General features: G+C 65.7%; 52 protein-coding genes and 2 pseudogenes (2 of these 54 running past the window's edge). 35 read left to right on the plus strand and 19 right to left on the minus strand.

The window, feature by feature from the left end; all coding sequences use genetic code 11:
* The 3 genes in view from dapB to ABW18_RS00880 are tightly spaced (at most 6 nt apart) and all read left to right on the plus strand, a layout consistent with a single transcriptional unit that may run on beyond the window.
* Positions 1-735 carry the 3' portion of a 4-hydroxy-tetrahydrodipicolinate reductase gene (gene dapB, locus ABW18_RS00870; protein WP_049697137.1) on the plus strand. It extends 18 nt beyond the left edge of the window, so only the last 735 of its 753 coding nucleotides appear in the window; its start codon lies off the left edge, out of view; it ends in the stop codon at positions 733-735.
* A 6-nt stretch (positions 736-741) separates the two neighbouring features.
* Positions 742-1,257, plus strand: coding sequence for a hypothetical protein (locus tag ABW18_RS00875; protein WP_049697138.1), 516 nt, complete (start codon positions 742-744; stop codon positions 1,255-1,257).
* Positions 1,254-1,706: a flavodoxin family protein gene (locus ABW18_RS00880; RefSeq protein ID WP_049697139.1), complete on the plus strand. Its 453-nt coding sequence runs from the start codon at positions 1,254-1,256 to the stop codon at positions 1,704-1,706. The genes ABW18_RS00875 and ABW18_RS00880 overlap by 4 nt, the downstream gene beginning before the upstream one ends.
* On the opposite strand, the gene ABW18_RS00885 is transcribed toward ABW18_RS00880, so the two are convergent.
* Positions 1,696-2,529 carry a hypothetical protein gene (locus ABW18_RS00885; protein WP_049697140.1) on the minus strand — a complete coding sequence of 278 codons (834 nt, stop codon included), beginning with the start codon at positions 2,527-2,529 and terminating at the stop codon, positions 1,696-1,698. The two genes, ABW18_RS00880 and ABW18_RS00885, sit on opposite strands and share 11 nt — an antisense overlap.
* Positions 2,530-2,690: 161 nt before the next feature.
* Here ABW18_RS00885 and ABW18_RS00890 point away from each other — a divergent pair, with 161 nt between their 5' ends.
* Positions 2,691-4,307 carry a hypothetical protein gene (locus ABW18_RS00890; protein ID WP_235434254.1) on the plus strand — a complete coding sequence of 539 codons (1,617 nt, stop codon included), beginning with the start codon at positions 2,691-2,693 and terminating at the stop codon, positions 4,305-4,307.
* A 29-nt stretch (positions 4,308-4,336) separates the two neighbouring features.
* On the opposite strand, the gene ABW18_RS00895 is transcribed toward ABW18_RS00890, so the two are convergent.
* Positions 4,337-4,546: a hypothetical protein gene (locus tag ABW18_RS00895; RefSeq protein WP_053117313.1), complete on the minus strand. Its 210-nt coding sequence runs from the start codon at positions 4,544-4,546 to the stop codon at positions 4,337-4,339.
* Positions 4,547-4,631: 85 nt separating this feature from the next.
* Positions 4,632-5,453 (minus strand): hypothetical protein, encoded by an 822-nt coding sequence (locus ABW18_RS00900; RefSeq protein ID WP_049697141.1) that lies wholly within the window; start codon positions 5,451-5,453, stop codon positions 4,632-4,634.
* A gap of 209 nt (positions 5,454-5,662) precedes the next feature.
* Here ABW18_RS00900 and ABW18_RS00905 point away from each other — a divergent pair.
* Positions 5,663-5,830: pseudogene (locus ABW18_RS00905) on the plus strand (flavodoxin family protein); the annotation flags it as partial.
* Positions 5,831-6,060: 230 nt separating this feature from the next.
* Complete coding sequence (locus tag ABW18_RS00910; protein WP_049697473.1) at positions 6,061-6,738, plus strand: GAP family protein; 678 nt, start codon at positions 6,061-6,063, stop codon at positions 6,736-6,738.
* A 6-nt stretch (positions 6,739-6,744) separates the two neighbouring features.
* Here ABW18_RS00910 and ABW18_RS00915 read toward each other — a convergent pair whose 3' ends face one another.
* Positions 6,745-7,116 (minus strand): HNH endonuclease, encoded by a 372-nt coding sequence (locus ABW18_RS00915; protein ID WP_049697142.1) that lies wholly within the window; start codon positions 7,114-7,116, stop codon positions 6,745-6,747.
* 105 nt (positions 7,117-7,221) lie between these two features.
* On the opposite strand from ABW18_RS00915, the gene ABW18_RS00920 reads away from it, so the two are divergent.
* The 5 genes from ABW18_RS00920 to ABW18_RS00940 all read left to right on the plus strand — a co-directional run bounded on the left by ABW18_RS00920 (position 7,222) and on the right by ABW18_RS00940 (position 12,569).
* On the plus strand, positions 7,222-8,055 hold the full coding sequence (locus ABW18_RS00920) for a thymidylate synthase (protein ID WP_049697143.1): 834 nt from the start codon (positions 7,222-7,224) through the stop codon (positions 8,053-8,055).
* A gap of 228 nt (positions 8,056-8,283) precedes the next feature.
* Positions 8,284-9,945, plus strand: coding sequence for a PE-PPE domain-containing protein (locus ABW18_RS00925; RefSeq protein WP_049697144.1), 1,662 nt, complete (start codon positions 8,284-8,286; stop codon positions 9,943-9,945).
* 9 nt (positions 9,946-9,954) lie between these two features.
* Positions 9,955-10,479: a dihydrofolate reductase gene (locus tag ABW18_RS00930; RefSeq protein WP_049697145.1), complete on the plus strand. Its 525-nt coding sequence runs from the start codon at positions 9,955-9,957 to the stop codon at positions 10,477-10,479.
* Between the two features lie 11 nt (positions 10,480-10,490).
* On the plus strand, positions 10,491-11,735 hold the full coding sequence (locus tag ABW18_RS00935; protein ID WP_049697146.1) for a winged helix-turn-helix domain-containing protein: 1,245 nt from the start codon (positions 10,491-10,493) through the stop codon (positions 11,733-11,735).
* A 69-nt stretch (positions 11,736-11,804) separates the two neighbouring features.
* Entirely contained in the window at positions 11,805-12,569 is a 765-nt protein-coding gene (locus ABW18_RS00940) for an HAD-IIB family hydrolase (protein WP_049697147.1), read from the plus strand.
* 15 nt (positions 12,570-12,584) lie between these two features.
* Here ABW18_RS00940 and ABW18_RS00945 read toward each other — a convergent pair whose 3' ends face one another.
* Positions 12,585-13,994 carry an amidase gene (locus tag ABW18_RS00945; protein WP_049697474.1) on the minus strand — a complete coding sequence of 470 codons (1,410 nt, stop codon included), beginning with the start codon at positions 13,992-13,994 and terminating at the stop codon, positions 12,585-12,587.
* Positions 13,995-14,141: 147 nt separating this feature from the next.
* On the opposite strand from ABW18_RS00945, the gene thyX reads away from it, so the two are divergent.
* The 7 genes from thyX to ABW18_RS00980 all read left to right on the plus strand — a co-directional run bounded on the left by thyX (position 14,142) and on the right by ABW18_RS00980 (position 24,033).
* The gene (thyX, locus tag ABW18_RS00950) at positions 14,142-14,894 is read left to right on the plus strand and encodes an FAD-dependent thymidylate synthase (protein ID WP_049697148.1); all 753 of its coding nucleotides are present in this window, start codon (positions 14,142-14,144) and stop codon (positions 14,892-14,894) included.
* Between the two features lie 113 nt (positions 14,895-15,007).
* A complete protein-coding gene (dapA, locus tag ABW18_RS00955) occupies positions 15,008-15,913 on the plus strand; it encodes a 4-hydroxy-tetrahydrodipicolinate synthase (protein ID WP_049697149.1) in 906 nt (301 codons plus the stop codon).
* Entirely contained in the window at positions 15,913-17,934 is a 2,022-nt protein-coding gene (locus ABW18_RS00960; RefSeq protein WP_049697150.1) for a ribonuclease J, read from the plus strand. Before dapA ends, ABW18_RS00960 begins: the two co-directional genes overlap by 1 nt.
* A gap of 136 nt (positions 17,935-18,070) precedes the next feature.
* Positions 18,071-18,916 (plus strand): tyrosine-protein phosphatase, encoded by an 846-nt coding sequence (locus ABW18_RS00965; RefSeq protein WP_152929972.1) that lies wholly within the window; start codon positions 18,071-18,073, stop codon positions 18,914-18,916.
* 34 nt (positions 18,917-18,950) lie between these two features.
* Positions 18,951-19,583, plus strand: a complete 633-nt coding sequence (locus ABW18_RS00970) for a TIGR03085 family metal-binding protein (protein ID WP_049697152.1) — start codon at positions 18,951-18,953, stop codon at positions 19,581-19,583.
* Between the two features lie 172 nt (positions 19,584-19,755).
* Positions 19,756-22,755, plus strand: a complete 3,000-nt coding sequence (locus tag ABW18_RS00975; RefSeq protein ID WP_235434255.1) for an FtsK/SpoIIIE family DNA translocase — start codon at positions 19,756-19,758, stop codon at positions 22,753-22,755.
* Positions 22,756-23,022: 267 nt separating this feature from the next.
* Positions 23,023-24,033: a TerC family protein gene (locus tag ABW18_RS00980; RefSeq protein WP_049697154.1), complete on the plus strand. Its 1,011-nt coding sequence runs from the start codon at positions 23,023-23,025 to the stop codon at positions 24,031-24,033.
* A 35-nt stretch (positions 24,034-24,068) separates the two neighbouring features.
* Here the strand turns inward: ABW18_RS00980 and ABW18_RS00985 are convergent, their stop codons facing one another.
* Entirely contained in the window at positions 24,069-24,353 is a 285-nt protein-coding gene (locus tag ABW18_RS00985; protein ID WP_049697155.1) for a YciI family protein, read from the minus strand.
* A 69-nt stretch (positions 24,354-24,422) separates the two neighbouring features.
* On the minus strand, positions 24,423-24,965 hold the full coding sequence (locus ABW18_RS00990) for an amino-acid N-acetyltransferase (RefSeq protein WP_049697156.1): 543 nt from the start codon (positions 24,963-24,965) through the stop codon (positions 24,423-24,425).
* Positions 24,966-25,002: 37 nt separating this feature from the next.
* Between ABW18_RS00990 and pgsA the strand changes: the two genes are divergently transcribed.
* The 7 genes from pgsA (at position 25,003) to ABW18_RS01025 (ending at position 30,729) form a co-directional block, all read left to right on the plus strand.
* Positions 25,003-25,743: a CDP-diacylglycerol--glycerol-3-phosphate 3-phosphatidyltransferase gene (gene pgsA / locus ABW18_RS00995; protein ID WP_049697157.1), complete on the plus strand. Its 741-nt coding sequence runs from the start codon at positions 25,003-25,005 to the stop codon at positions 25,741-25,743.
* A gap of 209 nt (positions 25,744-25,952) precedes the next feature.
* Complete coding sequence (locus ABW18_RS01000) at positions 25,953-26,297, plus strand: helix-turn-helix domain-containing protein (RefSeq protein WP_049697475.1); 345 nt, start codon at positions 25,953-25,955, stop codon at positions 26,295-26,297.
* A gap of 191 nt (positions 26,298-26,488) precedes the next feature.
* Positions 26,489-27,310, plus strand: a complete 822-nt coding sequence (locus ABW18_RS01005; protein WP_049697476.1) for a PspA/IM30 family protein — start codon at positions 26,489-26,491, stop codon at positions 27,308-27,310.
* Positions 27,307-28,509: a glycosyltransferase gene (locus tag ABW18_RS01010; RefSeq protein ID WP_152929973.1), complete on the plus strand. Its 1,203-nt coding sequence runs from the start codon at positions 27,307-27,309 to the stop codon at positions 28,507-28,509. Before ABW18_RS01005 ends, ABW18_RS01010 begins: the two co-directional genes overlap by 4 nt.
* 9 nt (positions 28,510-28,518) lie before the next feature.
* Positions 28,519-28,713: a DUF3046 domain-containing protein gene (locus tag ABW18_RS01015; RefSeq protein ID WP_049697159.1), complete on the plus strand. Its 195-nt coding sequence runs from the start codon at positions 28,519-28,521 to the stop codon at positions 28,711-28,713.
* Between the two features lie 398 nt (positions 28,714-29,111).
* The gene (recA, locus tag ABW18_RS01020) at positions 29,112-30,155 is read left to right on the plus strand and encodes a recombinase RecA (protein WP_049697160.1); all 1,044 of its coding nucleotides are present in this window, start codon (positions 29,112-29,114) and stop codon (positions 30,153-30,155) included.
* A gap of 16 nt (positions 30,156-30,171) precedes the next feature.
* A complete protein-coding gene (locus tag ABW18_RS01025) occupies positions 30,172-30,729 on the plus strand; it encodes a regulatory protein RecX (protein ID WP_049697477.1) in 558 nt (185 codons plus the stop codon).
* Between the two features lie 2 nt (positions 30,730-30,731).
* Here the strand turns inward: ABW18_RS01025 and ABW18_RS01030 are convergent, their stop codons facing one another.
* The 4 genes from ABW18_RS01030 to ABW18_RS01045 all read right to left on the minus strand — a co-directional run bounded on the left by ABW18_RS01030 (position 30,732) and on the right by ABW18_RS01045 (position 34,129).
* A complete protein-coding gene (locus tag ABW18_RS01030; protein WP_049697161.1) occupies positions 30,732-31,640 on the minus strand; it encodes an amino acid ABC transporter permease in 909 nt (302 codons plus the stop codon).
* On the minus strand, positions 31,637-32,308 hold the full coding sequence (locus tag ABW18_RS01035; protein WP_049697162.1) for an amino acid ABC transporter permease: 672 nt from the start codon (positions 32,306-32,308) through the stop codon (positions 31,637-31,639). The genes ABW18_RS01030 and ABW18_RS01035 overlap by 4 nt, the downstream gene beginning before the upstream one ends.
* A 14-nt stretch (positions 32,309-32,322) precedes the next feature.
* On the minus strand, positions 32,323-33,306 hold the full coding sequence (locus tag ABW18_RS01040) for a glutamate ABC transporter substrate-binding protein (protein ID WP_049697163.1): 984 nt from the start codon (positions 33,304-33,306) through the stop codon (positions 32,323-32,325).
* A 94-nt stretch (positions 33,307-33,400) separates the two neighbouring features.
* The gene (locus tag ABW18_RS01045) at positions 33,401-34,129 is read right to left on the minus strand and encodes an amino acid ABC transporter ATP-binding protein (protein WP_049697478.1); all 729 of its coding nucleotides are present in this window, start codon (positions 34,127-34,129) and stop codon (positions 33,401-33,403) included.
* Positions 34,130-34,310: 181 nt separating this feature from the next.
* On the opposite strand from ABW18_RS01045, the gene miaB reads away from it, so the two are divergent.
* A complete protein-coding gene (gene miaB, locus ABW18_RS01050; RefSeq protein ID WP_049697164.1) occupies positions 34,311-35,861 on the plus strand; it encodes a tRNA (N6-isopentenyl adenosine(37)-C2)-methylthiotransferase MiaB in 1,551 nt (516 codons plus the stop codon).
* Between the two features lie 87 nt (positions 35,862-35,948).
* The gene (locus ABW18_RS01055) at positions 35,949-36,632 is read left to right on the plus strand and encodes an Rv2732c family membrane protein (protein WP_049697165.1); all 684 of its coding nucleotides are present in this window, start codon (positions 35,949-35,951) and stop codon (positions 36,630-36,632) included.
* A gap of 53 nt (positions 36,633-36,685) precedes the next feature.
* On the opposite strand, the gene ABW18_RS01060 is transcribed toward ABW18_RS01055, so the two are convergent.
* Positions 36,686-38,080, minus strand: coding sequence for a DUF349 domain-containing protein (locus ABW18_RS01060; RefSeq protein ID WP_049697166.1), 1,395 nt, complete (start codon positions 38,078-38,080; stop codon positions 36,686-36,688).
* 110 nt (positions 38,081-38,190) lie between these two features.
* Here ABW18_RS01060 and ABW18_RS01065 point away from each other — a divergent pair, with 110 nt between their 5' ends.
* From ABW18_RS01065 to hflX, 4 genes are all read left to right on the plus strand, one after another.
* Entirely contained in the window at positions 38,191-39,042 is an 852-nt protein-coding gene (locus ABW18_RS01065; protein ID WP_331436612.1) for a class III extradiol ring-cleavage dioxygenase family protein, read from the plus strand.
* Positions 39,039-39,959, plus strand: a complete 921-nt coding sequence (miaA, locus tag ABW18_RS01070) for a tRNA (adenosine(37)-N6)-dimethylallyltransferase MiaA (RefSeq protein WP_049697480.1) — start codon at positions 39,039-39,041, stop codon at positions 39,957-39,959. The genes ABW18_RS01065 and miaA overlap by 4 nt, the downstream gene beginning before the upstream one ends.
* A 26-nt stretch (positions 39,960-39,985) precedes the next feature.
* Entirely contained in the window at positions 39,986-40,888 is a 903-nt protein-coding gene (dapF, locus tag ABW18_RS01075) for a diaminopimelate epimerase (RefSeq protein ID WP_049697167.1), read from the plus strand.
* An 81-nt stretch (positions 40,889-40,969) separates the two neighbouring features.
* Entirely contained in the window at positions 40,970-42,541 is a 1,572-nt protein-coding gene (gene hflX, locus ABW18_RS01080) for a GTPase HflX (protein WP_049697168.1), read from the plus strand.
* A 4-nt stretch (positions 42,542-42,545) separates the two neighbouring features.
* Here the strand turns inward: hflX and ABW18_RS01085 are convergent, their stop codons facing one another.
* The 4 genes from ABW18_RS01085 to ABW18_RS01100 form a co-directional block, all read right to left on the minus strand.
* A complete protein-coding gene (locus tag ABW18_RS01085) occupies positions 42,546-42,806 on the minus strand; it encodes an HPr family phosphocarrier protein (protein WP_005204573.1) in 261 nt (86 codons plus the stop codon).
* Between the two features lie 43 nt (positions 42,807-42,849).
* Complete coding sequence (locus ABW18_RS01090) at positions 42,850-44,943, minus strand: PTS fructose transporter subunit IIABC (RefSeq protein ID WP_049697169.1); 2,094 nt, start codon at positions 44,941-44,943, stop codon at positions 42,850-42,852.
* Positions 44,944-45,040: 97 nt separating this feature from the next.
* Positions 45,041-46,006 (minus strand): 1-phosphofructokinase family hexose kinase, encoded by a 966-nt coding sequence (locus tag ABW18_RS01095; protein ID WP_049697170.1) that lies wholly within the window; start codon positions 46,004-46,006, stop codon positions 45,041-45,043.
* Positions 46,003-46,773 carry a DeoR/GlpR family DNA-binding transcription regulator gene (locus ABW18_RS01100; protein ID WP_049697171.1) on the minus strand — a complete coding sequence of 257 codons (771 nt, stop codon included), beginning with the start codon at positions 46,771-46,773 and terminating at the stop codon, positions 46,003-46,005. Before ABW18_RS01100 ends, ABW18_RS01095 begins: the two co-directional genes overlap by 4 nt.
* Positions 46,774-47,042: 269 nt before the next feature.
* Between ABW18_RS01100 and ptsP the strand changes: the two genes are divergently transcribed.
* Positions 47,043-48,758, plus strand: a complete 1,716-nt coding sequence (gene ptsP, locus ABW18_RS01105; RefSeq protein WP_049697172.1) for a phosphoenolpyruvate--protein phosphotransferase — start codon at positions 47,043-47,045, stop codon at positions 48,756-48,758.
* Positions 48,759-48,802: 44 nt separating this feature from the next.
* On the opposite strand, the gene lexA is transcribed toward ptsP, so the two are convergent.
* Complete coding sequence (lexA, locus tag ABW18_RS01110; protein ID WP_306302058.1) at positions 48,803-49,450, minus strand: transcriptional repressor LexA; 648 nt, start codon at positions 49,448-49,450, stop codon at positions 48,803-48,805.
* Between the two features lie 316 nt (positions 49,451-49,766).
* Between lexA and ABW18_RS23070 the strand changes: the two genes are divergently transcribed.
* Together ABW18_RS23070 and nrdR are read left to right on the plus strand one after the other, a co-directional pair.
* Positions 49,767-50,396 (plus strand): LysM peptidoglycan-binding domain-containing protein, encoded by a 630-nt coding sequence (locus ABW18_RS23070; RefSeq protein ID WP_235434256.1) that lies wholly within the window; start codon positions 49,767-49,769, stop codon positions 50,394-50,396.
* A 144-nt stretch (positions 50,397-50,540) separates the two neighbouring features.
* A pseudogene (gene nrdR / locus ABW18_RS01120) lies at positions 50,541-50,975 on the plus strand (transcriptional regulator NrdR); the annotation flags it as partial.
* A 99-nt stretch (positions 50,976-51,074) separates the two neighbouring features.
* On the opposite strand, the gene hrpA reads toward nrdR, so the two are convergent.
* The gene (gene hrpA, locus ABW18_RS01125) at positions 51,075-55,061 is read right to left on the minus strand and encodes an ATP-dependent RNA helicase HrpA (RefSeq protein WP_049697483.1); all 3,987 of its coding nucleotides are present in this window, start codon (positions 55,059-55,061) and stop codon (positions 51,075-51,077) included.
* Between the two features lie 135 nt (positions 55,062-55,196).
* Here hrpA and ABW18_RS01130 point away from each other — a divergent pair, with 135 nt between their 5' ends.
* On the plus strand, positions 55,197-56,426 hold the full coding sequence (locus ABW18_RS01130) for an aminotransferase family protein (RefSeq protein WP_049697484.1): 1,230 nt from the start codon (positions 55,197-55,199) through the stop codon (positions 56,424-56,426).
* Between the two features lie 44 nt (positions 56,427-56,470).
* Here ABW18_RS01130 and ABW18_RS01135 read toward each other — a convergent pair whose 3' ends face one another.
* Positions 56,471-57,035: the 3' portion of an SDR family oxidoreductase gene (locus ABW18_RS01135; RefSeq protein WP_083444265.1), read on the minus strand. It continues 239 nt past the right edge of the window; 565 of the gene's 804 nt are visible here — the last part of the coding sequence; its start codon lies beyond the right edge, outside the window — the gene reads right to left on this strand; its stop codon occupies positions 56,471-56,473.

Below are 57,035 nucleotides of genomic sequence, written 5' to 3' on the forward strand. Positions count from 1 at the left end.
GTTGGCGTATTCGGCAGCGGGGGCAAGGTCGGGCAGGCCATGGTCGACGCTGTCGAGGCCGCCGAGGATCTCGTGTTCACCACCGGCGTCGACAAGGGCGACGATCCCGTTGCCTTCGTCGACACAGACACCTCCGTCGTCATCGACTTCACGCATCCCAGTGTGGTCATGGATAACCTGAAGTTCTTGATAGAGAACGGAATTCACGCGGTCGTCGGTACGACAGGTTTCACGGCGGAACGTCTTGCGCAGGTGCGCGAGTGGTTGTCCGACGCGCCTGGCGTCGGGGTGCTGATTGCACCCAACTTTGCGATCGGAGCCGTCCTGTCAATGCGTTTCGCGCAGCAGGCCGCACGCTTCTTCGACTCCGTCGAGGTCATCGAGCTACACCATCCGCATAAGGCCGACGCGCCGTCGGGCACCGCATATCGCACGGCGGCGCTGATCGCCGAGTCGCGTGCGCAGGCGGGCGTCGGGCCGAGCCCAGATGCCACGACCGAGGAACTCCCCGGTGCGCGGGGGGCCGTTGTCGACGGCGTGCGTGTGCACTCTGTCCGACTCGCCGGTCTCGTCGCACACCAGGAGGTCCTCCTCGGCACGCAGGGTGAGACGCTGACCATCCGCCACGACTCGATCGATCGCAGTTCGTTCGCGCCGGGTGTGCTGCTCGGCGTTCGCCAGATCGGCACCCGGCCGGGCCTGACCGTCGGGCTCGACGAACTGATGGACCTGTAACTGCCGATGTCTGCCGAGCCGAGCAAGAAGCAAAAGAAGGATCCGACGCAGCGCGACGCCCGCCCGATCGTGTGGATGATCGCGTTTCTCGTCGTCGCGATGATCGTCTACTTCGTGCTGCTCGGCAGGACCGGTGTGCAACTCATTGCGCACGGCGGCGTCGTGGCGGTGGGGCTCGGTATCGGAGTGTTGATCCTGCCGTTCCTTGGTGCGTGGCTGATCTGGTCGACGTTGCGTGCGGGCATCGAGCATCAGAAACTGGCGCGGATCATGGCGCAGGAGGGACGTGAACTCAACGTCTCCGACCTGCCGCGTCGAGCGTCGGGTCGCATCGAACGTGAGGCTGCTGACGAACTGTTCGCCCAGGTCAAGCAGGAGTGGGAAGCAAACCCGTCCGATTGGCACAACACGTATCGGATCGCGCGCGCCTATGACTACGCGGGCGATCGCTCTCGAGCCAGAGAGATGATGAAACGCGCCGTGGCGCAGTTCCATGGACGTGAGCAGCGGCCAAGCGCATGAGTCGCCTGCTGATCGTCCACCACACGCCGTCGCCGCATTGCCAGGCGATGTTCGAGGCGGTGGTCAGCGGTGCAACGGACCCCGAGATCGAGGGCGTCGACGTCGTGCGTCGTGCCGCACTGTCGGTGTCGACCAGCGACTTCCTCGACGCCGACGGGTATGTCCTCGGCAGTCCCGCCAACCTCGGTTCGATCTCAGGGGCCCTCAAACACGCCTTCGATTGCTCGTACTACCAGATCCTCGACTCGACGCGGGGCCGCCCGTTCGGCCTCTACCTTCACGGCAACGAGGGGACGGAGGGCGCGGAGAACGCGGTCGACCGGATCACCGCGGGGCTCGGCTGGGAGAAGGCCGCGGAGTACGTCATCGCGTCGAACAAGCCGGACAAGGCTGTGCTCGAGGCGTGCTGGGAGCTGGGTGCGACGATCTCGTCCCAGCTCATGGGGTAGGCGTATCAGTTGACCCATTGCCCGTGATCTCCTCGAATTCAGCCTGGCGATTGTGCTCGATGGACTGATGAAGGGTTTGCCACACGGTCGGGTCGAGATCCGAAAGGTCCTTTGGGAAAGGGGCATCGACCGGCGCGGTCAGCGCGCGGACTTCCTCGTCCAGTGTGGTGGTGGTAACCACCACATCGTCAGTCAAGACATCAGAACTGACCTCCAACAGCCCATCTTCGATCAGGGTCTTTAACATCATTGCTGTGTAGATGACTCGATCGCAGATCCGCGCCACTCCGTGGGCGGCGGCCTGAAAACGATCGTCGATGCTCAACTCGCGAACGATCGGGGATCGAGGCGATGCCGCATGAACGACGTCTCCGTAGAGCCAGGCGTACATCAGCTTCCGGTCGGTGATAGAGCCATTCGGAGTCGTCACGAGATATGCCTGTGCGTCGCGGTTAGCGTCGATGATTTCTCTCCAGAACTCTCGCCACCAATCCAAATCTATTTGCTCGCTGAGCGTTTCGGCACCTACAACCTCGGCGAGTGCATCGAGGACCTTGTCGTAGTAGATCGGTTCGCTGCTCAGAATCAGCGGACGGACTCTGCTGGCCAGCGACTCTAGAATCTCTTCGTCGGGATACTCAGCCCGTAGCCGATAGGTTTCTTCACCAGTCTTCGCATTCACCGTTACCGCCACATTGACTTCGCCTGTGTGCAGCTTCTCCATCAGCGCTGCCTGATCACGGATCAGCGAGTGCTCCATGATTCGGCGCGCACGGAGAATGAAACCTTCAACAATCGCCTGCGGGGTGGGCTTCTTGGCCATTCGACAACTTTAGGCGGAGGGGCGGACACCCACGCGCCGTATCCATGCGGGTGGGTGTCGAGGCCATCCATCGTCACCTTCCTCGCCGCAAGTGACTGATCTACCACTGGGGGCGGGTGCGGGCTCGACGCCTACCCGCTAATTGGTTCAGACTATTCGCAATGCTCCAGCGTGTCGGGGGCACCGTGTATCTGTATGCCATGACTTTGACAGTGCCCGAAGACATCCCGCGCTTCCGCTACATGCGATACGTTCGGCCTCCGGCAAATACGACCGGGACCCAGCGCGACGCGCAGCCCCTGTTCCCGATCCAGCCAAGTACTCGCACAATGCGAGTTGGCATTGACATCCAGACCTTGCCAGAACCGACGGCGGAACTGCTAAGGGTGGTCGGTCGGGACGACGAGGTTGAGCCGATTTTGATGGTCCAAAACGATGCTGGCGAACCGACAGCGTGGCTTCGTGCCCTCGGCTCTAGCGAGTGGTACGAGTTCACATTCACCACCGTGGAGGACGCCCCGATGTTCGCCGACGCATCGACTGTTGGTATTTCCGGCTATCGAGACGGCGAGCAATGGCTGTGGACGTCGGGGAACTTCTTCAGCATCTACGCGCAGCTCGATGAAGCGGCTCGCAAGGCATATTCGGACGACGATGGCCTGACCCTTGCCGATCGGCACAGAGCGTCTGCACTGGCAGCGGCGGCCGGTGCTGTTGGCGTAGACGTCATCGTCACGACGGCTCCGACCGCACTGCGAGACGACGTGGCCGACAATGACTCGGTCATCAGTGTCACCCCCAATCAGCTGCTACCCCTGTTTGGTCATTACCTTCGCAGCACAGGAAACCACGTGCTGGAATCGGCGAAGGGCAAATTGCAGGGGGGAAGTACGTATGTCCGAAAGTACAACGCCACATCCGTTGTCGACCTTTACCTCGCCGGGATCGACGCTTCGGTACCGCATCTCACCGCGATACGCCTGATGGCCACGATGGGCCGTGACTCTGATCTCGTCGAGTCTATGGCCGCGATAGCGCTGCGCCTAGGCCGTGCAGCGCGAGCCGTCGACAATCTCCTCGCTGTACTCAGTAACGGCAGCTCATCTGAGATGCAGCGGTCGGATACCGCCGAGATCACCGCCGAGGCATTCGACCGAATCTTGCTCTATCTTTGTGCGGCGATGGACAGATACGCTCGCGTAACCCGAACGCTACTCGACACAAGTCTGAATCCGGACAAGCAGCGTGGTTCGCTCACATCGGCGGTTGAACTGCGTTCGGTGATCGAGCAGTTCGAACCGACCGACACATCGAAACTCGAAGCGCTCGGCGCGTATGCGCGGGTCATCGGTCAGCTACGAAACCGTATTCATGCGTTGCCGCTCGATGCGCAGCACCAGCTATCTCGGGGCTATGGTTCGTCGACAACGGTGGCTGTAACTCTGGACGGCCTCGCTGAGTTTGATCCGGGTAGCACACCACTGAACCAGGACCAACTAGACCGCTTAGGAGTTTGGAACGCGCAGTCCTCAAATCCCTTTGAACCACGTTCATATGCCGCTGATCTAGCGACACTAGCGACCACGTTGTTTAAAGAGACGCTCCGATATGTCGAGGAGTTCTCACATTTCCTCATCCGCAATAAGACTCTTGCGACGATCACGACTGTGCAGCACCCAGTGCTGGGGTGTTGGGCGGACGATCCACGCCCGATGCCAGATGCGACCGGGAATGAGGTTCTGTATCGGGAGATGCTGGGATGGGCGGACTTTGGGTAGTAGGCGGTTCCTCGGCGGGACGCGATGGATCAGCCTCGCACGCCTGCCGGGGTGACCCCGAAGGTGCCCGGCGTCGCACCGCTCCTGATGTTGGCGAGTGCGAACGAGCGGGCGTCGGGGTCGTCGAGGGGCAGGAACAGCGCCTTGTCGACGTCGGACTGGGGTACCTCGCCATCGGTGTAAAGCTGGTGGGCGAGTCCGGCGATCGAGCCCCAACAGTTCGCCACCAGCCGCGGCATCGCACCTCTGTTGTCGCCCGATTCGCGGAAGGCGTCGAAGGCGCGGTGGTCGATGTGACGATCATGTACCGCTGGGGTGCGGAACTCAGATCAGTGGTCGCTGCGACTCGGGAAGGGACTCGATGTAGTCGTGCTGCGGGATTGTTCGGAGCTGACGCATCGTCGGTACGGTCCAGCCATTTTCGCCGGGGCGAGGTCCCCAATCGTCGAGCCACCACGGAAGGATTCCCAGCACGTAGCCGACATCCTTGGTGTCGCCCCACACCGCGAACTGCATCCCGAACTTGCGTAGCGCGAAGATGCAAGCCTTCACGTACTTCAGTCCGGCCAGGACCTCGCGAGCCTCGGCCTCAGTGATCGTGACAGTTTTGCGGTTATGGATCGCCCACCTTGCTTCGTGCGTGGTCACGCTGGTCTGGCTTTCCTCGTCCCACAGTCCGATGCCTCCCATGGTCACGGTCATCTCGTTAGGCTCCCAGTAGGGCACACGGAGAACCGTCACCGACTGGTTGGGACTCTGACCCGTGACCGAGGTGAAATGCAGCAAGTGACCGAGGTCGTCACGCATCGACTTGGCGCGCTTACACTCGTCGGTCCACTCAGTCTTGCTCGGTAGTCGCAGATTCAGCTTTCGGGCGACACGGCGCAGATCGCGTGCTATGTGCTCACCGTCCGGGTAGAAGAACGGCGGCTCCGTTGGCGGGTTCTCCGCGATGTTGTAGCGCAAGAACCGGACCTCCTCGATCACGGTCTCCCATGCGCCGCACACCTGCCAGAGGAGCCGACAGATTTCGGTCGACGGTTCGCTGAACCACTCGTCGGCGACGCGCTCACTCGCCTCGATCTGGCGTTCAAACTCATCGAACGAACTTGGGCTCTCCGACTTGTCACTGCTGTCACCGATCATGCGGGCTACGCTATCGCCCGCGGGTCCGGGGGATTATGGCGATTCCACCGCACTGCCTACGCGGCGTTGTGGTCGGGGTCGGCGTCCTCCAAGTGCGCCCTGACGGCCTTGCGCGCGTGCTGTTGAGGACCGGCGCACCGCGTTAGCGTGCCAGGTGGCCGCGCCGCTGCCGGTCATTCACGACGGCCACCGACCCGCGCCGCCCGTTCGGCAACGAGGGGACGGAGGGCGCGGTGAACGCGGTCGACCGGATCACCGCGGGGCTCGGCTGGGAGAAGGCCGCGGAGTACGTGATCGCGTCGAACAAGCCGGACAAGGCTGTGCTGGAGGCGTGCTGGGAGCTGGGCGCGACCGTGGCCGCTGGGCTATCGACCTAGGCGGGCCGGCAGGGATCGCAAACGCGGCTCGAGTCGGTGAACGCGGCTGGTGCACCAGCCGCGTCTGCCAGTTCGAGCCGCGTCTGGAACGTGAGGACACGGGCCGACGCCACCGCGCATTTTGTGCCGACTTTGCGGCCATCTACGACGAAAATGCACGACTGCTGGAAAACTTGCGCAAACAATCGTCGGCGAGTGCGGAAGGCGTCAATCGTGACAGGAGCAGCGGCGTGATCGCCACCGCGGTGGGAGATGTGTTGCCGATCGCGGTGACGGTCGCGATCAGTCCGGTCGCGATCATCTCGGGTGTCGTGCTCCTGTTGTCCGAACACGGCCGCGCCAAAGCGGTGCTCTTTGCTGTCGGGTGGATCGTCAGTCTGCTTGTCGTGACGGGCATCGCGGTCGCGGTGACGGACGTGGCAGAAGAGGATTCACCCGCCGCCACGGATGACGGAGTCAAGATCTTCACCCTGATACTCGGGCTGATCTTCCTTGGACTAGCAGTGATTTCCTGGCGAAGGCGACCCGCGCCCGGTGAGCCGGCAAGCGAAGCGAAACTCCTCGCCAGGGTGACGGCGATGTCGGGGCTGTCGGTGTTGGGGCTCGGGCTTGTCGAAGCGGTGGCGATCGTGAAGAACGTGCCACTCAGTCTCGGCGCGGGGGCGCGAATTGCCGAGGACACCGGGAACCGGTCAGAGGCGTGGATAGTGCTGGTGATCTATGTCCTCATCGCCAGTCTCGGCATCCTGCTCCCACTGCTCATTGCGATAGTGGGAGGTCACCGGCTCGATCCGGCGCTGAACAACTTCAGGGAGTGGCTCGAGGCAAATATCTCGCCGATCACCATCATCACGTGTCTCGTCGTCGGTGTGTACTTCGTCGGCAAGGGACTCGCAGTGTTCTCGTGAGGCCGGTCATTCCGTCGGTTGCGCCTCTTCGAAGGCGTCGGTCAGTTCAGCGATGATCTGGGCCTGCCGGACCAGGAACAAGCGTTCGTCGAGCTTCTTGCGACGCATCCACGTGGTGACCTCGGTATTGCACTTGCTGGCGTTGCATGATCGGCAGCACGGCACCACATTCCCCAGCGTGTAGCGACCACCACGGGAAATCGCCAACATGCAATCACGTTGCAGCGCAACACCATCGGCGCGACAGTATGCGCAGCCGCCCCACGCTTCTTTGAGTGCTGCCCACTGGAGGGGAGTCAGGTCGTGCGATTTCGCCGCGACTCGTGACCTGCGACGTCGTGCGTAGCGGTTGGCGCGGGTACGCGGGCGGGGCGGCACATAGCGAGCCTAGTCTCTTGTCACCACACATCACACGAGCCACACGCAACCCACGGGGGTGTCGCGAAGACCGGGGGCAGGTGCGACGGCCCTAGACTGGCAGGCGTGAGTACGGCCATCCGCGACCTCAGCTCGACAGAGACGATCCCGACGCCATATGAAGACCTGCTGCGTCTGGTGATGGACACCGGCACGCCCAAGGCCGATCGCACCGGGACCGGAACACGCAGTCTGTTCGGGCACCAGCTTCGCTACGACCTCGCTCAGGGTTTCCCGCTGGTCACCACCAAGAAGGTGCATCTGAAGTCGATCATCTACGAATTGCTGTGGTTTCTGCGCGGCGATTCCAACGTGCGATGGCTCCAGGACAGAGGCGTGACGATCTGGGACGAGTGGGCCGACGAGAACGGCGAACTCGGCCCCGTCTACGGCGTGCAGTGGCGGAGTTGGCCGACTCCGTCGGGTGAGCACATCGACCAGATCTCCGCGGCGCTCGAGATGCTCAAGACCAACCCCGACTCGCGACGCAACATCGTGTCTGCGTGGAACGTGGGGGAGATCCCGCAGATGGCGTTGCCGCCGTGCCACGCGTTCTTCCAGTTCTATGTTGCCGACGGCAAGTTGTCGTGTCAGCTCTATCAGCGCAGTGCGGATCTGTTCCTCGGAGTGCCGTTCAACATCGCGTCGTACGCGTTGCTCACGCACATGATGGCGCAGCAGGCCGGCCTCGACGTCGGGGAATTCGTCTGGACCGGCGGGGACTGCCACATCTACGACAACCACGTCGACCAGGTCAACCTGCAGCTCTCGCGTGAGCCGTATCCGTATCCGACGCTCCGACTGAATCCGCGCGAGTCGATCTTCGACTACGAGTTCGACGACATCGAGATCGTCGACTATCGGTCACACCCGGGAATCAAGGCGCCTGTCGCGGTCTGATCACGAGCAGCATCCGTTGTCCTTCGAACGGAGTGTTTATCGTGGCCTACTTTTCAGTGCCGACGGTATCGAAGTGTGATGTGTGTTACATCATGATTCACCGCGCGGAGATCTGATGGGCCTCACCGCACTCTGCCGGTCTCGTCGGTCGGGAGTGCCCTCGCGACCAACGGGCTGACTTTCGAAGTCGGGTCGGGAGCGGTCGGCCCGATCGGTTGGTAACTACATATGGGATCGATTCTGCGCGTCTGCGCCGCGATGGCGTCGGCGATCGGTGGCGTCATCGGAGCTGTCTGGGCGGCTGCCGTCATGACGGTGGCGAACGCGGCGACCGTCACGGCGCTCATCATGGGTGGTACCTGGAATCCGTTGGTGGACTTCGGTCCTCAAGCGCAAACCGACGAGTTCGTCGACACCTATCTCAACCTCATCGCGTCGAACTACCTCGCGCAGGCCAGTGGTGTGAACGCGGCCGACCTCAACAAGGTCGCCGTGTACACGCCGGAGGAGTTCGCGCCATTCACCGCGGGCGACCTGAGTTTCGATCGTTCTGTCGCGCTCGGAGTGGCGAATCTGAGTGCCTGTGTATCGGGTGCGAATGCGTGTCCGCGCAATCTCTCGTTCGGCACGCCCGCCGCGGGCGATCAGCTCGTCGTGTTCGGATACTCGCAGAGCACCAGGATCGCGGCGATCACCAAACGGTCGCTGATCGACTACTACTCGAGCGTCGGCTGGGCGTCGGCTCCCGACGTGTCTTTCGTTCTGGCCGCGGACGTGAACAGGCCCAACGGGGGAATCCTCGCGAGGTTCGCAGGATTGTCGATTCCGTTCCTCGGTATCAGCATGGACGGCGCGGCGCCGACGAACAGTTGCGTCGACGAGCAATGTCATTTCCGCACAACCGATATCAGCTTCCAGTACGACGGCTTCTCGGACTTCCCGTCACACCCGCTCAACGTGATCGCTGACCTGAACGCGGTTCTCGGCATCGCCTATCAGCACGGCCTCTATCCATTTGAATCACCGCTGGGCGCACCGGGCACCGTCGATCAGGGCGAGTACGGGGACACGCACTATTACCTGATTCCGGCAGAGGTTCTGCCGATCCTCGTTCCACTGGTGGGCGTGCTACCCGCGACGTGGATCACCGCGCTGGATATGCCGTTACGCACCATCGTCGAAATGGGATACAGCCGCGACATCAGTCCGGGGGAACCGCTTCCGGCGCAGTGGTTCCGGTTCTCGCCGGTGCGTGACGCCATCACCGTTGCGATCGCGATCGCGACAGGTATCGACGACGCTGTCGCGCAGAAGTCCGGCGATCCGTCCAACCGGCCACTCGGCACAACGGCAATCAACGGACCATTCGGGGTGCCGGAGTTCAGCTTCCGAGACTGGTTCGACGCCGCGCATCCCGACAGTTCAGCTGAATCCTCGCGCAGTTCGACTGTCGAGTTGTCGGCGGCTCCTGTCGCCGCTCAGGCACGATCCGCGCAGGTGAACGATTCGACCGTGGCACTTCCCGGTCAGCGCGACCCGGAGACGTCGGTGCCGCGCGCCGCCGAATCGGGCGAGGCTTCGGACAACTCGGCGGCGGGGGCCGAATCCATCAAGCCGGACACGCCGCCCTCCGGTCGTTCGGCGGCACCGCCGCGGCCTGGCAATCAACCGCAGGTGCCTTCGGAGGGCGAGTCGGCAGATCCTCCGAATGCGGGTGGCGGACCCGAGAGCGATAGCCGCCCTGTCGATGACGTGCCGAGTACCACCGACCCGGCAACAGCGCCGGCAGGCGGTACTCAGGCGACCGAAGGTGCTGCGGTACCGCATGATTCGTCACAGGTAGATCGGGGCGCGTCGACGCTCGGAGAGCCTGTCGGAGCGCGGCGGTAGTCTCTGTCCATGGCCACCGTCATCACACTCGTCTGGGCCCAAGACCGCGTCGGCGCCATCGGGCGTCAGAATGCGATTCCGTGGCGCGTTCCCGAGGACATGCGCCGGTTCCGCGAACTGACGGGCACCGACCCGGTCGTGATGGGACGAAAGACGTGGGAGTCGCTGCCCGAGCGATTTCGGCCGTTGCCGGAGCGCCGCAATGTCGTGATCACCCGCAACAGCGACTACGTCGCGCCAGGAGCCGAGATTGCGGGTTCGCTGCGTGAAGCGCTCGATCGGATCGTCGGCGCCGTCACGGTGATGGGTGGCGGGGCCATCTACGAGGCCGCGATGGAACACGCCACGCGATTGCACGTGACCGAGATCGACCTCCTCGTCGAGGGCGCCGACGCGTTCGCACCCGAGATCGACCCGTACGGGTGGGAGGTCGCGGAGACGACGTCGTGGGAGACGTCGTCGGGCGGACTTCGCTATCGATTCGTCGACTACTCGCGTCACGGCGCGACGTCGGATGTGCGTCGGGGAGCTTGATAGCCTCCGCGATGGCGTCTCCCGAGCTCACGGCCGCGCAGGCGGCCCGAATCGCCCTCACCGCACAGGGATTCGGTCCTCGACCCTTCGCGGGAACCGTGACACGCAAGCAGGTGTCGCGGATCGTCGAACGCACGCGATTGATCCAAATGGACTCGGTGAACATCGCGGTGCGAGCGCACTACCTGCCGTTGTTCTCGCGACTCGGCACCTACGACCGAACCCAGCTCGACCGCGCCGCGTGGCATCCCGGACGGGCCACTCGGATGCTCGTCGAATACTGGGCGCACGAGGCCGCGCTGATTCCGGTCGACGACTGGCCGCTGTTCGGGTGGCGGATGGAAGAGTACCGAGACGGACGGTATCTCCACACACGAGAACTCATGCGCGACAATCGGGCTCTCGCGGCAGACATTCGGGCGCTCATCGCCGAGATTGGACCGTCGACGCCGCGCCTGATCGAGAGTCATCTCGGAATCGAGCGTGAACCCAGTGCGCCCGGCGGCTGGTGGAATCGCGGCGACGTGAAGCATCTGTGCGAAGCGATGTTCGCCTCCGGTGAGTTGTCGGCTGTGCGAGACGCCAACTTCGGACGCCATTACGACCTCACCGAGCGCGTCGTCGGCGAGGTCGCGCAGCGCCGCATCGGCAGGGTCGATGCGCACAGACAGTTGGTGACGAATGCCGCTGCGGCACTTGGCGTCGCGACGGTCGCCGATCTCGCCGACTACTACCGACTCAAGCCCGCCGAGGTTCGCGGTGTCGTCGCCGAGTTGGTGGAAGACGCAGTGCTGCAACAGGTCTCGGTGCGTCACTGGAAAGACCCCGCGTTCGTGCACGCCGACACCGTGATTCCGCGTCGCATCGCCCATGCGGACGAACGGTCGGCGCTGCTGTCACCGTTTGATCCGCTGGTCTTCTTTCGTCCGCGTGCCGAACGGCTCTTCGGTTTCCGCTATCGCATCGAGATCTACGTACCCGAACACAAACGCGTACACGGCTACTACGTGCATCCCTACCTGCTCGGCGACGAGATCGTCGCACGCGTCGATCTCAAGGCCGACCGCGCCGCGGGTGTGCTCCGGGTGCCTGCGGCCCACCTCGAGGAGGGGAGTGACGCAGGCATGGTCGCCGAGCGCCTCGCAACCGACCTCGCAACGACGGCGCAGTGGCTCGGACTCGACGGCGTCGAGGTCGGTTCCCGAGGCGATCTGGCTGCCACCTTGGCTCATGCCACCGTCGGGGCTTCGGCATGACATGCTGTTCCCGGCTTTGAGACAATCCAGCAGGCATTCACCACATCGAAGAGTTCACGAGAGGTACCGATGACGGTCACGCACGACGGGCGCACCTACCAACTGGTCATGTTCGACCTCGACGACACCCTGGCACCGTCGAAGAGCCCCATGGACGATTCCATGGTCGAGGTCTTCGGCCGACTACTCGACCGCAGCATGGCGTGCATCATCTCGGGCGGCAACTTCGATCAGTTCCAGGTGCAGGTGCTCGACCGACTCGGCGACGGCGTGAATCGCGCGAACCTGCATCTGATGCCCACGAACGGCACGCAGTACGTGCGGTGGGACGGCTCCGAGTGGAAGACCGTGTACGCCGAGTACCTCACCGACGACGAGAAGCAGCGCACCCTGACCACGCTCGAGACCGGCGCGAAAGAACTCGGGCTGTGGGAGACCGAGACGTGGGGGCCGGTGCTCGAGGATCGGGGCAGCCAGATCACGTTCAGCGCATTGGGGCAGGCCGCTCCCGTCGACGCCAAGAAGGCATGGGATCCCGACGGTCGCAAGAAGGAGTCGCTGCGCGCGTACGCGGCCGAACGACTTCCCGACCTCGAGGTGCGCAGCGGCGGATCGACGTCGGTCGACGTGACCCGCAAGGGCATCGACAAGTCCTACGGCGCGCGCCGACTGATGGAGATCCTCGACCTCACCGTCGACGACATCCTCTTCTACGGCGACCGTCTCGACGAGGGCGGAAACGACCGTCCCGTGATGGAACTGGGCATCACGTCGATCAGCGTGTCCGATTGGACCGACACGCTCGCCAAGCTCACCGCGCTTCTCGACGAGTGAGCCCGGCCGGCGTGCTCACCGTCCGGTGACGTGTGGCCGATGCTCGGTGAACCCAATCATCTGCTCGATCTGAGCGGCCAGCGACACGAGCAACAACTCGCTGTTCGCCGGTCCGACGAGCTGAGCGCTCTGCGGCAGGCCCGACCGATCCACTCCGATGGGTACGGCTGCCGCGGGGTTGCCCAGTACGTTCCACGCCGCCGTGTACGACGCGGTCTCGGCTGCCGCACGTAGAAGGCCGACGAACCCGTGCCGATCGAGCTGCCCCGCCTCGACGGCGGTGGTGAGCGTGGTCGGGGTCAGCAGGATGTCGTAGTCGTCGAAGATCGTTGCGAGGAGTTCGTCTGCGAACTGCTCCGCGCGTCGCTCGGCCCATCCGGCACGGGCGTGGAGGACACGTCCGACTCGGGCGATGCGTCGAGTATTGCGCTCGAGCCGGTCCGGATGTTCCACGCGCGCAGCCTCTTCGGAGACACCCGACGCGGTTTGCACGGAGAACACCCCCGACAGGAGCGGGTAGTCGGGGTCTGATTCGACGACGTCGTGTCCCGCGTCCCGCAGTCGGTCGGCCAGCGCGCGTATCGCCGCGGCCGACTCGTCGTCGACCATGCCCGCCCGCATCGGATTGCGAAACGAAAGCCGGATCCGCAGACGGCCGGGCGGTGTGCCCGCAGCGTCGACGAATGAACCGGCCAGCTCAGTGGCATGAAATCTGTCTGTCGACGTCGCACCGGAGATCACGTCGTAGATGAGTGCGCTGTCTGCGACGGTGCGGGTCAACGGTCCCAGGGTGCCCAGCGCTCGCCACAGGTCGGGGTTGGGTGCGGTACTGACCCGACCTCGCTGCGGTTTGAGCCCGAACAGGCCGCACCAGCTCGACGGGAGGCGGATCGACCCACCTCCGTCGCCGCCAATACCTGCGGCCACCATCCCCGACGCGACCGCTGCCGCGGTGCCTCCGCTCGAGCCGGCGGGGGACCGGTCGGTGTCCCACGGATTACGAGTCCAGCCGTTCGCAGCGGTTTCGGTGAAGGGCCAGATGCCGAACTCGGGCATCCGGGTCTTGCCGATGATCACAGCGCCCGCGTCGCGCAGACGCTTCACCACCTCCGAGTCGGCCTGTGCCGGCGTCGTGACCGACGCTCCGCCGTATGCCGTGGGCACACCGCGGACGTCGTTCTCGTCCTTGATCGCGATCGGTACCCCGTGCAGCGGGCCGGCAGGGATGCCGTCGCGCAACGCGGCGTCGAGTCGATCGGCTTCGGCTCGCGCCTCGTCGTGCAGAACGGTGGAGAACGCGTTGAGCGTGGGGTCGAGGCGAGCGATCTCGGCCAAGCTGTGCTCGACGAGTTCGCGAGAGGTGACCTGGCCGTCGACGACCCAGGAGCGCTGGCTGTGAACAGAACTGAAGTGCAGATCGGGCATGCCACCCATCGTCCCCCGTCGGGCACCGGGGCGGGTGCTGAAACTCCGCAGGTGTTGCCGAGAGCTCCCTCGGACGACGGGGTGCTCGGGTCGTGAAGGTCGCGCTGATGGACAATCATGGATGCCCACTAGGTGAGAGGAGGCGGCATGTCGGACATGGTCCCGTTGAAGGTGCAGATGGTCGCCGCGACCACGTTCAACCCGCCCGAGGACGTCCCGTGGAGCACCGACGCCGACGGCGGCGAGGCGCTCGTCGAGTTCGCAGGCCGCGCTTGCTATCAGAGCTGGGACAAGCCCAATCCCCGAACCGCGACGAACGCCGGTTACCTGCGGCACATCCTCGAGGTCGGTCACCTGTCGCTACTCGAGCACGCGAACGTGACCTTCTACATCACCGGGATCTCGCGGTCGTGCACGCACGAACTGATTCGGCATCGTCACTTCTCGTATTCGCAGCTCTCGCAGCGGTTCGTCCCCGAACACGACTCGAACGTGGTCGCACCACCGGCAATCGAGGGCGACGCGCACCTCGAGGCGTTGTTCACCGAAGCCACCGACGCGAGCCGCAAGGCGTACGGCGAACTGCTCGACGCCCTGGAGGCGAAATTCGCCGACGTGCCCAACGCGATCCTGCGCCGCAAGCAGGCACGGCAGGCCGCGAGGTCGGTGCTGCCCAACGCGACCGAAACCAAGATCGTCGTCACCGGCAACTACCGTGCGTGGCGACACTTCGTCGGCATGCGCGCCACCGAACACGCCGACGTCGAGATCCGCCAGCTCGCCGTCGAATGCCTGCGTCAACTCATGGATGTCGCGCCGACCGTGTTCGGCGACTTCGAGATCGGCACGCTCGCCGACGGCACCGAGGTCGCCACATCGCCGTTCGTGCTCGAAGGCTGAGCAGCGGGCCAGGTAGTAAGACCCGCGTGGCCCGCTCGCTCGCGCTCCAGGCGCCACGGCGCTGATGTGGCCCGCTCGCTCACGCTCCCGGCGCCACGGTAGCCTTGACCACCATGAACGCAGGAGCGCAGCAGCTGCACACGCACCCCTTCGGGACCAACGTGGTGGCAATGGTGACCCCCTTCCGCGCCGACGGCTCGCTCGATCTCGACAAGGCCGCCGAACTGGCAGATCACTTGGTGTCCAAGGGATGCGACGGACTCGTCGTCTCCGGGACGACCGGCGAGTCTCCCACAACCACGCCACAGGAGAAGCTCGACCTGCTGCGCGTCGTGCTCGCAGCAGTCGGCGACCGCGCCCGCATCACGCAGGGCGCGGGAAGCTACGACACCGCAGAGAGCATCCGCTTCGCGCAGGCCTCCGAGCAGGCCGGTGCGCATGCGCTTCTCGTCGTCACCCCGTACTACTCCAAGCCGCCGCAGGCCGGGCTGCTCGCGCACTTCCGGGCCGTCGCCGATTCGACGTCGCTCCCGGTTCTGCTCTATGACATTCCGCCGCGCTCTGTCGTTCCGATCGCCAACGAGACACTCATCGCCCTCGCCGAGCACCCGCGAATCAAGGGCGTCAAGGACGCCAAGGGAGATCTGCATTCGGCGGCGGGCATCATCGCGACGACCGGACTCGAATACCTCTCCGGCGAGGACGCACTGAACCTGCCGTGGCTCTCGGTGGGGGCGACCGGATTTGTCAGCGTGATCGGACATCTTGTGCCCGACCGTCTGCGAGACATGCAGATCGCCGTCGAGAAGGGCGATCTCGTTGCGGCACGTGCGATCAACACGTCGATCCTGCCGCTGGTCAATGCGATGGGTCGCCTCGGCGGGGTGACGATGGTCAAGGCGTCGTTGCGTGTTCTGGGATTCGACGTCGGAGATCCGCGTCTGCCGCAGGTGCCCGCGACGGGCCCGCAGATCGAAGCGCTCATCACCGACCTACGTGCGGCGGGGGTGCTCGCCTGATGGCCACCCAACGTCGACGCAGCGCCTCACGCCAAGCGGGTCCTCCCACGCCGGCCGCCGAACGTCCCGAGCCGACGCCCGCGCAGAAGCAGGCACCAGCCCAGGAAGCTCCCGCCCAGCAAGCACCGGCCCAAGAAGCATCGGCACAGCAGGCGCCGGCGCAGAAGCAGGCACCAGCTCAGCAGGGTTCCAAACCATCGGGCGAACAGAACCCGGGACGCGGTCGGCGTCGCGGCAAGCATGAGCGTCGCGACGATGCGCAGGCCTCCGGCAACGGCAAGCAATCGGGGGCGCAAGGACAGGCCGGCCGTCGAGAGTCGATCCCCGTTGACCCGGCGGTCGACCGGCTCGGAACCCCGCGCAAGCTGCCGCGCGGCGGACTACGCGTGGTCGCGCTGGGCGGAATCGGCGAAATCGGCCGCAACATGACGGTTTTCGAGTACAACGGTCGGCTGCTGATCGTCGACGCGGGAGTCTTGTTCCCGGAGGACGCGCAGCCCGGCGTCGACCTCATCCTGCCCGACTTCCGCTATATCGAGGATCGCATCGACGACGTCGAGGCGGTCGTACTCACCCACGGCCACGAGGATCACATCGGCGCCGTGCCGTTCCTGCTGCGGTTGCGCAGCGACATCCCGGTCGTCGGTGCGAAGTTCACTCTCGCGCTCGTCGACGCCAAGTGCAAGGAACACCGCCTGCGGCCCAAGCTCGTCGAGGTACGTGAGGGCGATCGGCTCGATTACGGACCGTTCGACCTTGAGTTCTTCGCGGTCAACCATTCGATCCCGGACGCGCTCGCGGTTGCCATCCGCACCCCCGCGGGGCTGGTGTTGCACACCGGCGACATCAAGCTCGACCAGCTTCCACTCGACAACCGCCTCACCGACCTCGCAGGATTCAGCCGTCTCGGCGACGAGGGCGTCGACCTGTTCCTCGTCGACTCCACGAACGCCGAGGTCCCCGGATTCGTGACGCCGGAACGCCAGATCGGCTCGGTCCTCGACCAGGTCATCGGCAAGGCCAAACAGCGCGTCATCGTCGCATCGTTCGCGAGCCACGTACACCGCATCCAACAGATCATCGACGTCGCGCACGCCCACAACAGGCGCGTGACCTTCGTCGGACGGTCCATGGTGCGCAACATGCAGATCGCCCAGGACCTGGGATACCTGCACGTGCCCGACGGCGTCGTCGTCGACATGGATACCGCGGCGACGCTCCCGGATCACCGGCTCGTGTTGATCTCGACAGGTTCGCAGGGCGAGCCGCTCTCGGCGTTGTCCCGGATGGCTCGTGGCGAACACCGTCAGATCAACATCCGCGCCGACGACCTGGTCGTGCTGGCGTCGTCGTTGATCCCGGGTAACGAGAACTCGGTGTTCGCGGTGGTCAACGGACTCGCCAAGCGAGGCGCGACGGTGATCACGCAGCAGAACGCGAAGGTCCACGTCTCCGGGCATGCTTCGGCGGGCGAGTTGCTCTACCTCTACAACGCCGTGCGGCCGACCAATGCCATGCCGGTGCACGGGGAATGGCGGCATCTACGTGCCAACGCGGCTCTCGCGGTGGCGACAGGTGTGCACCCTGACCGCGTGATGCTCGCCGAGGACGGCGTCGTCGTCGACCTCGTCGACGGCCAAGCCGAGATCGTCGGACGGGTGCCCGTCGGCCACGTCTACGTCGACGGCCTGTCTGTCGGCGACGTGGGGGAGTCGACGCTGTCCGAACGCCTCGTCCTCGGGGAGGGCGGATTCATCGCGATCACGGTCGCCATCGACGCCGCCACCGGTCGTGCCGTCAGCCCTCCTGAGGTCTCCGGACGCGGGTTCTCCGACGACCCGGAAGCGCTCAAGGAAGCGGCGAGCCTGGTCGACCAGGCGCTCGATTCGCTTGCCGCAGAAGGGGTTACCGACGCGCATCGGATCGCCCAGACGATTCGACGAGTTGTCGGACGGTGGGTTGCCGACACCTATCGTCGACGCCCGATGATCGTGCCGACGGTGCTCGCGGTCGGTTCGTAGCTCCTGTGGGCGGTCTCACGTCCAGCCGAGAGGTGCCAGTCGTTATGCTCACTCCGGCCCGCGATTTCGCGGGTAAGCGACGGGGCGTGGTGTCTCGTTGTGAGCTGAGATGACGCCCCGAAAGGCCAGCCCCGAAGTGACTTCGAATACGCGTAGCGACGCCCGGTCGCGTGCCACAGCCGCAGCCAGGAAGATCACGATCGCCGCAACGGTGCTGAGCACCACGCTGATCCCGATCGGCGTCGCGACGGCAGCGCAGGCGCACGCCGCTCCCGCTGCGATCACCGCGCACGCCGCCCCGGCGCCGCTGGCCATCTCGGTGCCCGGTGTCCAGAACGCCCGCACCTTCGCGAACTACACGACGCACAGCGGAATGCGCATCTCCGACAAGGTGATTCGCAGCGCCAATCTCAGTGGGCTCACTCCCGCCGGGGTCGGTGTCCTCCAGCGACACGGCCTGCGCTCGATCATCGATCTGCGCACTCAGCTCGAGTCGACGGTGCAGCCCGACAGAGTGGTTCCCGGTGCCACGCGACGCAGTTTCGACGTCCTCGGTGCGGTCCCGGCGTCGTACCTCGTCGACCTGCCCAGCGCCTACCGCGCCTTTGTCACCGACGCGCACGCACGCGAGGCGTTCCGCGCGTCGCTGCTCGACATCAAGAACACCGTCGGTGCAGGCGGATCGGTGCTGTTCCATTGCAGCGCAGGCAAGGACCGCACGGGGTGGCTCTCGGCGGTCCTGCTCACCGTTCTCGGCGTCGATCGCCAGGTCGTCGACGCCGACTTCCTCGCCAGCAACTCGTTCCGCCACGCATCGCCCACCGATCCGCTCAACGGTGTGAACATCGGATTGCTCAACGCCGCATTCGCAGCGGCAGACAAGACGTACGGCAGCTTCGAGAACTACGTCCACAAGGGACTTCGGCTCTCCGACTCGGACATCGCAGGACTCAAGAAGGCGTTGCTGCTGCCGTCGATCTGAACAGCGTTCCGCGCGGGCTGGCTAGGGTGGGGTCGTGAGCCTTGCACAGTCGGAACGCGCGGAGTTGGCCGCGACGCTACGGACCGTCGGACCCGATGCGCCCACGATGTGTGGCGACTGGGATGCCCGCGACCTCGCGGCGCACCTGGTGATCCGTGAGCGTCGACCCGACGCAGCGCTCGGAATCGTCGTGAGTCCCTTGGCCGGGCACACCGAGAAGGTGCAGGCGCAGACCGCTGCCCACCCGTGGCCCGACCTCGTCGAGGAGGTTGCCGACGGCCCGCCGTGGTATTCGATGTTCCGCCTTGTCGACAGGTGGGCCAATCTCGCCGAGATGTTCATCCACCACGAGGACGTACTGCGCGGTGGCGCGGATCCGGACGGACCGTGGACTCCACGCGAACTGAGCGCTGAGATGACGCAGGCACTGCGTACCCCGCTGAAGGGTATGGGGAAGCTCACGCTGCGGTCGATGCCTGCTCAGCTCACGCTCGCGACACCGGACGGCGAGAACGTGCTGGTCGCGGGGTCGGGTGAACCGGTAACGGCCACGGGGACCGTCGGCGAGTTGCTTCTGTTCGCCTACGGCCGCGCACCTGTGGCGATCACATGGTCCGGCGACCCCGATGCGATCGCGGCGGTGTTGGCAACCACCCGCTCCGTGTGAATTTCCCAGTGTGAATCTCCCCGTACGAATCAGCTGATTCGGGCGTTGAACTGCGGGTTCGCGAAAGTTCCAGCAACGCTCGAGTCGGGCACGGGTTACGAATTCGACACACAGTTGTGTTGCCTGTGTTGTGTATGTGACTCAGGTGATGGGTGACCACTAGTCTGTCCGTATGGCTTCGAAGGCAGGCACGAGTTCGGCCGCGGCCGCGTCACGCGCAAGCGGTGGACAGCGCGCAGCGGCGGGACGGGGTGCAACGGGGGGACGGGCGTCGAGCCGTCAGCAGAGCACGGGCGGACGGCGACCCGCGGCAGGGTCGGGGAGTCGTGCCGCAGGGTCGCGCACCAGCGGTACCGGACGCACACGCACAGCGTCGACGTCGTCGACCAGCTCGCAGGGTTCGGGGCGAAAGCAGAGTTCAGGCCGTCAGCAACCGGTCCGTAAGCAACAATCCGCCGATATCAGTCGACGCTCCGCGGGAGCCGTCGTCGGTCGGGGAGTGGGCCGCGGTCTCGGGGGTGCGTGGTCGCTGCTCGCGCGGGGGGTCGGTTCTGTCGCACGTGCGGGCGGTGGGCACTCGACGTCGGCGTCGGTGGTCGACGAGGACCTCCGCGACGTCGACGACGACTACTTGACCGCCGATGACGCCGACGGTTTCGAGGGTCGGGCCGATCGGCACGCCATCGGCGCGCAGGGCCATTCGCATCGGCGCGACGGGATCGGGCTGGCGCTGCTTGCCCTGGCTCTCCTCGTCTCTGTTGGTGTCTGGCTCGGGGCGGCCGGTCCGGTCGGCGCGTTCATCGACGCTCTGGTGCGGGCCATTGTCGGAACCGCTGCGCTGTTGGTGCCCGTCGCGCTCGCCGCAGGTGCGGTAGTGCTGATGCGACGGGGCCCGAACCCCGAGAAGCGCGCAAGATACATAGGTGGCGCGTTGCTGATCGTGTTGCCGCTGCTCGGTCTGATGCACCTGGTGGCCGGGGCACCCGAAGACCTTCCCGGCCGCTCACATGCGGGCGGGTTCGTCGGCTACGTCGTCGGGACGCCGCTCACCGCGGGTGTGACGGCGTGGGTGTCGGTGCCGATCCTGGTGTTGTGCATCGCTTTCGGCGTCCTGATCCTCTCCGGTCGCACGATCCGCGAGGTGGTCGACGCTGCCGCGGGCTGGCTCGGCTTGGGCGGCGGGCACGTCGTCGACGACGAACTCCCGTGGGACGACGACGTCGACGATGAAGCCTATGACGACGACTTGGTCGACGCCGACGACGACTTCGAGGACGAGAACCGGAGCGGCTCCTACGCCACCAGTGGATGGTCTCGGTCGGCTGCAGGTGGCCGCTCCGACGACCCGTACGAGAACTACCCGCCCGACGACGACTCGACGGCGCGCCCTCGTCGACGCAGCACGCGCTCGGATCGACGCAGCGCACCCATCGCTGTGCCGACACCGACCGTCGACGTTGCCGACCTGCCGACCGACAACTTCGACGACATGCTGACCGAACCCGTCGTCGACGAGGTCACCGAGCAGATCGCGCGGCCCGCCGCCAGAACCCGCAAACGTGCGGGCGACATTGCCAAGGCGCGAAGTCGCGAGACGACTGCGTCCACGAAGCCGGCAGCACCGGAGCCGGTCGTCGACCCCGACGCCGACTCGGACGCGCTCGTCGTCGCCGAGGTCGAAGGCGATTACCGCCTGCCTCCGGCCACATTGCTCGTCGATGGTGATCCGCCCAAGCGCGGTAGCCAGACCAACGACGACATGATCGATCGCATCACCGGGGTGCTCGAGCAGTTCAAGATCGACGCGGCGGTCACGGGGTACACCCGCGGACCGACCGTCACGCGATACGAGGTCGAGCTCGGTCCCGGTGTGAAGGTCGAGAAGATCACCGCACTGCAGCGCAACATCGCGTACGCGGTGGCCACCGACAACGTTCGGCTGCTCGCGCCCATCCCGGGTAAATCCGCCGTGGGTATCGAGGTGCCCAACTCCGATCGGGAGATGGTGCGTCTGGCAGACGTCCTCAAGTCGCCGTCGACCCGCAAGGACTCGCATCCGCTGGTGATCGGTCTCGGCAAAGACATCGAGGGCGATTTCGTCAGCGCCAACCTCGCGAAGATGCCGCACCTGCTGGTAGCGGGTTCGACGGGTTCCGGTAAGTCGAGCTTCGTGAACTCGATGCTCGTGTCGCTGCTTACGCGCGCCACTCCCGAGCAGGTGCGAATGATCCTCATCGACCCGAAGATGGTGGAACTCACGCCGTACGAGGGCATCCCGCACCTGATCACGCCGATCATCACGCAGCCCAAGAAGGCGGCGGCCGCCCTCGCCTGGCTCGTCGAGGAGATGGAGCAGCGCTACCAGGACATGAAGGCGTCGCGGGTGCGCCACATCGACGACTTCAACAGCAAGGTGGCCTCGGGAGAAATCACCACGCCACTGGGCTCCGAGCGCGTCTACAAGCCGTACCCCTACATTCTCGCCATCGTCGACGAGCTCGCCGACCTGATGATGACCGCCCCCCGCGACGTCGAGGACGCGATCGTCCGCATCACGCAGAAGGCACGTGCGGCCGGTATCCACCTAGTGTTGGCGACGCAGCGGCCGTCCGTCGACGTCGTCACCGGTCTGATCAAGACCAACGTGCCGTCGCGATTGGCGTTCGCGACGTCGTCGCTGACCGACTCCCGCGTCATCCTCGACCAGCCCGGCGCAGAGAAGCTCATCGGCATGGGCGACGGACTGTTCCTTCCGATGGGCGCGAACAAGCCTGTCCGTATGCAGGGAGCGTTCATCACCGACGAGGAGATCGCCGCCGTCGTCGACTACACGCGTGAGCAGGCCGATCCCGAGTACACCGAGGGCGTGACAACAGCCAAGGCCGGAGACAAGAAGGACATCGACGGCGATATCGGCAATGATCTCGACGATCTGTTGCAGGCCATCGAGCTCGTGGTGTCGAGCCAGTTCGGCTCGACGTCGATGCTGCAGCGCAAGTTGCGTGTCGGGTTCGCCAAGGCAGGACGACTGATGGACCTGATGGAGACGCGCGGCGTTGTGGGCCCGAGCGAAGGGTCGAAGGCGCGTGAGGTGCTGGTGAAGCCGGACGATCTGGCAGGGGTCATCGCATCGATCACCGGCGGTGGCGACACGGACAGTAGCCCCGAATAGCCGATTCGGGCATAACGGATGAACCGGATCGCCCTCGGTTTCATTTGACTGTTAAAGTGGTCGGCAGATCGAAGAGGGGAGTATCCCCAACCTCGCAGACTGTCCGTCAATACGGTCGGGAGGTCGACGATGCGGATCATCGCTCGACACCCCCGGCCCGGGTAGCTGGTCCGGAAATGTCGCTGCCCGTGATGAGGCGGCGCCGGGCGGGAGAGACCTCTGGCATCGCAACAATTCTGTGCTGCGCGCTGGAGGTTAGATCTTTCTATGAATGTTTCGCCCACCGTCTGGGCGATCACCTGTGTGGTGATCCTCGGCCTCTTCGTCTTCGACTTCTTTGCACACGTCCGTGTTCCACACGCCCCCTCGCTCCGCGAGTCCGGAATGTGGTCGGCGATCTACATCTCGATCGCCGTCATCTTCGGTCTGTTCGTCTGGTGGCAGTGGGGCGGAACCTACGGCGGTGAGTACTTCGCGGGCTACGTCACCGAGAAGGCGCTGTCCGTCGACAATCTCTTCGTGTTCGTGATCATCATGAGCAAGTTCGCGGTGCCACGGGAGTACCAGCAAAAGGTACTTCTTCTCGGCATTGTGATGGCGCTGGTGATGCGTGGCGCCTTCATCGCTGTCGGTGCCGCCGCGATCAACGCATACAGCTGGGTGTTCTACCTCTTCGGCGCGTTCCTCATCTTCACGGCGATCAAGCTGCTCCGCGAGAGCGACGACCCCGTCGAGCATGAGGAGGAGCGCGAGACGAGGCTCGAGCGTTTCCTCAAGAAGCGCTTGCGCACCAGCGACGAGTACGACGGCGACAAGCTCTTCACCAAAATCAACGGCAAGCGGTGGGCGACGCCCATGCTGCTCGTCCTGATCGTCATCGGTTTCACCGACGTCTTGTTCGCGCTCGACTCGATTCCCGCGATCTACGGCCTCACGCAGGAGCCGTACCTGGTGTTCACCGCGAATGCGTTCGCGTTGATGGGCCTTCGCCAGCTGTACTTCCTGCTCGGCGGGCTACTCGACCGCCTGGTGTTCCTGTCCTACGGTCTCTCGTTCATCCTCGGCTTCATCGGCGTGAAGCTCGTGCTGCACGCACTCCACGAGAACACGCTGCCGTTCATCAACGGCGGCGAGCACGTCGCGGTACCGGAGATCTCGACGGTGGTGTCGCTGTCGGTCATCCTCGCGACACTCGTGATCACCACGGTGGCGAGCCTGCTCTGGTCCAAGCGCAAGGGCGCGTCGACGAGCGAACCGGCGGTCCGACACGACGAATAGCGCCGAGGTGTCGCCCAGGTGTGCGGCGTCCCGAGCTATTCGGCGAAGGGGCCGTACACCTGGGTCCATTCGACGACCCGCACGCCGTCGATGGCCTGGTGCGCGTTGAACGGATCGTTGGCGATGAACGCCTCTGCCTCGTCGAGGTCGGTGCCGCGGATGAGGATCAGCGCTCCCGAGCCGTCGGGGTAGGGGCCGGTCATCAGCACGTTGCCGGCCTTGAACTCTTCGGCCAACCACTCACGGTGCAGCGGCCGGTGCTGGTCTCGCACGGCCGCCTTGGCGGGACCGTAGGTGTAGTGGACTGCGAAGATCGCCACGATGTCGCTCCTTGTGTCTGGTTGGTGTCGAGTGGGTGAATGTGTAGTCGGTGACCGGTGCTCGGTCGGTTACGGCGTCTGCTCGGTCGAATTCTTGTCGAGGTGGGCGAGCATGCGTGTGTTGCCGAGGGTGTTCGGCTTGACGTAGCTCAGGTCGAGGAACTCGGCGACGCCGGTGTCGTACGAGCGGCACATTTCTTCGTAGACCTCGCGGGTGACGGGGGTGCCCTCGATTTCGCGAAAGCCATGCCTACCGAAGAACGCGGTCTCAAAGGTCAGCACGAACACCCGGGAGAGTTGGAGTTCCCGGGCAACCGACATGAGCTGTCCCACCAGGAGGTGCCCGATCCCGCGACCGGAGAAGCGGGTGTCGACCGCGACGGTACGTACCTCGCCCAGATCGGCCCAGAGGACGTGCAGCGCGCCGCAACCCACCACGACGCCGTCGACCTCGGCCACCCAGAACTCCTGGACCGCCTCGTACAGCGTGACGAGGTTCTTTTCGAGCAGGATTCTGCCCGCGTAGAGGTCGATGAGCTCCTTGATGCGGGGCACGTCGGACGTGCGGGCGCGTCGAATGAGGGGCACCGTTTCCTGTTCGGCAGTGGGCACGGCATCTGAGCCTAGTCGCGACAGATACGCTAAAGGGGTGCGGACTCCCGATCACATCACCGACCCGGTCGATCCGGTGCCGGTGGTCAACATCGCCAATGCGCTGACGGTGTTCCGCATTCTGCTGGTTCCCGTGTTCGTCGCGGTGCTCTTCATCGATGGCGGGCACGACACCGTGTGGCGGATCGTCGCCGCGGTCATCTTCGCGGGTGCCGCGTTCACCGACAGGGTCGACGGCAGGCTCGCCCGCGAACGCGGACTCGTGACGGACTTCGGGAAGATGGCAGATCCGATCGCCGACAAGGCGCTGATCGGTGCCGCACTCATCGGCCTGTCCATCCTGGGCGATCTGAGCTGGTGGGTAACCGGCATCATTCTGGTCCGTGAGTTGTGGGTGACGCTTCTACGCTTCTGGGTGATCCGGTATGCGGTGATTCCGGCCAGTCGGGGCGGCAAGTTGAAAACGTTGCTGCAGTCGGTCGGTATCGGGCTCCTGGTGCTTCCGTTGAACGGTGTATGGCACACGATCGCGATGGTGATCATGTGGGCCGCTGTCGTGGTGACCGTCGTGACGGGCGTCGACTACACCTGGCAGGCGCTGCGTGTGCGCGTCCGGGCCGCTCGGTCGGATTCGACGACCGGTTCGCTACGCAAGGCTCCTGATTCCCGCAAGGCTCCTGATTCCCGCAAGACCTCTGACGATCGCAAGACCTCTGACGCACGCAAGGCTCCTGACGTCATTCGTCCTTCGCCGCGCCGCCATTCCGACACCGTGTGATCTGGCGCGGGCCAAGGGTTGGCGCCGCGACGCGCGGACGAACGGCGTACGGCGACTGTCGGAACTTTGGACTAGTGTCGTGCAGACACACGGGGGACGGTGTGCGAAGTTCGGGATTCGAAGGTTCGGGAACGTATCGGCTGTCTCCGGCGTTGAAGCCGAACGGACACGAGAGACAGAACACGACACAGACACCGAGAGGAGACTCGATGGCGATGCTCTTGCGCGAGGCGCTTGGCGACAGCTTGCGCCGGGTGCGTACCCAGCAAGGCCGAACGCTGCGCGAAGTATCCACCAATGCACGGGTCAGTCTGGGATATCTGTCCGAGGTGGAACGCGGCCAGAAAGAGGCGTCGAGCGAACTGCTCGCCTCGATCTGTGATGCTCTCGACGTCGAGATCGCCGATCTGCTTCTCGACGTCGGCACGGCCATGCGACCCGAGGCAGCCGACGCCGATGGGATGGCACTGGCGGGCGAATCGGGTCTCGGTTCCCCGAAGGTCGTCATCCCATCGCCCGACGCCCACCGGACCACTGCGCTTGCCGCTGCCTGACAAGTGCCTGTTTGTCGGTCGGTAGGCGCTAGATTGGATTCAGCACCAACGACAGACCCCTCGAATCGGCAAAACCACCCGAATCGACAAGACCCGTCGAATCGGTAACCTGGCGAATCGGTAAAGCCGGCGAATCGATAAGACCTGTCGGACCGAGGTTCGACGACCGCTGAATGGAGTTGACGAAGAGCATGGCGAATCCGTTCGTGAAGCTGTGGCGCTACCTGATGGCAGCAGGCAACGCGAAGATCGACGAAAACGCGGATCCGAAGATCCAGATCCAGCAGGCGATCGAAGACGCTCAGCGTCAGCACCAGGCGCTGTCGCAGCAGGCGGCAGCGGTCATCGGCAACCAGCGTCAGCTCGAGATGAAGCTCAACCGGCAGCTCGAGGAGATCGAGAAGCTCCAGGCGAATACCCGCCAGGCGCTGACTCTTTCCGATCAGGCGACCGCGGCGGGCGATACGCAGAAGGCCCAGGAGTACACGAACGCTGCTGAGGCATTCGCCGCGCAGCTCGTCACTGCGGAGCAGAGCGTCGAAGACCTCAAGGCCCTCCACGATCAGTCGCTGCAGGCCGCGGAGCAGGCAAAGCACGCAGTCGAACGCAACGCGATGATCCTGCAGCAGAAGCTCGCCGAGCGGTCGAAGCTCCTCAGCCAGCTCGAGCAGGCCAAGATGCAGGAGCAGGTGTCGGCGTCGCTCAATCAGATGAGCGAACTGTCGGTCCCCGGAAACACCCCGAACCTCGATCAGGTGCGCGACAAGATCGAACGCCGCTACGCCAACGCCCTGGGCTCAGCCGAGCTGGCAAAGAACAGCGTTCAGGGGCGCATGCAGGAAGTGCAGCAGGCCAGCGTTCAAATGGCAGGCCATTCTCGCCTCGAGCAGATCAGGGCCAGCATGAACGGCGGAGCGCTGCCGTCCGGCGGTACCGCGGCCCAGCCCGCCCAGAACGCGGCTCCTGCCCAGCAACCGACGCAGCCCGCGACCGAGCCCCCCACCAGCAACTGACGGGTTCACCGCCCCGAGTCGGGATCGTTGCCGGACCAGATGCCGGTCACGCCTTTCCTGCGTTCGCTCTCGCTGAGCGCTGCCGCGACATCGGCTGGGAAGCCACGGTGTTCACCGGCACGCAGTGGTACGCCGCGGCCGGCAGGCGGGATATCGACATCGCGGAGCTCCCGGAACTGCGACCAGACGACTCCGACGACGACCTCGACGCGGGGGAGAAGCTGAGCGGACGGGCAGCGCGGATGGCCGTTCGTCTCGCACCTGTGTTGGCGAGCCGACGGATCGACCTTGTGGTCTCAGATGTCATCACGGTCGCCGGGTCGTGGGCCGCGGAGCTGACCGGGCTACCGTTCGTCGAACTGTCGCCGCACCCGCTGTATGCGCCGTCGAAGGGTCTGCCGCCGGTCGGCGCAGGTCTGACGCCCGGCCGCGGGTTCCGTGGTCGGTTACGCGATACTGCGATGCGCGCCGCGAGCAATCGTTCCGTCGCACTCGGCGTACGTCAGCGCGCTGCAGCTCGCCGCGGCATCGGGCTCGGCGATCACGGACCGGCGCCTGCCGCCCGACTGATCGCGACTCTTCCCGCGTTGGAAGTCTGGCGCCCGGACTGGCCACGCGATACACATCTGGTCGGTCCGCTGCTCTGGGAGCCGACCGACCGCATCTTCGAGCGGCCGTCGGGCGACGGGCCGCTCATCGTCGTGGCGCCGTCGACCGCGGTCACCGGTTGCGAGGGTCTACTCGACGAGACGCTCGGTGCACTCGGCGCGATCTCGTCACGTACGCCGGTACGGGCGGTGATCTCCTCCCTCGACCCACCTCCGTCGGACACACTCGCGCGCGCAGGGGCCGCGACGGTGAGCTTCGGACTCGGTCGCCAGGACGAGTTGCTGGCCGATGCGGATCTCGTGGTCTGCGGTGGTGGACATGGGATGCTCGCGAAGTCGTTGTTGGCCGGTGTCCCGGTCGTTGTCGTCCCCGGCGGTGGCGATCAGTGGGAACTGGCAAATCGGGTCAGCAGGCAGGGCAGTGGTGTGCTTGTTCGGCCCGCTGACGCGACGGCGATTGCGGAGGCGATCGAGGCGGTGCTGTGCGATCCGAGCCACGCCGCTGCTGCTGCCCGAGCTCGAGAGTCGGCGAACGCGGTGACCGACCCGACCGACGTGCTGCGCGACGTGCTCGCATCGGCGGGAACGTAGGCTGGCCGAGTGCGTCTCACGGAGTTCACGGAACTGATGACAACACAGTTCGGGGTGTCGTCGGCTGATGCGATCCTGGCCGATCACGTGCTCATCGAGTTCGGTGGCCGGACCGGGGCGCAAGCCATAGAGGACGGCGTCGATCCCCGTGACATCTGGGTGGCGATCTGTCGTGACTTCGACGTTCCGCGCTCGCTGTGGTGATGGGCCACGAAGTGAGTCCGGGGCCGAGGAGTCACACGGTCCAGTCGCGGGTGTAGCGCAGGCCATTGGCATTCGCGTAGCCGGCGATCCACATTCCGGCCGATTTTCGCTGTTGTCGCGGCGTGGCCTGTTCGGTGGTGCGAATCGACCTCTGCCCGCGTGTCGCGCTTGCCGTCGAACACTTGTTCGCGCCATGCTGTATTCAGTGGAACCACAGCGACCCCGGATGCGTCAGAGATTCTGTCAGAACCGTTTTGTCAGACCCGGTTTTGTCAGACCCACCGACTAGCGTCCAACGCAACATGAAACGAACAACGGCCTCGAAGACAACACGTTCAGCGCGCAGCACGCAGGACGGCACAGACAAACCTCAACCATCCCGAACAAGGAGAGATCCCATGGCAGCAGCTCCCCAGGACCGCGAGAAGGCTCTCGACCTCGCGCTGGCCCAGATCGACAAGAACTTCGGCAAGGGTTCTGTGATGCGCCTCGGTGAGGAGAGCAGGCAGCCGATCGAGGTGATCCCGACCGGGTCCATCGCACTCGACGTCGCGCTCGGTATCGGCGGTCTGCCTCGTGGCCGCGTCGTGGAGATCTACGGCCCTGAGTCGTCGGGTAAGACGACGGTCGCTCTCCACGCGGTGGCCAACGCGCAGGCTGCGGGCGGCATCGCCGCATTCATCGACGCCGAGCATGCCCTCGATCCCGACTATGCGGCCAGGCTCGGTGTCGATACCGATGCACTGCTGGTCTCTCAGCCCGACACCGGTGAGCAGGCTCTGGAGATCGCCGACATGCTGATCCGTTCCGGCGCTCTCGACATCCTGGTCATCGACTCGGTGGCCGCGCTGGTGCCCCGCGCCGAGATCGAGGGCGAAATGGGCGACAGCCACGTCGGTCTGCAGGCTCGCCTGATGAGCCAGGCGCTGCGCAAGATGACGTCGGCGTTGAGCAGTTCCAAGACCACCGCGATCTTCATCAACCAGCTCCGCGAGAAGATCGGTGTGATGTTCGGGTCACCCGAGACCACCACGGGCGGCAAGGCACTGAAGTTCTACTCGTCGGTCCGACTCGACGTACGTCGTATCGAGACCCTCAAGGACGGCACCGACGCCGTGGGTAACCGCACCCGCGTCAAGGTGGTCAAGAACAAGGTCGCACCGCCGTTCAAGCAGGCCGAGTTCGACATCCTCTACGGCCAGGGCATCTCCAAGGAGGGCTCACTCATCGACATGGGTGTGGCCGAGGGATTCATCCGCAAGTCCGGCTCGTGGTTCACCTACGAGGGTGATCAGCTCGGACAGGGCAAGGAGAACGCTCGAAAGTTCTTGTTGGAGAACACCGACATCCGCGACGAGGTCGAGAAGAAGATCAAGGAGAAGCTGGGTATCGGTGCGGTCGTCGACGCCGACGACATCGCGCCCGCGCCGGTGGAATTCTGATCTGCGCGCATCGCCGATGAGTTCACCCCATGACCCCGGGGAGCCGAGTGAGTCCACGACGGAGAGGAACGGCCCGTCCGCGTGGGATGTAGCACTCCGGCTCCTCGGGGTTCGTGCTCGCAGCCGTTCTGAGATGGCTCAGCGTCTGGCGCGCAGAGGATTCGATGCCGACACCGTCGACGAGGTGATGACTCGCCTCGACGCCCACAATCTGCTCGATGACGAGGAGTTCGCCGCCGAGTGGGTGCAGTCACGCCACACCTACTCGGGGCGAGGGCGCGTCGCGCTGCGGCACGAACTCGCCGCCAAGGGAGTCGACGTCGCGATCGTGCAGCGAGCGCTCGACGAGATCGATCCCGACGACGAACGCGCCGCGGCCCGCAACCTGGTCGACCGCAAGCTCACACCGACTGTGACCGAGCAGCTTGTCCACGCCGCGGAAACCAACGACAGATCAGTGCGCGACAAGCACTTTCGACGCCTCGTCGGCATGCTCGTCCGACGCGGCTACCCGCAATCCATGGCGATCGACGTCGTCGGCGGGGCGATCGACGAGATCACCTCCGCCGACTGACGTCAGGCCCGTGGCTTGGGCGAGGGCACCGGCATGTTCTCCATGGCCGCCTGGTCGACCTGATCGGCGGGCGGCACGTCGTCGGTGTTACCGCCGCGACCTTGCCGCAGCCTTCGCTCGATGTATGTCGCCAACGACGACAGCGCGAAGTTGATGATGATCAGGATGATGGCGATCACGATGAGAACCGGAATGTAGTTGCCGTACCGGGCCGCGGACAGCTGCGCCATGTGAATGATCTCGGAGTAGCCGATGACATAACCGAGCGCGGTGTCCTTGAGGGCCACGACCATCTGCGAGATGATCGCAGGCATCATCGCTGTGACGGCCTGCGGGAGCAGAACCGACAGCATCATCTGTGTCTTGCGCATACCGAGCGCCTTGGCCGCCTCGGTCTGCCCCGTGGGCAGCGACTTGATGCCCGAGCGCAGGATTTCCGCCATCACCGAGCCGTTGTAGAGCGTCAGGCCGCAGACCACTGCCGCAAAAGCCAGCTGTGACGACGGCACCACTCCGTACTGGGCGAAGAAGAACCAGAGGAACAGCATCAGGATCAGCACGGGAATCGCGCGGAACACCTCGACCAGCACGGTGCACACCCCGCGTACCCAGGCGTGATCCGACAGACGTCCGATGCCGAGAATGGAACCGAGGATCAGTGCGAGCACGATCGAGAGCGCTGCCGCGACAAGGGTGCGCCACAGACCGGGAAGGATGTAGCCGGTCCAGGTGCTCCACGTGACGAACGGCTTCCACTTCTCGGCGGTGAACTGGTCGTTGCCTGCGAATATCGCGATCACGTACGCGAAGATCGCGACGAGAATCGCGATGAACACGACGGCCACGATCGCGTTGCGTACGCGCGCACGGGGTCCGGGAGCGTCGTAGAGGACGGTTGCCTTGTCGCTCATCGCTTGACCGCCCATCGCTTTGCGAGCCAACCGAAGACGGCGCCCTCACTGAGTGTGATGATCATGAATCCGACGGCGATCACCGCGAAGATGACCAGTAGTTGGTCGGCAAAGGACTCGATCTCCGTTTTCATCAGTGCCGCGGCTTCGGCGACGCCGATCACGGAGGCGATGGTGGTGTTCTTGGTGAGTGCGATGAGCACGCTGCCCATCGGGCCGATCGTCGCTCGGATCGCCTGCGGGAGCACGATGATGCCGAACACCTGGGTGAAGGAGAGCCCGAGCGACCGTGCGGCCTCGGCCTGCCCGAGTGGGACGGTGTTGAAACCGGAGCGCAGCGTCTCGCAGACGAACGTCGACGTATAGACGATGAATGCGAGGACGGCGAGCCAGAAGTTGTTGGTCTTGATGGTCGACGAGAACGTCAGCCCGAGATTCTGATACAGCCCGATCGCGGCGAACAGCACGATCAGGGTCAGCGGCGTGTTGCGCACGATGTTGACGTATGTGGTTCCGAAGCCGCGCATCACAGGCACGGGGGAGACCCGCATTCCGGCCAGGATGGTCCCCCAGATGAGGGAGCCGATCGCCGACCAGAACGTCAATTGGATCGTCACCCAGAACGCGGGCCACAACTGCGGCCCCATGTCTTCCCAGAGTTCACTCACGACTGGTCACCTCCTCACTTCAGGCCCGCGGGGCACGGTGTGGACTTCGATTCGAGGAATGCGAGGTCGCCGGGCTTCGGTGTGAACGCAAACTTCGATCCCGGCTTCTCGGCGCGCTGCTCGATCTGGTTGACGTAGTCGTCGCCGAGGCTTTCGCGCAGTGCGCTGATCCACGGTGACGGACCGTTGTCGGCGCTTGGCTTCAGCATGGAGTCGAGGGCTTCGTTCACCTTGTTGACCGACTCCGAGTCGCCCTTGGCCAAACCGATCCCGTAGCGCTCGGTGGAGAACGGCGTTCCCGCCGCCTTCAGAGCTTTCTTGACGCACGCGTCCTTGAGATAGGTCATCTCCACAAGACGGAATTCGCCCTTCCAGAAGTTGGAGTAGCCCGCGAGGATCGATTCGTCTGTGGTCAGTGCGTCGACCTTGCCCCGACGTAGCGCCTCGACGCATGCGGAGTACGAATCGTATTCCTGCAGTTCGATATTCGGCAGTTGTGCCTTGACATTCTGGGCTGACGTCGACCCGGTGACCGAGCACAGTTTCTTGCCCTTGCCGAGGTCGGGGAGATTCTGGATCGACTCGTCGGACTTGCGCACCATGAGTCCCTGATAGGTGATCAGGTACGGGCCGCCGAAGTCGACCTTCTTGGCGCGGTTCTCGTTGATCGAATAGGTGGCGGCGATCATGTCGACCTCGCCGTGCTCGATCATGGCCTCGCGTCGAGCCGACGGTGTCTCGCGCCACGAGATCTTCGGGTGGGGCACTCCGAGCGAGTCGGCGATGTGATTGACGACGTACTCGGAGACGGCGGGGTCGAACCCGCTCATGGACTTGTCCGGGTTGTAGATGCCCAGCCCCGGCTGGTCGAACTTGGTGCCGAGTACCACCTCGCCGCTGCGGATCGAGTCGAGCAGGTTCTTCGGCTCGGTACTTCCGCAGCCCGCGAGGAGCGAGACGAACAGCGCACAGACGGGGAGAAATACCGTGAGCGCCATGGTTCGTCGGCGCGACCGTTTCCTCGCAGCAGGGGTGTCGACAGCTAGGTGCCCGGAGGCACGCCGACGCGTCGTCGGCGACGTGTCGGCCATGTCAGTGGCCCAAGATCTTGCCGAGGAAGTCCCTGGCGCGTTCGGACTGTGGACTGTCGAAGAAGCTGTCCGGATCGGTGTCCTCGACGATCGCGCCGTCGGCCATGAAGATCACGCGGTCGGCCGCCTTGCGGGCGAAGCCCATCTCGTGGGTCACCACGAGCATCGTCATGCCCTCCTTGGCCAACGAGACCATGACGTCGAGCACCTCGTTGACCATCTCCGGGTCGAGGGCCGAGGTCGGCTCGTCGAACAGCATCACCTTCGGTTCCATGGCGAGTGCGCGTGCGATGGCGACGCGCTGTTGCTGACCACCGGAAAGCTGCGCGGGGTACTTGTCCTTCTGGCTGGCGATGCCGACGCGTTCGAGGAGCTCGAGCGCGCGCTTCTCGGCGTCGGCCTTGTTCTTCTTACGGACTTTGGTCGGCGCGAGCGTGACGTTTTGGAGAATTGTCTTGTGCGCGAACAGGTTGAACGACTGGAAGACCATTCCGACGTCGGCGCGCAGAGTGGCGAGGTCGCGGCCCTCCTCGGGAAGTAACCGTCCCTCGACGAGGATCTCGCCGGAATCGATGGGTTCGAGCCGGTTGATCGTGCGGCACAACGTCGACTTGCCCGAGCCGGACGGGCCGAGGACGACGACGACCTGTCCGGCGGGGACCTCGAGGTCGATGTCCTTGAGGACGTGCAGCTCGCCGAAGTGCTTCTGCACGTTCTTGAGCACGATCATGTTGGTTCCGGTGGCGGGAGCCGGGGTCGCGGGTCCGACCGCCGAACCCCCTGTCGGTGAATCGGTCATAACCGTCGACACTAATGCCGACAACCCTTACAGGCGCGCTGAATGAGAACCTCGGCGTTGCGCGTGTGGTGACCGTGAAGGCGATTTGCACCGGCACCGTACCCTGGATCCAGTGAGTACGGAGTTGTCGGAGCGGCATGAGCTGCCGCGATCGGGGCGCAGCTATCAGGTGCGTACCTATGGCTGCCAGATGAACGTGCATGATTCCGAGCGCATCGCGGGTCTTCTCGAAGATGCCGGATATGTGCGCGCCGACGACGACGGCGATGCCGATCTCGTCGTGTTCAACACCTGCGCGATCCGCGAGAACGCCGACAACAAGCTCTACGGCAACCTCTCGCACCTCGCGCCGGTGAAGACGCAACGACCGGGGATGCAGATTGCGGTCGGCGGATGTCTCGCGCAGAAGGACAAGGACACGGTCTTGCGCAAGGCGCCGTGGGTCGACGTCGTGTTCGGTACGCACAACATCGGTTCGCTGCCTGCACTCCTCGATCGCGCCCGGCACAACGAGGAGGCGCAGGTCGAGATCCTCGACTCACTCGAAGCCTTCCCGTCGACGCTGCCCGCCAAGCGCGACTCGGCCTACTCCGGGTGGGTGTCGGTATCGGTCGGGTGCAACAACACCTGCACTTTCTGCATCGTTCCGTCCTTGCGTGGCAAAGAGGTTGATCGACGCCCCGGCGACGTGCTCGCCGAAGTCAAGGCGCTCGTCGACCAGGGCGTGCTCGAGGTGACGCTGCTCGGGCAGAACGTCAACGCCTACGGCATGTCGTTCGCCGACCCCGAACTGCCCCGCAACCGCGGCGCGTTCGCCGACCTCCTGCGCGCCTGCGGCGACATCGACGGTCTCGAACGAGTCCGATTCACCTCGCCGCACCCGGCAGAGTTCACCGACGACGTCATCGACGCCATGGCGCAGACACCCAACGTGTGCCCGCAGCTTCACATGCCGCTGCAGTCGGGTTCGGATCGCATCCTGCGGGCCATGCGACGCAGCTATCGCACCACCAAATTCCTCGGCATCCTCGACAAGGTGCGCGACGCGATGCCGCACGCCGCCATCACCACCGACATCATCGTCGGATTCCCCGGTGAGACCGAAGAGGACTTCGCCGCGACGCTCGACGTCGTCGAGCGTGCGCGGTTCTCGAGTGCGTTCACCTTCCAGTACTCGCCTCGACCGGGTACGCCCGCGGCAACGATGCCCGATCAGGTGCCGCCAGAGGTCGTCAGCGAGCGCTACCAACGACTGATCGCGCTGCAGGAGCGCATCTGTCTCACCGAGAACCGCAACCTCATCGGGTCCGACGTCGAGCTGCTCGTAGCCGCGGACTCCGGGCGCAAATCCGCCGACACCGGGCGGCTGACCGGCCGCGCCCGCGATGGGCGACTCGTGCACTTCCGCGCGGGCGACGCCGCCGAGGCGATCCGACCCGGCGACGTCGTGGTCACGACCGTCACCGACGCCGCGCCGCATCACCTCATCGCCGACGGGTCCATTGCGTCGCATCGCAGAACCCGCGCAGGCGACGCGCACGAAATCAACGCCACCCCGACGACGGCGCCGGTCGGCGTCGGACTGGGTATGCCGGGACTGGGTCCGGCGCCGATGCCCGCCGTGGCCTCGACCGGATGTTCTTCGGGCGCCTGTGGTTCGTGAACCATGACGGCATGACCTGCCGGGCACCGTGATCTGCCGGGCCTTTTGAACTGCCAGCACCCAGCGACGAGAGATGAGAGGCGCGAGATGAGCGACGAACCGCGCGAGGACAACACCGACGACCGACTGCCGACGGCTCAACGAGCCAGCGGTGGTAGCACCGGTGATAGCACTGCCGACGGCGGGACCGGAAGTGACGACGCCGAGTTCGCGCAGTACGCAGACGATCTCCGCAAGGCCGAACGTAAGGTCGCGGGCGAGATCGATCCGGGAGCTCGCGCCGTGGTGGTCGCCGTCGCTGTGCTCGTCGCGATGGGCTCGCTGCTCCTGCCGCACACGGGTTCTGCGAACGGATTCGACGTGCTGACCTCGTCCGCGGCCGCCGCGACCGAACGAGTCGCAGTGGTGTCGAAGGTATTCGTCTGGTTCCTGGTGGTGTTCGGAATCTTTGGGTCGATGCTCGCGCTGGTCACCCGCCGATGGGTGATCGCGTGGATCGCGTTGTGCGGGTGCGCGATCGGCTGCGTCGCAGGCATGCTCGCGTGGTGGTCGCGGAACACTCCTGGTGTCGGGGGAGTGGCACCGCCGTCGGGTGTCGGCGCGGGGCTCGTCCTCGGCTGGTTGGCCCTGCTCGTGCTCACCTTCCACTGGTCACGCGTCGTGTGGGCGCGCAGCACCTACCACTTGGCGCTCGAAGAGGAGCGTCGTCGGGAAGCGGTGGCACGCGAAGAGGCCGCCCGCAAACTGCAGCAGCGCCCGCGCGAGCGCTGAGTACCAGTACCTGATCGAGTATCAGTACCTGGTCGAGCTCAGCCCCGGGCCGGCTAGCGGTCGGCGATGGCGCTCTGCGCGGCCTGCGCCCATTCGCGCCACTGGGCCGCCTGCTCGCGCAGCTTCTCCGCGTCGCGCTTCTTGCCGCGCTCGGCCGCCTTTGCTGCCTGGTCCTCGAGTTGTGCTGCGCGGTCGGCGAATTGCGCGGCACGCGCGAGCGCCTCGGGGTCGGTGCGCTGCCACTGCGCGTCCTCGGCGTCGCGAATCCGCTTCTCCAACGCACGCGCACGGCCTTCGAGGCTGTGCATCTGTTCGCGCGGCACCTTGCCGATCTCGTCCCACTTCTCCCGGAACGTCCGGAACTCGCGGCGCGCACCGTCGAGATCGGATGCGGGATCGATGGACTTCTCCGCCTCGTCGAGCAGGGCTACCTTCGCCGTCGCGTTGGCACTGAACTCGGCGTCGCGCTCGGACGATGCCGCGTTTCTAGCAGCGAAGAAGACGTCCTGGGCGGCTTTGAACCGTTGCCACAGCGCCTCGTCGGCGTCGCGCGGTGCCCGCCCGGATGCCTTCCAGTCGGCGAGGAGTTCGCGGAAGGCGCCCGCGGTCGGACCCCAGTCGGTCGACGACGACAACGCCTCTGCCCGTGCGATGAGCTCCTCTTTGCGTGCCTTGGCGCCAGCGCGTTCCCGATCGAGATCGGCGAAGTGGGCGCCGCGTCGACGATTGAACGCGTCGCGCGCCTTCGAGTACCGCTTCCACAGCGCGTCGTCGGTCTTACGGTCGATGCCCTTGATGGTCTTCCACTCGTCGAGGATCGCGCGCAGCCGATCGCCCGCGGTCTTCCACTGGGTGGATTCTGCTCCGATGGCTTCCGCCTCGGTGGCGAGTTCTTCTTTGCGCGCGATGGCTGTGGCGCGAGCCTGTTCGCGCTCGGCCTTCAGCGAGTCGGCGACGTCGTCGGCACTTCCGACGATGACGGTCAATCGCTGCTCGATGGCAGAGACGTCGCCGATCACGCTGGCCTCGGGGAGGGTGTCGAGCAGATGTTTGGCTGCGGCCTGCGACTTGCGAGGATCGCCGGTGCGTGCGGCGAGGCGCTCTTCGAGAATCTCCACCTCTGTCTCGAGGTCGGAGTATCGACGCGCGAAATGGGCGAGACCCTCGTCGATGGTTCCCGCCTGCCACGACCCGATCTCACGCTCACCGTCCGCGGTGATGAGCCAGACGACGCCCTGTTCATCGATCCGCCCGAACTTGCGGGGATCGAACGACTCATGCTTACCGACGGCAACTGCAGGAACAGGGGTCGGTGCCTGCGCGGCAGGTTTGGGTCCGGGACCGGGCCGAGGGCCGGGCTTGGGACCTGGCTTCGGCGGGCCGGGCCGGGGGCCGGGAGTCGGCTCGGATGCGGGTGTGGCCGGTCCGCTGGTGTCGTCGCTCGTCATGGTGTGGTCCCCTCACAGCGTCAGTGGTGCCGCGCGTCACGGCTGCCTGTCACTACGTCCTGCGCAACTGGCCCCAGGACTCCACCTATTCAAGCAGGTCAGGGTTCTCGATGTGCGGCCTGCGGAACATCGCCGACGTCGCGGGGGGTGTGTCGGAGCTAGTCGCGGCATCGGGCACACCGTCGGCTAGCGTCGACGGTGTGCTGGCGTGTGTGGTTTTCGTCCCGAGCGCACCACTGGTCGTTCCCGAGTTGGCGGGACCGGACGCGGTGGACACCCTCGAGGTGCGCTCGGCTGTTCGCGATGCGGGCGCGCTGCTCGCCCGACATGCGTCACGCTGGGTGGCGGTGGGGGCCGACGACCGCATCGCCTCCGCGAGGTCCGGTGCAGGCGAGGCGCAGGCCTCGCGCTCGATACCGACGACGGGCGGTTTCGGCAGGTTCGGCGTCGACGTACCGGTCTCCCTGGAACGAGCGGGTGAGGAGCGATCATCGGGACGTCTGCCGCTGTCGATGTTGATCGCCGGGTGGTTACGCGGACAGGTCGACGCCGCGTCGGTGCGTCCGATCGTCGTCGACCCCGACGTACGGCCCGAAGTCGCCTGCGAGCGCGGTCGTGCACTGGCGGCCGAGATCTCCGCCGACCCCGAGCCAATCGGGGTACTCATCGTCGCCGACGGTGCAACCGCGCTTGCGCCGAAGGCTCCCGGCGGGGGCCGACGCGACAGCGCCGTCGAACTCCAGCAGCGCATAGTCGAGGCGCTCGGGGCGGCTGACGTCGACGCGCTTCGCGGACTCGACGTTGCCGCGTGCGATGCCGACGGAGTCGACGGCAGGGCGGCGTGGCAGGTCGCCGCGGCGATCGTCGGCGACACCCTGATGGCGGCCGAGGTGTCCTACGCCGACGCACCGTTCGGTGTCGGCTACGTCGTCGCGTCGTGGACACCCGAGGACGCGCGGTGAGTGCTCGGTCATCCGGGGTGACCCCCATTGCCGTCGTCGGCCCGACCGCGACCGGGAAATCCGACCTCGCGCTCGACCTCGCGGAACGACTCGACGGCGACATCGTCAACATCGACGCCATGCAGCAGTACCGCGGCATGGACATCGGCACGGCCAAGCTGCCACCACAGGAGCGTCGGGGCATCCCGCACCATCAACTCGACGTCCTCGACGTCACCGAGACGGCCACCGTCGCGCGCTATCAGGAGGCCGCGTCCGCCGACATCGACTCCCTGCTCGCCGCCGGCCGCACGCCGGTGATCGTGGGCGGGTCGATGATGTACATCCAGGGGCTACTCGACGACTGGCGCTTCCCGGCAACCGACCCCGCGGTGCGGGCCCGTTACGAGGCGATGCTCGACGAGATCGGAGTCGCGGCATTGCATCAGCATCTCGCGACTGTCGACCCTGCGGCGGCGTCGTCGATCCTCGCTACCGATGCACGACGGATCGTGCGCGCGCTCGAGGTCGTCGAACTGACCGGGGAGCCGTTCGCGGCGTCGGCGCCGAAGATCGGTGAGCCACGGTGGGGGACAAGGATTCTCGCGCTGGACCGCGACACTGCCGAACTGGACGAGAGGATTGCGCTCCGGACGCGGCTGATGTTCGCGAACGGTCTCGTCGACGAGGTGGACGCGCTCGTCGAGGCCGGTCTGCGCGAGGGCGTCACCGCTCGTCGAGCAATCGGATATGCGCAGACACTGGCCGCACTGGACGGCGAGTACGACCTTGCGACTGCGGAAGAACTGACCTTCATCGGCACCCGTAGATACGTGCGCAGGCAGCGGTCGTGGTTTCGCCGCGATCACCGCATCCATTGGCTCGACGCCGCGACACCCGCACTCCTCGACGCCGCGCTTGCGGCGGCGGAAGTCTGAGAACCTCCCGCACGTATTCTGGACGGGTGACGACGATCAGCGAGGCAGTGACCTACGTGAAGGGGCACGGCACCCAGAACGACTTCGTCGTGCTCACCGACCCGGCGGTCGAACTCGACCTCACGACCGACTTCGTGGCGGCGGTCTGCGATCGCCAACGCGGTATCGGGGCCGACGGCATGCTGCGCGTCGCGCGGGCGGTGGCCCTCGTGCGCGCCGGCGTCCTCGACGAACTGCCCGACGGCGTCGACCCCGACGACTGGTTCATGGACTATCGAAACGCTGACGGCTCCATCGCCGAGATGTGCGGCAACGGCGTCCGCGTCTTCGCCCACTACCTGCGGGCCACCGGGCTGACGGATTCCGACGAGTTCACGGTGGGTTCGCGCGCGGGCGGACGTCCCGTGGTGGTGCATTCTTTCGATGATCTGTTCGCCGACGTCAGTGTGCGGATGGGTCGGGTGACACTCGGAGACGACGCGACCGTGCGGATCGGCGACGACCTCTATCCGGGTGTCGCGGTCGATGTCGGCAACCCGCACCTGGCGTCCGTGGTGCCCGACATGTCGACGTCTGACCTCGCCGCGATCGATTTCTCTACCGGCGTCGTCCTGCCGGACGGCGTCTTTCCGCACGGCGCCAACGTCGAACTGCTGACGTCTCCCGAAGACGGCCCGCACGGTGGTCTGCACGCCACGATGCGTGTCTTCGAGCGCGGTGTCGGCGAGACCAGAAGTTGCGGAACGGGGCTGGTCGCGGCGGCGGCAGCGGGTCTGCAGACCCTCGGCCGCGACGCAGGCGAGATGGTCATCGACGTGCCCGGCGGAAGGGTGACGGTCACCGTTGCCGACGGTCATGCGACGCTGCGTGGACCGTCCGCACTGGTGGCCGACGGCCGATTCCGGGCGGGCTGGTATCGCGTCGACTGACGTGCCGCAGGCCCGCTGTACGGCGGCTCGGCGGATATCCACGTGCTCGACGGGGCGTCGGCGTGTCACCATGGATGGTGTATGACCGAAACATCACCACAGGTACATGACCTGCACGACACCCGTCCCGTCGACGCGAACGCACCCGCGATCGACCTCTCCCGCGATCTGATCGATCCCGACGATCTCGTCGACCCCGCAGACTTCGGCGACCACGACGATTCCCGCGACCGTGCCCACACCCCGACGACCGGCGAGCTCGCACTCTCCGATCGCGCCTCGCTGCAGCGCGTCGCCGGGCTCTCGACAGAGCTCACCGACGTCACCGAGGTCGAGTATCGACAACTGCGCCTCGAGCGCGTGGTGCTCGTCGGCGTCTGGACCGAGGGATCCGCGGCCGCCGCGAAGGCGAACATGGAGGAGCTCGCAGCGCTCGCCGAGACCGCGGGTTCCGTGGTCCTCGAAGCAGTGATCCAGCGACGATCCTCACCCGATCCCGCGACCTTCATCGGCTCGGGCAAGGCGCAGGAGCTGCGCGACGTCGTCGCCGACACCGGCGCCGACACCGTCATCTGCGACGGCGAGCTGACCCCTGCGCAGCTGACCGCGCTGGAGAAGGTAGTCAAGGTCAAGGTGATCGACCGCACGGCCCTCATCCTCGACATCTTCGCCCAGCATGCGAGTTCGCGTGAGGGCAAGGCGCAGGTGGCTCTAGCGCAGATGGAGTACATGCTCCCGCGTCTGCGTGGTTGGGGTGAGTCGATGTCCCGTCAGGCCGGTGGCCGGGCCGGCAGCAACGGCGGCGTCGGTCTGCGCGGACCGGGTGAGACGAAGATCGAGACCGACCGTCGGCGCATCCGTGAGCGAATGGCCAAGCTGCGCCGCGAGATTCGCGAAATGCGCACCGCCCGAACCACGAAGCGCTCTGCGCGGCTGCGGGGCGCTGTGCCGCGCATCGCCGTCGCGGGATACACCAACGCGGGTAAGTCGAGTCTGGTCAACGCCATGACGGGTTCGGGTGTGCTCGTGCAGGATGCGCTGTTCGCGACCCTCGATCCGACGACGCGCCGCGCGACTCTCGAGGACGGCCGCGAACTGGTCTTCACCGACACCGTCGGCTTCGTCCGCCATCTCCCGACGCAACTCGTCGAGGCATTCCGGTCGACGCTGGAGGAGGTCGTCGATGCCGATCTCGTACTGCACGTCGTCGACGGCAGCGACCCGTTCCCCGCGGAACAGATCACGGCGGTCCGACGGGTCATCAACGACGTCGTGGCCGAAGAGGGAGTCGCGCCACCCCCGGAGTTGTTGGTGATCAACAAGATCGATGCCATCGATGCGTCCCGGCTCACCGAACTGCGCGGCATGCTCGGCGCGGGCGGTAGTACGCACGGCCCCAACTCAGCGGGCGTCGTGTACGTCTCGGCGCGCACCGGTGAGGGACTGCCCGAACTGTTCGAGGCGGTCCGAGAGTTCGTGGGTCGCGACGACGTGGAACTCACCGTCGACATCCCGTTCACGCGAGGCGATCTGGTGTCACGAATTCACCGCGAGGGCGAGGTTCTCACCACAGACCACAGCACCGAGGGCACCCGGATGCGTGTCCGTGTGCCCTCGGCGCTGGCGGGAGAACTGGCCTCGTTGAAGCAGTAGGGGTCTACTCCGCGTCGAGGTCGGCGGCGACGAGCTTCGCGATGGCGTCGAGCGTTGCCTGATCGTCGGATTCGACGACGACCGCGGTTCCCTTCTCGGCACCGAGCGTCATGATCAGCAGTGCCGATCCCGCGTCGACAGGTTCGCCTCCGACGACCGAGATCGTCACGGGTGTACCCGCGTCGGCGACTGCCTCGGCGATGATCGTTGCTGGTCGTGCGTGCAATCCGACGGCTGATCCGACCTCGACGGTGGTGCTTGGCATTATTTGCTCCTTTGCAGATGGGGTTATGTCGGGACTGGTGATCTCAGGCGGGAATGGTCTCGAGCTCGGGTGCCGCTGTCTGGCGGCTGGCCGATCGCCCGAATTGCTTGGCCGCGACGACGCATACCGTGCCGAGGACCGTACCCGCCGCAAGCGCGGCGAGGAAGAGCAGCCAGTGGTTCATCGTGAAGAAGACGAAGATGCCGCCGTGCGGCGCACGCTGAGTGACTCCGAAGGCCATGATCAGAGCGCCTGCGAGTGCGCCACCCGCCATCATCGACGGAATCACGCGGATCGGGTCCTTCGCTGCGAACGGGATCGCACCCTCGGAGATGAATGCAGCGCCGAGGAACCAAGCGGCCTTACCGTTTTCGCGCTCGGGCTCGGTGAACAGTCCGGGGCGGATGACGGTGGCGAGTGCCATCGCGAGCGGCGGAACCATGCCCGCACACATGACCGCTGCCATGATCTCGAGCTGGGGTGTGTCGCCGATCGCGAGACCGGTGGTGGCGAAGAGGTACGCGGCCTTGTTGACCGGTCCACCGAGATCGAAGCACATCATGAGTCCGAGGACCACGCCGAGGACGATCTTGGAGCTGCCGCTCATGCTGTTGAGACCGTCGGTGAGCTGGGTGGTGACCCAGGCGAGCGGCTTGCCGAGCAACATGAACATCAGACCGCCGACGATCAGGCTGCCGAACAGCGGGATGATGATGACCGGCTGGAGTCCACGTGCCCACTGCGGCAACGGAAGTCGGGAAATTGCGAGGCACACGGCGCCTGCGATGAGTCCACCGATCAAACCTCCGATGAAACTCGCGCCGACGGCAACCGAGACCAGGCCTGCGACGAAACCGGGTGCGATACCGGGACGGTCGGCTATCGCGAACGAGATGTAACCCGCGAGGACAGGTACCAGCATGCTCATGGCGAGCGCGCCGATCGCGAAACTGACACCGCCGAGGTACTGGCCGAGACCGCCCGCGGGTAGATCCCAGAGGCTGTTGTTCAGTGCGATGTAGGCGCCGTCGGACAGGGTTTTGGATGAATCGAGTGTCTTGTTGGCGATCTCGTATCCGGCAAGCAGGAAGCCCAACGCGATCAACAGTCCGCCTGCCGCGACGAACGGGATCATGTAGCTGACACCGGTCATGAGTGCCTGCTGGATCTTCTTGCCGAACGACAGGCTCGACGCCGATCCCTCCGCTGCGCCGGCACCGTCGTCTGCCGACCCGTCGACGCGCGAGGCGTGCGGATTGCGCGACGCCTCGACGGCCTCGGCAATCATCTTGTCGGGTTCGTTGATGGCGCGCTTGACCCCGGACTCGATGACCGGCTTTCCGCTGAAGCGGCTCTTGCCCTTCACGCCGACGTCGGTGGCGAAGATGACGGCGTCGGCACCGGCGATGACGTCAGGGGTGAACGGCGTCGTGCCCGACGATCCCTGCGGCTCGACGTGGAAGTCGACGCCCGCGCGTTCCGCGGCGTACTTGAGTGCGTCCGCGGCCATGTAGGTGTGTGCGATTCCGGTCGGGCACGCGGTGATCGCGACGATCGAGGGGCGCTTCTGCGAATCGGGACTCAGTGTCTTCGCGGTCTTCGCGCCTGCTGGCGACGCGGTCGCAGCAGCGGCGGCCGAGCTCGCCGCAGGCGTGGCGGATGTCGACGGAGAGCCTGCCGGGGCAGGGTTGATGGCCTCATCCACGAGTTCGACGACGCGCTCGTCGCTCGGCGCCTCGCGGAGGGCGGCGACGAAGTCGGGACGCACGAGCGCTCGTGCGAGCGAGCTCAGCAGCTTCATGTGGTCGGACGCAGCGCCTTCGGGTGCTGCGATGAGGAATACGAGGTCGGCCGGACCGTCGGGGGCACCGAAGTCGACCTTGTTGGACAGTCGGGCGAACGCAAGGCTGGCAGTGGTGACCGATGCGGCCCGTGCGTGAGGAATCGCGATCCCACCGGGCAGCCCGGTTGCCGACTTTGCCTCACGGGCCAGCGCGGCGCGGCTCAGTTCGGATGGATCGGTCGTGCGCCCGGCCTCGCCGAGATTCTCGGCGAGATAGGTGATGACGGCGGCGGGATCACTGCCGGCGTCGACATCGAGATGCACCGTCGCTGCGGTGATGATGTTGTCGGACATGGGTTTTCCTTCTACTTCTGTGCGGCCGGAGGGGGTGTTCCGGTTCTGGTCGGTGAGCTTCGTGGCGGTTCGCGTACAGGGTCTGGAGGCTGTGGGGTCACGTGATCGGGGCGGCTCCCGAGAGTTCGACGACATCGACCGAGTCGACGTCGACCTGTGCTGGAAGCGGCGGTTGCGTCCCCGCAAGTCCGGCGGCCGCCGAGCCGTAGGCGACTGCCGTGCGGAGACGGTCGGGTTCGGAGGCGCCTGCCGTGTACGCGATGAGGTATCCGGCCAGCGACGCGTCGCCTGCCCCGACGGTGCTGCGCGGCACGATCGGCGGGGGAGTGGCCAGCCAACTGCCTTCAGCGGTCGTGAGTACCGCACCCGCCGCACCGAGGGTCGCGAGTACCGCTCCCTGCGTGGTGGCGATCAGCGTGCGCGACGCCGCCACGACGGGCAGGTAGTCGCCCGAGGCGATGGCAGCGGCCAGTTCGGCTGGGGCGATACCACTGACCTCGGCGAGTTCTTCGTCGTTGGGTTTGACCAGGTCGATGGGCCCCGACATCGCCGCGCTCAGGGGTGCGCCCGACGTGTCGATCGCCACGCGGCGTCCGCTCGTGACGAGGCGATCGGAGATGCGTCGATACCAGTCGTCGGGAACTCCCGGCGGAAGCGAGCCACACAGTGCCACCCACGACGCGTCCTCGGCGCTGCCGAGTACGAGCGCTGTCAGATCGTCGAGTTCGGCAGGTGTGAGGGTGTGGCCGGGCGCATTGATCTTCGTGGTCGTTCCGTCGTTTTCGGCGACCGTGATGTTCGTGCGGATCTGGCCGTCGATATCGACCGTGCGATAGGGCAGTGCGACCGCGTCGAGGGCGGTGAGCAGCGGGTCGTCGGCGTGCGCGGGTAGTACCGCGACGGTGGGGATGCCGGCTTCCGCGACGACGCGGGACACGTTGACTCCCTTGCCGCCCGGCTCGACCCGGGTGGAGGTACTGCGTTGCACCTCGCCCCGCATCAACGGTCCTGCGATCTCCAGGGTGCGGTCGAGACTCGGGTTGGCTGTGACTGTGAGGATCATGCGATCACGACCTCGATGCCGTGTGCCGAGAGCGCCGCGGAGAACTCGGGGTCGATCCCGTCGTCGGTGATCAGGACATCCACCTCGTCGAGCGGAGCGAACGAGCTGAAGTCCTCGCGTTCCATCTTCGACGAGTCGGCCAGCACTACGACGCGCTGCGCGGCGGCGACGATGGCCGACTTGACCGAGGCTTCTTCCGCGTCGGGGGTGGACAGGCCGTGGCCTTCGCTGATCCCGTTGGTGCCGACGAAGGCAACCGAAGCACGCATCTTTCGCAGCGCTGCGACGGTCTCGGCTCCGACTGCGGCCTGGGTGAGTCCGCGGACTCGACCGCCGACCATGAGTAGGGTGGCCCGCTCGTGCGCGGTGAGTGCCTGCCCGAGCTGGAGGCTCGTGGAGATCACCGTGAGCCTGCGATCCGAAGGCAGCAGCTTGGCGGCCTGGTAGGTGGTGGTTCCGGCGTCGAAGATCACCGATCCACCGTCCGAGGGCAGAAACCGTATCGCAGCGCGTGCGATCGCGGCCTTCTCTGCGGTGTGGGAGGACTCGCGCTGGTCGAGTCCCAGCTCGTTGACTACCTCGACCGTCCCGGCCTTGACTGCTCCACCGTGGACGCGTTGCACGCTACCTGCGCGCTCGAGGACCGCGAGGTCGCGGCGCACCGTCTCGCTCGTCACGTCGAACCTGTCGGCGAGGGCGGTTACGGATGCGCGGCCGTGCGCGCGCACCTGATCGGCTATTGCTCGCTGTCGCTCTTCGGCGTACACCTGTCGACTCCGATCTGTGGTGTGGCTCGCGCTTCGGCGAACCATCTGTGGGTCTGTGTTCTGTGGATCCGGCTGCTGTGGATCTGGCTTCTGCGGATCATCGTGAGTTTGGTTCTGTGTGGCATTCGATGTTGATATATCTGTGTTTACGCCCGTGTGTGTTGACAAGTCAAGTGTTTCGAGTAACTTTGATCACAGAAATTCACGACGCCGGGTATCCCTCACAGATCACCGCACCCGGCCGATCGACCCGGAAGGCAGCAGACGCAATGGAGAAGCACCTGGTATCGGAGAATCGGGTCACCATGAACGGTCAAGGAGAGTTGTCGGGAACACCCGTCGTCGCAGGGTTCGCCTACGGGCCGGTGTTGTGGCCGGGTGGGCGCGTCACGTACGACGAGACGTCACTCGGCACCGATCGCGTTCTGGCCGAGGACGAGCGGGACGCGGAGGCGGAACGCCTCGTCGCCGCCGCGGCAGTCGTCGCGGGCAGGCTACGTCATCGCGCGTCACACGCGTCGGGAGCTGCGGCCGAGGTCCTTGCTGCGACCGCCGGGTTGGCCGAGGATCGGGGATGGATCGGTGCGGCGAAATCTCGTGTCGCGAAGGGCGCGTCGGCGCCCGCCGCCGCGGTCGCGGCCACGGCGCAGTTCTCCGAGATGTTCGCCAAACTCGGCGGGTTGATGGCAGAGCGGATCACCGACCTCAACGACGTTCGTGACCGAGTGGTCGCCGAGTTGCTCGGCCAGCCGGAACCGGGGATTCCGACGCCGAGTCACCCGTCGATTCTCTTCGCTGACGACCTCGCTCCCGCGGATACCGCCGGGCTCGATCCCGCGGTGATCGTCGGGCTGGCCACGCGTCTCGGCGGACCGACCAGTCATACCGCCATCATCGCGCGGCAGTTGGGCATCCCGTGCGTGGTCGCTGTGGCGCGACTTAGTGAGATCACCAGCGGCACAATGGTTTTGCTCGACGGAGGCGCGGGGTCGATCACCGTCGAACCAGAGGGGGCCGAGGCGCGTGAACTCGTCGAGCGCAGCGTTGCGGAGGCCGCGCTTGTTGCTGCGTGGCGTGGCCCCGGCCGGACTGCCGACGGCACCGCCGTCGCCATCCTCGCGAATGTTGCCGACGGCGTCTCCGCGCGCAGCGCTGCCGATGCGCCAGTCGAGGGCATCGGGCTGTTCCGCACCGAGTTGGCGTTTCTCGACAGGGCGGATGAGCCCGATGTGGACGAGCAGACGCGGCTGTACCGCGACGTGTTCGAGGCGTTCGCGGGCCAAAAAGTCGTCATCAGAACGCTCGACGCCGGTTCGGACAAGCCGCTGGCCTTCATCGAGCACCCGGACGAGGCGAATCCCGCACTCGGCGTACGCGGCAACCGCATCGGCGACGACCACCCCGACATCGTGCGAACTCAGCTCGACGCGATTGCGCGCGCGGCAGAGGAGTCCGGCACGACGCCGTGGGTCATGGCACCGATGATCGCCACGGCCGCGGAGGCCGCACAGTTCGCCGAACTCGTCCGTCAGCGTGGTCTGACGGCAGGCGTGATGATCGAGATCCCGGCAGCGGCGATCCTGGCGCCGGCGATTCTGGCCGAGGTCGACTTCGTGTCGATCGGAACCAACGACCTCACCCAGTACACGATGGCCGCCGACCGGATGTCGGCAGAACTCGCCGAACTCACCGACCCGTGGCAACCGGCGGTGCTCGCACTCATCTCGCAGGTTGCGACCGCCGGCGCCCAGCAGGGCAAACCCGTCGGAGTCTGTGGCGAGGCCGCGGCCGACCCGTCGCTCGCATGTGTGCTCGTCGGGCTCGGAGTCACCTCGCTGTCGGCGGCTCCGGCGGCGACGCCCGCAGTCGGAGCAAAGCTGTCGACGGTGACGATGGAGCAGTGCCGGGCTGCCGCCGCTGCCGCACTTGCCACCTCGAGTCCGGCACTCGCCCGACGCGCAGCCGCCGAGCAACTCGACGGCTGACACAGACCCCGCTGGTCAACGACCTGCGGGGCCCGTTCGGCGCATCAGACCCGTCGCATCACCGTGACGACTTTGCCGAGGATGGCGGCGTCGTCTCCGGGGATCGGATCGAAGAGCGGATTGTGCGGCATCAGCCAGACGTGGCCGTCTTTGCGCTTGAAGGTCTTCACCGTCGCCTCGCCGTCGATCATCGCTGCGACGATGTCGCCGTTGTCGGCGACATTCTGCTGACGCACGACAACCCAGTCGCCGTCGCAGATCGCGGCGTCGATCATCGATTCGCCGACGACGCGGAGCAGGAACAACGAGCCCTCACCGACGAGCTCACGCGGAAGCGGGAAGACGTCTTCGACCGCCTCCTCAGCGAGAATCGGACCGCCCGCCGCGATACGGCCGAGTACCGGAACGAACGTGGGGGTCGGGAGATCTCCGTTGATGGCATCGGAGTGATGTGCATCGGGAGCCTCGGAGACGTTGACCGCCCGCGGACGGTTGGCGTCGCGCTTCAACAGGCCCTTGCGCTCGAGGGTGCGCAACTGGTGTGCGACCGATGACGTGGACGTGAGGCCGACGGCGTCGCCGATCTCTCGGATGCTCGGCGGATATCCACGCTCGCGCACCGACTTTCGGATCACATCGAGGACGCCACGCTGGCGATCGGTGAGTGTTGCCTCGGCGACGGCCGGATGGATCGGTGCCTCCTCGCCGCCTCCACTCTTCTTGCCTTCGACGCTGCGACCGTTGCCCTTGGGCGACGACGGGCCGCGTCGTGACTTCTCTGTCATCGGTTCCGTCCTTCCTGATGTGTGAAGCGGGTGCTGTTGTGAACCGGGTGCTGCTGTGAAGCGGGGTGGGGTGCGTCTTTCTTCCATCGTCTGGCGCCGACAGTAGCGGAGGCCACTGACAACATCAAACATTTGTTCGACGTGTCGCAGGACTTTGTCGGACCCCTCTGGTAGAACTCGAACATCAGTTCATCGAACGCTTGATCGACCATTGGAGGTAGCGATGACCAGCTTGATGACCAACCCGGTGACCCGCACGATTCCCAGCACGTCGAGTGCATCCGCGGCAACACCGCCGACCACCCGATCTGCAACGCCGCGACCTGCATCGACGACGCGTCCCCGAGTTCACCGCGCCACGGTGGTCAGTGGACGTGCACCGTCGAATCCCGCGCGTAGCGACGAGCTAAGTGTGGCGGGGCGCGTTCGAACGACTGAGTCCCGACGGACCGCCGTCGCAGACGTCGCGCCGCGGCCTCGGCGTCGGATCGCGTTCGATCACGGCACCTCAACGCGGCCTGCGGGCACGCGATGCGCCGGTGGCGTCGGAGAGCTGGTGGCGGCCCGTCGGCGCCGGGCAGCGGTCTTGGCGGTGCTCGCGGGAGTCGGGTTGGCACTGACCGTGTGGGTGGTCGGGACCGTCGGCGCCGACTACCAGCGGGCGAGCGTGCCGTCCTCGACCTCGACGCAGGTGGTCCACGTGCGTTCCGGCGAATCGCTGAGCTCGATCGCGGCACGCGTCGCGCCCGATGTGCCGCGTCAGACAGTCATCGACGAGATCATCGACCTCAACGATCTGCCGTCGAGTGGGCTGCGCGTTGGCCAACCGCTTGTCACACCCGCGTACCGCTGAGCGCTGGCGGTATTCTCGATGTCACAGGGTCCAGTCGGAAACCGACACGGTCACCGCTGCGGTCTCGCTTCCGCCGGTCGTCAGACGATCGGACCGAGCCAGACCGACGGAGCCGCTGCGTCCCGAGATCTGCACGAGGACTACATGCGCTGCCCGTTTTGTAAGAACGAAGACACCAAGGTCGTCGATTCGCGTGTCGCCGATGAGGGGCAGGCGATCCGGCGTCGTCGCGCGTGCAGCGAGTGCGGGCGGCGGTTCTCCACAGTCGAAAGTGCTGTTCTGGCAGTCGTGAAGCGAAACGGTGTGACCGAGCCGTTCAGCAGAGAAAAGGTGATGCGCGGGGTACGACGCGCATGCCAGGGACGTCACGTGAACGAAGACGATCTCGCACAGTTGGCTCAGCAGGTCGAAGACGCGGTGAGGTCGTCCGGTTCGGCCGAGATCCCCAGCAACGAGGTCGGTCTGGCCATCCTCGGCCCGCTCCGCGACCTCGACGAGGTGGCGTACCTACGTTTCGCCTCGGTCTACCGGTCGTTCGATTCGCTCGAAGACTTCCAACGCGAGATCGACGACCTCCAGGGCAACCTCACCGGTTCGCACGAAGGCTCCGACGACCTCGACACGCCCGCCACCCGCGACGACACTGTCGATGCTGCGTCGAGTCCGGCGGGTCCGGTCTCAACCGAGTCGGTCAAGAGCTCGTAGCGCCCGTTTCTCCGAAATGGGATAGGCGGTACCGAGTTTCTGGGCAAAGAGGCTCACCCTCAGCTCCTCGACGATCCACTGAGCTTCCTCGCTGACGATGTCTCGGCGCGATTCGGGAAGCTGTGTCAGGCGCTGGTTCCATCGTTCGGTGACCCTGTCGATGGCGGCCATTCCCTCGCGGTCGCGGTTCGCGGCGGCAGGAAGCTGCTCGAGGCGCTGTCGTGCGGCGGTCAGGTATCGCGGAACGTGCTGCAGGTGTTCGCTAGCCGTTGCGAGAACGAATCCGTCGAAGACCAGGTTGTTGAACTGTTCGGCGACGTCGTCGGCTGCTGTTTGACCCGAGTGGCGGTCGATCTCGGCACGCAGGGGAGCAACCTCACGCAACACATCGACAGCAAGAGCGAAATACTCCGGCGCCGCAGCCGATACACGCGGTCGCAGTGTCGAGACCAGCTCATCGAAGGCCGAGGGTGTGCGGATCGAGCCCAAATCGACTGCTGCGGGAGCGATGTCGCGAATCGCCCGACGGGTGCAGTCTGCATACAGCGCGTCGGGTGACGCATAGGGACTCTGGCTCAGTGCCAGCCGACCGGCCGGGTCGAGCCCGGCGCTGATCTTGCGTGAGAGCGGCGGGATCGCGTGGTCGAGCAGTTCGATGACGGCACCGTGCAATTGCGCACGTCGCTGGGCGTCCGACGTCGCGAGCGTCCGCGCCACCCCACGGTTACGCTCTCCGTCGACGACCTCGAGTGACGGATATCGCGTGATCTGTTGTCCGGCAACGCTATCGACGCTCGACTCGGCGAGTGTTCCGATTCCGTCGGCCGTCCACGTCGTGTACACCCGACGCGGCGTCGGCGCGGGCGCCTCACCCTCGATGCGTCGGCGGAGCTCGGCGAGGGACTTGCCGGTAGCGACCGACTCCTCTCGGTCATCGATCACGACGAAGTTCATGCGAAGGTAGGCGGGGAGTCGCTCCGGAGTGAAGTCGTCGGCCGCAATCGTCTGCCCGGTGATCGTCGACAGCTCACGCGCGAGGCCGTTGATGAGCGGCTCGCGGCGTGGGGTGAGACGAGACAGGGCGAGATCGGCGAATCGCCCGGCCGGTGCCATCGTCTTGCGGATCGTCTTGGGCAGCGTCTTGATCAACTCGGTGGCGAGTTCGCTCCGCATTCCCGGGACCAGCCAGTCAAAGCCCGCCGGGCGCACGTGTCGCAACAGCGGGCGTGGAATGAGCACGGACACACCGTCATCGGGTGCGCCGGGCTCGAATCGGTATCGCAGGCGGTAGCGGGTATCGCCCTGTTGCCACTCGCCGGGATAGTCGGCATCGGCGACGTGGACGTCGGCGGCGACGTCCTCCGGGGTGAGGTCGAGCAGCGACTGGTCGGCGCGGCGCGCCTTCTTCCACCAGGTGTCGAAATGGCGTGCCGAGGTGACCTCCGCGCCGATGCGATGGTCGTAGAAGTCGAACAGTTGGTCCTCGGTGATCACCACGTCGCGGCGTCGAGCGCGGTGTTCGACCTCGGCGGCGTCGGACAGCAGTGCTCGATTGCGGTCGAAGAACGGATGATTCGTCTTCCAATCACCTTCGACGAGGGCGTGCCGGATGAACATGTCACGCGCGGCGGCAGGGTCGATGGGTCCGTAGTCGACGCGGCGTCGGGCCACCAGCGGGACGCCGTAGAGCGTCGCGCGTTCGTATGCCATCGTGGCACCGCGCTTCGACGACCAGTGCGGCTCGCTGTATGTGCGTTTGACCAGGTCGCCTGCGAGTCGTTCGGCCCACAGAGGGTCGATTCCCGCGACGGTGTGCGCGAAAAGCCGGGACGTTTCCAGGATCTCGGCGGCCATCAGGAACGCGGGCGGCTTCTTGGAGAGTGACGAGCCGGGGAAGATCATCAGGGTCGTGTTGCGTGCGCCCGTGTACTCCCGACCTTCGGCGTTGCGGGCGGCGATGTTGCTCAGGAGCCCGGACAGTATCGCCTGGTGGATCGCATCGGTGTGGTGCGACGCCTCGGCCTCGCCAGACTCCTTCGACGACCAGCCGAGATCGTCGACGATGCGCCGAAGCTGTCGGTGCAGATCCTGCCACTCGCGGATGCGGAGGTAGTGGAGGAACTCGCGTTCGCAGGTGCGGCGGAACTGGTTGCCGGACAGTTCTTGTCGCTTCTCCTGGAGGTAGCGCCACAGTGCGAGGTAGCCCATGAAGTCGGAGCCGGGCACGACGAACCGCTTGTGGGCTGCGTCGGCGGCTTCGCGATGATCGCCGGGTCGCTCGCGGACGTCGGGGATCGACAGTGCGGCAGCGATGACCAGAACGTCGGCGAGACAACCGGATTCGTGTGCCGCGATCAGCATGCGCGCGACCCGAGGCTCGACCGGGATGCGCGACATCGTGCGTCCGACAGGTGTCAACCGCGGTGTGGTGTCGGTCTTGTCGGTCGTCGTGATCGCGCCGAGTTCGGTGAGAACCCCGATTCCGTCGCGGATACCGCGTGCGTCGGGAGGTTGGACGAAGGGGAAGTCGGCGATGTCGCCGAGCCGCAGCGAGGCCATCTGCAAGATGACCGACGCGAGATCGGTGCGGAGAATCTCGGGGTCGGTGAAGGCGGGACGGGCGTCGAAATCGGCCTCGCTGTACAAGCGGATGCAGATGCCGGGGGCGACTCGCCCGCACCGCCCGGCGCGCTGGCGGGCGCTCGCCTGTGAGATCGGTTCGACCGGAAGTCGATGGATCTTGGTGCGCGCCGAGTATCGCGAGATACGTGCGGTGCCCGTGTCGATCACGTAGCGGATACCCGGGACGGTCAGCGACGTCTCGGCGACGTTGGTGGACAACACGATTCGGTTGCCGCGCGACTGTGTGAACACCTTCTGTTGTTCGGCGATCGACAATCGCGCGTACAGCGGAACCACCTCGGCGCCTGCCGCGACGCGTCGGGACAGTGAGTCCGCCGCCTCGCGGATGTCACGTTCGGTTGGCAGGAACACCAGGATGTCACCCCCGGCGTTACTGCGTCCCCACAACTCGTCGATGGCGGCGTCGATGCCCTGGATCTGGTCGAGGTCGGCGTGCTCGCCGCCACCGCGTTCGTCACCGGTGTCGGGGCCGTCGGAGGAGATGAGCGGGCGGTAGCGGACGTCGACGGGATACGCCCGCCCCGACACCTCGAGCACGGGGACCTCGGCGTCGGGTGTGGTGAAATGCCGCGCGAACCTGTCGGGTTCGATCGTGGCCGAGGTGATGATGAGCTTGAGGTCGGGGCGACGGGGGAGCAGTCGGTGCAGGTAGCCGAGGATGAAATCGATGTTGAGGCTTCGTTCGTGCGCCTCGTCGATGATCAGCGTGTCGTAGGCGCGCAGCATCGGATCGGTGGCGATCTCGCGGAGCAGGATGCCGTCGGTCATCACCTTCACGAGCGTGTCGGCGCCGGAGCGGTCGGAGAACCTCACCGAATACCCCACGGCGTCGCCGATCTCGGTGTTGGTCTCGTCGGCGATACGTCGCGCCACGGAACTGGCGGCGATACGCCTCGGCTGGGTGTGACCGATGGCGCCGCGCACGCCTCGGCCGAGCTCCAGGCAGATCTTGGGCAGCTGCGTGGTCTTGCCCGACCCGGTTTCGCCCGCGATCACGACGACCTGGTGAGTGGCGATCGCGGCGGCGATCTCGTCGCGGGCCACCGACACCGGTAGCTCCGGTGGGAACTCGAGCACCGGAACTGATGCTCGACGACGCTCGACGCGGCGTGATGCGGCGTCGATGTCGCGCGAGAGTGCCGCCACCGCATCCGCGTTCGACGATGCACCGAGCTTGTCGACGCGGCGTCGAAGGCGGTGTTGGTCGACGATCGTCAGGTCGGCGAGCCGGCGTCGAAGTGAGCGTTGGTCCGTCGGAGTAGGTTGCGTCGCCTCGGCGGTGGACTCGCTGGGCTGTGATTCGGGGGAGACGGACATGATCACTCAAGGATATGTGTCGACGCATGGGTCAACGCAGTCTGACCTCCGACCGATGACCCAGAGTGTGACCCTGGGTGCGCTGACCTGACCCTGAGTGCCCTGACCGCGATGCCGCCGGGCATCATTGAGCGCATGTCAGGTTCACTGTGGCACGGATTCGCCGATATGGGGTCGGTCAGCGCAAGCGGCCCGTTTGTGGTCACGCGGGGTGAGGGCACCCGCGTGTGGGACCGCGATGGCAACGAGTATCTCGACGCCACCGCTGGTCTCTGGTTCACCAATATCGGTCACGGGCGCACCGAGGTCGCGCAGGCGGTGGCCGATCAGCTCTCGACGCTCGCGCATTACTCGGGATTCGGCGATCTCACCGCCGACGTCACCGACGCACTTGCCGATCGGCTCGCGACAATCGCGCCGGTTCCCGGCAGCAAGATCTTCTTCACTTCCGGCGGAAGCGACTCGATCGACACTGCGGCGAAACTCGCGCGGCGTTACTGGGTGGAGGTCGGCAAGCCGGAGAAGACGATGATCGTCGGCCGTACCAAGGCCTACCACGGCATGCATGTCGCGGGCACCTCACTCGCGGGCATCCCGGGTAACCACGACGGCTACGGCACCCTGATGCCCGACGCCCAGACCGTCGAGTGGGACGACGCCAAGAGCCTGCTCGGACTGATCGAACGCGTCGGTGCCGACAAGGTTGCCGCGTTCTTCTGCGAGCCGATCATCGGCGCGGGCGGCATCTACCTTCCGCCCGAGGGCTATCTGGCCGAGGTCCGACAGATCTGCCGCGACAACGATGTGCTGTTCGTCGCCGACGAGGTGGTGACCGGCTTCGGCCGTATCGGAGGCGAGAGCTGGTTCGCTTCGGCGCGCTTTGATCTCCAACCCGACATGATGACCACAGCGAAGGGCTTGACGTCGGGGTACGTCCCGATGGGTGCGGTCTTCATCGCGCCGCGCGTCGCCGAACCCTTCTACGCCGGTGGTGTCTGGTGGCGTCACGGTTACACCTATGGCGGCCACGCGGGAGCTGCGGCAGCCGCGATGGCCAACCTCGACATCATCGAGCGGGAGGGACTCCTTGCCGAGGCGGCGAGGCTCGAGGGCGATCTGGCAGACAAGCTCGCCCCGCTCGCCGACCTCGACGCGGTGTCGGAGGTGCGCACCGGACTCGGTGTGGTCACGGCCGTCCAACTCGCCGACCCGGCGCAGGCGCCCGCAGCGGTCGGTGCTCTGCGTAAGCACGGCGTGAGCACCCGCGCCGCAGGGCAGGGCGCGCTGCAGGTGTCGCCGTCGTTCGTGATGACGACCGCCGAGGTCGGCGAGCTGGCCGACCGTATCGGCGCAGCGCTGGGCTGAGCCGGTCAAAGCTTGGCCGGTCGGTCAAGCGCTGGGCCGGTCGCTCAGCCCTGTGCCGTCGGCAAGACCTCGATCGACGCGGCGTTGACCGCAGCCGGAAGCGATACCGACCAGGCGACCGCCTCCGCGATCGCGGCGGCGGGGATCGGCGGGTTCTGTACGGCGAAACCCGCCAGGAACTCCTTCGAACCCGGGTAGGTCATGTCGTGGCCGAGGTCTGACTCCGTCATTCCCGGTTCGATGACCCGCACACGGATACCGTTGGGGCCCAGCTCTGCTCGGAGCGTTCGTGTGAGGTGCGACACGGCGGCCTTCGTCGCCGTGTAGACCGCGTACGTCGGTAGCACGATGTGCGCGCCGATTGAACTGATCAGCACGAGGTCGGCGGATCGTCCGTCCGCCGCGGCCGCGCGCAAGCCCGGGATGGCGGCGCGAGCGGTGTCGAGTACGCCCATCACGTTCACATCGAGCATTCGACGCCACTCGTCGCGGTCGGCGTCGTCGAACGGCGCCGCGAGCATCGCACCGGCGTTGGCGACGACGAGATCGGGTGCGCCGATGCGCTCCGTCACTTCCTCGAACGCTGCGGCGACGGCACGGGGGTCACTG

This window comes from Gordonia jacobaea (assembly GCF_001186365.1).
In the GTDB taxonomy this organism is placed as follows: domain Bacteria; phylum Actinomycetota; class Actinomycetes; order Mycobacteriales; family Mycobacteriaceae; genus Gordonia; species Gordonia jacobaea.

Bases quoted from the DNA above. Each gene is read 5' to 3' on its own strand.
- ABW18_RS01065 (WP_331436612.1), top strand. From the start codon at position 38,191: ATGTGCGGCCTGCGGAACATCGCCGACGTCGCGGGGGGTGTGTCGGAG.
- ABW18_RS00900 (WP_049697141.1), bottom strand. From the start codon at position 5,453: ATGATCGGTGACAGCAGTGACAAGTCGGAGAGCCCAAGTTCGTTCGAT.
- ABW18_RS01055 (WP_049697165.1), top strand. From the start codon at position 35,949: ATGAGCGACGAACCGCGCGAGGACAACACCGACGACCGACTGCCGACG.
- ABW18_RS01090 (WP_049697169.1), bottom strand. From the start codon at position 44,943: ATGTCCGACAACATCATCACCGCAGCGACGGTGCATCTCGATGTCGAC.
- ABW18_RS00945 (WP_049697474.1), bottom strand. From the start codon at position 13,994: ATGCCCGATCTGCACTTCAGTTCTGTTCACAGCCAGCGCTCCTGGGTC.
- ABW18_RS00930 (WP_049697145.1), top strand. From the start codon at position 9,955: ATGGCCACCGTCATCACACTCGTCTGGGCCCAAGACCGCGTCGGCGCC.
- ABW18_RS01025 (WP_049697477.1), top strand. From the start codon at position 30,172: ATGAGTTCACCCCATGACCCCGGGGAGCCGAGTGAGTCCACGACGGAG.
- hrpA (WP_049697483.1), bottom strand. From the start codon at position 55,061: ATGTCCGTCTCCCCCGAATCACAGCCCAGCGAGTCCACCGCCGAGGCG.
- ABW18_RS00940 (WP_049697147.1), top strand. From the start codon at position 11,805: ATGACGGTCACGCACGACGGGCGCACCTACCAACTGGTCATGTTCGAC.
- recA (WP_049697160.1), top strand. From the start codon at position 29,112: ATGGCAGCAGCTCCCCAGGACCGCGAGAAGGCTCTCGACCTCGCGCTG.
- ABW18_RS00890 (WP_235434254.1), top strand. From the start codon at position 2,691: ATGCTCCAGCGTGTCGGGGGCACCGTGTATCTGTATGCCATGACTTTG.
- ABW18_RS00975 (WP_235434255.1), top strand. From the start codon at position 19,756: ATGGCTTCGAAGGCAGGCACGAGTTCGGCCGCGGCCGCGTCACGCGCA.
- ABW18_RS00885 (WP_049697140.1), bottom strand. From the start codon at position 2,529: ATGGCCAAGAAGCCCACCCCGCAGGCGATTGTTGAAGGTTTCATTCTC.
- ABW18_RS01130 (WP_049697484.1), top strand. From the start codon at position 55,197: ATGTCAGGTTCACTGTGGCACGGATTCGCCGATATGGGGTCGGTCAGC.
- ABW18_RS01085 (WP_005204573.1), bottom strand. From the start codon at position 42,806: ATGCCAAGCACCACCGTCGAGGTCGGATCAGCCGTCGGATTGCACGCA.
- ABW18_RS01095 (WP_049697170.1), bottom strand. From the start codon at position 46,006: ATGATCCTCACAGTCACAGCCAACCCGAGTCTCGACCGCACCCTGGAG.
- ABW18_RS01000 (WP_049697475.1), top strand. From the start codon at position 25,953: ATGGCGATGCTCTTGCGCGAGGCGCTTGGCGACAGCTTGCGCCGGGTG.
- ABW18_RS01060 (WP_049697166.1), bottom strand. From the start codon at position 38,080: ATGACGAGCGACGACACCAGCGGACCGGCCACACCCGCATCCGAGCCG.
- ptsP (WP_049697172.1), top strand. From the start codon at position 47,043: ATGGAGAAGCACCTGGTATCGGAGAATCGGGTCACCATGAACGGTCAA.
- hflX (WP_049697168.1), top strand. From the start codon at position 40,970: ATGACCGAAACATCACCACAGGTACATGACCTGCACGACACCCGTCCC.
- ABW18_RS00895 (WP_053117313.1), bottom strand. From the start codon at position 4,546: ATGCCGCGGCTGGTGGCGAACTGTTGGGGCTCGATCGCCGGACTCGCC.
- ABW18_RS00875 (WP_049697138.1), top strand. From the start codon at position 742: ATGTCTGCCGAGCCGAGCAAGAAGCAAAAGAAGGATCCGACGCAGCGC.
- ABW18_RS00925 (WP_049697144.1), top strand. From the start codon at position 8,284: ATGGGATCGATTCTGCGCGTCTGCGCCGCGATGGCGTCGGCGATCGGT.
- ABW18_RS01040 (WP_049697163.1), bottom strand. From the start codon at position 33,306: ATGGCGCTCACGGTATTTCTCCCCGTCTGTGCGCTGTTCGTCTCGCTC.
- thyX (WP_049697148.1), top strand. From the start codon at position 14,142: ATGTCGGACATGGTCCCGTTGAAGGTGCAGATGGTCGCCGCGACCACG.
- ABW18_RS00960 (WP_049697150.1), top strand. From the start codon at position 15,913: ATGGCCACCCAACGTCGACGCAGCGCCTCACGCCAAGCGGGTCCTCCC.
- ABW18_RS00935 (WP_049697146.1), top strand. From the start codon at position 10,491: ATGGCGTCTCCCGAGCTCACGGCCGCGCAGGCGGCCCGAATCGCCCTC.
- ABW18_RS23070 (WP_235434256.1), top strand. From the start codon at position 49,767: ATGACCAGCTTGATGACCAACCCGGTGACCCGCACGATTCCCAGCACG.
- ABW18_RS01045 (WP_049697478.1), bottom strand. From the start codon at position 34,129: ATGATCGTGCTCAAGAACGTGCAGAAGCACTTCGGCGAGCTGCACGTC.
- ABW18_RS01005 (WP_049697476.1), top strand. From the start codon at position 26,489: ATGGCGAATCCGTTCGTGAAGCTGTGGCGCTACCTGATGGCAGCAGGC.
- dapA (WP_049697149.1), top strand. From the start codon at position 15,008: ATGAACGCAGGAGCGCAGCAGCTGCACACGCACCCCTTCGGGACCAAC.
- ABW18_RS01030 (WP_049697161.1), bottom strand. From the start codon at position 31,640: ATGAGCGACAAGGCAACCGTCCTCTACGACGCTCCCGGACCCCGTGCG.
- ABW18_RS00980 (WP_049697154.1), top strand. From the start codon at position 23,023: ATGAATGTTTCGCCCACCGTCTGGGCGATCACCTGTGTGGTGATCCTC.
- ABW18_RS00880 (WP_049697139.1), top strand. From the start codon at position 1,254: ATGAGTCGCCTGCTGATCGTCCACCACACGCCGTCGCCGCATTGCCAG.